The sequence below is a fragment of the Clostridium yunnanense genome (assembly GCF_016595795.1).
Taxonomy (GTDB): Bacteria; Bacillota; Clostridia; order Clostridiales; family Clostridiaceae; genus Clostridium_AR; species Clostridium_AR yunnanense.
Genome location: NZ_JAENHN010000039.1, coordinates 57,672 through 115,342, shown reverse-complemented (window position 1 = coordinate 115,342; position 57,671 = coordinate 57,672). Strand labels below are relative to the sequence as shown.

General features: G+C 31.1%; 54 protein-coding genes and 1 other annotated feature (2 of these 55 cut by a window edge). Of the genes, 42 read left to right on the top strand and 12 right to left on the bottom strand.

Annotation, left to right across the window (positions count from 1 at the left end; translation table 11 throughout):
• The 11 genes from murI to JHL18_RS14010 all read left to right on the top strand — a co-directional run.
• Positions 1-482 carry the 3' portion of a glutamate racemase gene (gene murI, locus JHL18_RS14060; RefSeq protein WP_200270224.1) on the top strand. It extends 295 nt beyond the left edge of the window, so 482 of the gene's 777 nt are visible here — the last part of the coding sequence; its start codon lies off the left edge, out of view; its stop codon occupies positions 480-482.
• A gap of 303 nt (positions 483-785) precedes the next feature.
• On the top strand, positions 786-1,055 hold the full coding sequence (locus JHL18_RS14055; RefSeq protein ID WP_200270222.1) for an STAS-like domain-containing protein: 270 nt from the start codon (positions 786-788) through the stop codon (positions 1,053-1,055).
• 479 nt (positions 1,056-1,534) lie between these two features.
• A complete protein-coding gene (locus tag JHL18_RS14050; protein WP_200270220.1) occupies positions 1,535-2,047 on the top strand; it encodes a peptidylprolyl isomerase in 513 nt (170 codons plus the stop codon).
• Positions 2,048-2,114: 67 nt separating this feature from the next.
• Positions 2,115-2,480, top strand: coding sequence for a DUF3783 domain-containing protein (locus JHL18_RS14045; RefSeq protein WP_200270218.1), 366 nt, complete (start codon positions 2,115-2,117; stop codon positions 2,478-2,480).
• Positions 2,481-3,170, top strand: a complete 690-nt coding sequence (locus JHL18_RS14040) for an XRE family transcriptional regulator (protein ID WP_200270216.1) — start codon at positions 2,481-2,483, stop codon at positions 3,168-3,170.
• Positions 3,171-3,287: 117 nt separating this feature from the next.
• Positions 3,288-7,349 (top strand): S8 family serine peptidase, encoded by a 4,062-nt coding sequence (locus JHL18_RS26480; protein ID WP_200270214.1) that lies wholly within the window; start codon positions 3,288-3,290, stop codon positions 7,347-7,349.
• 106 nt (positions 7,350-7,455) lie between these two features.
• Positions 7,456-8,817 carry a peptidoglycan-binding domain-containing protein gene (locus JHL18_RS14030; RefSeq protein WP_200270212.1) on the top strand — a complete coding sequence of 454 codons (1,362 nt, stop codon included), beginning with the start codon at positions 7,456-7,458 and terminating at the stop codon, positions 8,815-8,817.
• A 228-nt stretch (positions 8,818-9,045) separates the two neighbouring features.
• The gene (locus JHL18_RS14025; protein ID WP_200270210.1) at positions 9,046-10,833 is read left to right on the top strand and encodes a heme NO-binding domain-containing protein; all 1,788 of its coding nucleotides are present in this window, start codon (positions 9,046-9,048) and stop codon (positions 10,831-10,833) included.
• 176 nt (positions 10,834-11,009) lie between these two features.
• Positions 11,010-11,711: a response regulator transcription factor gene (locus tag JHL18_RS14020; RefSeq protein ID WP_200270208.1), complete on the top strand. Its 702-nt coding sequence runs from the start codon at positions 11,010-11,012 to the stop codon at positions 11,709-11,711.
• Complete coding sequence (locus JHL18_RS14015; RefSeq protein ID WP_200270206.1) at positions 11,683-13,959, top strand: sensor histidine kinase; 2,277 nt, start codon at positions 11,683-11,685, stop codon at positions 13,957-13,959. Before JHL18_RS14020 ends, JHL18_RS14015 begins: the two co-directional genes overlap by 29 nt.
• A gap of 309 nt (positions 13,960-14,268) precedes the next feature.
• Complete coding sequence (locus JHL18_RS14010) at positions 14,269-15,447, top strand: MFS transporter (protein WP_200270204.1); 1,179 nt, start codon at positions 14,269-14,271, stop codon at positions 15,445-15,447.
• Between the two features lie 242 nt (positions 15,448-15,689).
• Here the strand turns inward: JHL18_RS14010 and JHL18_RS14005 are convergent, their stop codons facing one another.
• The 3 genes from JHL18_RS14005 to JHL18_RS13995 form a co-directional block, all read right to left on the bottom strand.
• Entirely contained in the window at positions 15,690-16,595 is a 906-nt protein-coding gene (locus JHL18_RS14005) for a radical SAM protein (protein ID WP_200270202.1), read from the bottom strand.
• Positions 16,596-16,851: 256 nt separating this feature from the next.
• A complete protein-coding gene (locus tag JHL18_RS14000; RefSeq protein WP_200270200.1) occupies positions 16,852-16,995 on the bottom strand; it encodes a hypothetical protein in 144 nt (47 codons plus the stop codon).
• Between the two features lie 215 nt (positions 16,996-17,210).
• Positions 17,211-18,260, bottom strand: coding sequence for a transporter (locus JHL18_RS13995; protein ID WP_200270198.1), 1,050 nt, complete (start codon positions 18,258-18,260; stop codon positions 17,211-17,213).
• Positions 18,261-18,624: 364 nt separating this feature from the next.
• On the opposite strand from JHL18_RS13995, the gene JHL18_RS13990 reads away from it, so the two are divergent.
• The 5 genes from JHL18_RS13990 to JHL18_RS13970 all read left to right on the top strand — a co-directional run bounded on the left by JHL18_RS13990 (position 18,625) and on the right by JHL18_RS13970 (position 23,799).
• Positions 18,625-19,719 (top strand): hypothetical protein, encoded by a 1,095-nt coding sequence (locus JHL18_RS13990; protein ID WP_200270196.1) that lies wholly within the window; start codon positions 18,625-18,627, stop codon positions 19,717-19,719.
• A 279-nt stretch (positions 19,720-19,998) separates the two neighbouring features.
• Positions 19,999-20,940, top strand: a complete 942-nt coding sequence (gene mnmL, locus JHL18_RS13985) for a tRNA modification radical SAM protein MnmL/YtqA (RefSeq protein WP_200270194.1) — start codon at positions 19,999-20,001, stop codon at positions 20,938-20,940.
• A gap of 82 nt (positions 20,941-21,022) precedes the next feature.
• The gene (locus tag JHL18_RS13980) at positions 21,023-22,132 is read left to right on the top strand and encodes an ABC transporter ATP-binding protein (RefSeq protein WP_200270192.1); all 1,110 of its coding nucleotides are present in this window, start codon (positions 21,023-21,025) and stop codon (positions 22,130-22,132) included.
• 12 nt (positions 22,133-22,144) lie between these two features.
• Entirely contained in the window at positions 22,145-23,092 is a 948-nt protein-coding gene (locus JHL18_RS13975; protein WP_200270190.1) for a PucR family transcriptional regulator, read from the top strand.
• On the top strand, positions 23,092-23,799 hold the full coding sequence (locus tag JHL18_RS13970; RefSeq protein ID WP_200270188.1) for a 2-phosphosulfolactate phosphatase family protein: 708 nt from the start codon (positions 23,092-23,094) through the stop codon (positions 23,797-23,799). Before JHL18_RS13975 ends, JHL18_RS13970 begins: the two co-directional genes overlap by 1 nt.
• A 190-nt stretch (positions 23,800-23,989) precedes the next feature.
• Here the strand turns inward: JHL18_RS13970 and JHL18_RS13965 are convergent, their stop codons facing one another.
• Positions 23,990-25,165, bottom strand: coding sequence for a class I SAM-dependent rRNA methyltransferase (locus JHL18_RS13965; RefSeq protein ID WP_200270186.1), 1,176 nt, complete (start codon positions 25,163-25,165; stop codon positions 23,990-23,992).
• 273 nt (positions 25,166-25,438) lie between these two features.
• On the opposite strand from JHL18_RS13965, the gene JHL18_RS13960 reads away from it, so the two are divergent.
• The 9 genes from JHL18_RS13960 to JHL18_RS13920 all read left to right on the top strand — a co-directional run bounded on the left by JHL18_RS13960 (position 25,439) and on the right by JHL18_RS13920 (position 31,428).
• A complete protein-coding gene (locus JHL18_RS13960) occupies positions 25,439-26,350 on the top strand; it encodes a sensor histidine kinase (RefSeq protein ID WP_243277883.1) in 912 nt (303 codons plus the stop codon).
• Positions 26,351-26,472: 122 nt separating this feature from the next.
• On the top strand, positions 26,473-26,964 hold the full coding sequence (locus JHL18_RS13955) for an NfeD family protein (protein WP_200270184.1): 492 nt from the start codon (positions 26,473-26,475) through the stop codon (positions 26,962-26,964).
• Between the two features lie 45 nt (positions 26,965-27,009).
• The gene (gene floA, locus JHL18_RS13950; RefSeq protein ID WP_200270291.1) at positions 27,010-27,972 is read left to right on the top strand and encodes a flotillin-like protein FloA; all 963 of its coding nucleotides are present in this window, start codon (positions 27,010-27,012) and stop codon (positions 27,970-27,972) included.
• 43 nt (positions 27,973-28,015) lie between these two features.
• Positions 28,016-28,396 carry a hypothetical protein gene (locus tag JHL18_RS13945; RefSeq protein ID WP_200270182.1) on the top strand — a complete coding sequence of 127 codons (381 nt, stop codon included), beginning with the start codon at positions 28,016-28,018 and terminating at the stop codon, positions 28,394-28,396.
• A gap of 129 nt (positions 28,397-28,525) precedes the next feature.
• A complete protein-coding gene (locus JHL18_RS13940; RefSeq protein ID WP_200270180.1) occupies positions 28,526-29,263 on the top strand; it encodes a LytR/AlgR family response regulator transcription factor in 738 nt (245 codons plus the stop codon).
• A gap of 26 nt (positions 29,264-29,289) precedes the next feature.
• Complete coding sequence (locus tag JHL18_RS13935) at positions 29,290-29,691, top strand: hypothetical protein (RefSeq protein WP_200270178.1); 402 nt, start codon at positions 29,290-29,292, stop codon at positions 29,689-29,691.
• Between the two features lie 86 nt (positions 29,692-29,777).
• Positions 29,778-30,011: a hypothetical protein gene (locus JHL18_RS13930; protein ID WP_200270176.1), complete on the top strand. Its 234-nt coding sequence runs from the start codon at positions 29,778-29,780 to the stop codon at positions 30,009-30,011.
• Between the two features lie 163 nt (positions 30,012-30,174).
• On the top strand, positions 30,175-30,795 hold the full coding sequence (locus JHL18_RS13925; RefSeq protein WP_200270174.1) for a DUF1643 domain-containing protein: 621 nt from the start codon (positions 30,175-30,177) through the stop codon (positions 30,793-30,795).
• A 57-nt stretch (positions 30,796-30,852) separates the two neighbouring features.
• Complete coding sequence (locus JHL18_RS13920) at positions 30,853-31,428, top strand: CHAP domain-containing protein (RefSeq protein ID WP_200270172.1); 576 nt, start codon at positions 30,853-30,855, stop codon at positions 31,426-31,428.
• 288 nt (positions 31,429-31,716) lie between these two features.
• Here the strand turns inward: JHL18_RS13920 and JHL18_RS13915 are convergent, their stop codons facing one another.
• Positions 31,717-31,941, bottom strand: a complete 225-nt coding sequence (locus JHL18_RS13915) for a (2Fe-2S)-binding protein (RefSeq protein ID WP_183279367.1) — start codon at positions 31,939-31,941, stop codon at positions 31,717-31,719.
• Positions 31,942-32,651: 710 nt separating this feature from the next.
• Positions 32,652-32,912 (top strand) — a binding site (T-box leader).
• Positions 32,913-33,210: 298 nt separating this feature from the next.
• On the opposite strand from JHL18_RS13915, the gene ileS reads away from it, so the two are divergent.
• Positions 33,211-36,318 (top strand): isoleucine--tRNA ligase, encoded by a 3,108-nt coding sequence (gene ileS, locus JHL18_RS13910; RefSeq protein WP_200270170.1) that lies wholly within the window; start codon positions 33,211-33,213, stop codon positions 36,316-36,318.
• A 110-nt stretch (positions 36,319-36,428) separates the two neighbouring features.
• Here ileS and JHL18_RS13905 read toward each other — a convergent pair whose 3' ends face one another.
• The gene (locus JHL18_RS13905; protein ID WP_200270168.1) at positions 36,429-36,722 is read right to left on the bottom strand and encodes a rhodanese-like domain-containing protein; all 294 of its coding nucleotides are present in this window, start codon (positions 36,720-36,722) and stop codon (positions 36,429-36,431) included.
• Positions 36,723-37,155: 433 nt separating this feature from the next.
• Here JHL18_RS13905 and JHL18_RS13900 point away from each other — a divergent pair, with 433 nt between their 5' ends.
• The gene (locus JHL18_RS13900) at positions 37,156-38,154 is read left to right on the top strand and encodes a LacI family DNA-binding transcriptional regulator (protein ID WP_200270166.1); all 999 of its coding nucleotides are present in this window, start codon (positions 37,156-37,158) and stop codon (positions 38,152-38,154) included.
• Between the two features lie 20 nt (positions 38,155-38,174).
• On the opposite strand, the gene JHL18_RS13895 is transcribed toward JHL18_RS13900, so the two are convergent.
• Positions 38,175-39,395: a DUF5050 domain-containing protein gene (locus JHL18_RS13895; protein WP_200270164.1), complete on the bottom strand. Its 1,221-nt coding sequence runs from the start codon at positions 39,393-39,395 to the stop codon at positions 38,175-38,177.
• A gap of 324 nt (positions 39,396-39,719) precedes the next feature.
• On the opposite strand from JHL18_RS13895, the gene JHL18_RS13890 reads away from it, so the two are divergent.
• The 3 genes from JHL18_RS13890 (at position 39,720) to JHL18_RS13880 (ending at position 42,319) form a co-directional block, all read left to right on the top strand.
• Positions 39,720-40,406 carry a M48 family metallopeptidase gene (locus JHL18_RS13890; RefSeq protein ID WP_200270163.1) on the top strand — a complete coding sequence of 229 codons (687 nt, stop codon included), beginning with the start codon at positions 39,720-39,722 and terminating at the stop codon, positions 40,404-40,406.
• Between the two features lie 127 nt (positions 40,407-40,533).
• Positions 40,534-40,977 carry a MarR family winged helix-turn-helix transcriptional regulator gene (locus tag JHL18_RS13885; RefSeq protein WP_200270160.1) on the top strand — a complete coding sequence of 148 codons (444 nt, stop codon included), beginning with the start codon at positions 40,534-40,536 and terminating at the stop codon, positions 40,975-40,977.
• Position 40,978: 1 nt separating this feature from the next.
• The gene (locus JHL18_RS13880; RefSeq protein WP_200270158.1) at positions 40,979-42,319 is read left to right on the top strand and encodes an MATE family efflux transporter; all 1,341 of its coding nucleotides are present in this window, start codon (positions 40,979-40,981) and stop codon (positions 42,317-42,319) included.
• 256 nt (positions 42,320-42,575) lie between these two features.
• Here the strand turns inward: JHL18_RS13880 and JHL18_RS13875 are convergent, their stop codons facing one another.
• Positions 42,576-42,758: a hypothetical protein gene (locus JHL18_RS13875; RefSeq protein ID WP_183279358.1), complete on the bottom strand. Its 183-nt coding sequence runs from the start codon at positions 42,756-42,758 to the stop codon at positions 42,576-42,578.
• A gap of 235 nt (positions 42,759-42,993) precedes the next feature.
• Here JHL18_RS13875 and JHL18_RS13870 point away from each other — a divergent pair, with 235 nt between their 5' ends.
• The 5 genes from JHL18_RS13870 to JHL18_RS13850 all read left to right on the top strand — a co-directional run bounded on the left by JHL18_RS13870 (position 42,994) and on the right by JHL18_RS13850 (position 47,345).
• Positions 42,994-43,569 carry a nucleoside recognition domain-containing protein gene (locus tag JHL18_RS13870; RefSeq protein ID WP_200270156.1) on the top strand — a complete coding sequence of 192 codons (576 nt, stop codon included), beginning with the start codon at positions 42,994-42,996 and terminating at the stop codon, positions 43,567-43,569.
• A gap of 9 nt (positions 43,570-43,578) precedes the next feature.
• The gene (locus tag JHL18_RS13865) at positions 43,579-44,106 is read left to right on the top strand and encodes a spore maturation protein (protein ID WP_200270154.1); all 528 of its coding nucleotides are present in this window, start codon (positions 43,579-43,581) and stop codon (positions 44,104-44,106) included.
• Positions 44,107-44,480: 374 nt separating this feature from the next.
• Positions 44,481-45,206 (top strand): ABC transporter ATP-binding protein, encoded by a 726-nt coding sequence (locus JHL18_RS13860; RefSeq protein WP_200270152.1) that lies wholly within the window; start codon positions 44,481-44,483, stop codon positions 45,204-45,206.
• Positions 45,199-46,869, top strand: coding sequence for a putative ABC transporter permease subunit (locus tag JHL18_RS13855; RefSeq protein ID WP_200270150.1), 1,671 nt, complete (start codon positions 45,199-45,201; stop codon positions 46,867-46,869). Before JHL18_RS13860 ends, JHL18_RS13855 begins: the two co-directional genes overlap by 8 nt.
• Positions 46,870-47,132: 263 nt before the next feature.
• Positions 47,133-47,345: a hypothetical protein gene (locus JHL18_RS13850; RefSeq protein WP_200270148.1), complete on the top strand. Its 213-nt coding sequence runs from the start codon at positions 47,133-47,135 to the stop codon at positions 47,343-47,345.
• A gap of 67 nt (positions 47,346-47,412) precedes the next feature.
• On the opposite strand, the gene JHL18_RS13845 is transcribed toward JHL18_RS13850, so the two are convergent.
• Positions 47,413-48,762 (bottom strand): MATE family efflux transporter, encoded by a 1,350-nt coding sequence (locus JHL18_RS13845; protein ID WP_200270146.1) that lies wholly within the window; start codon positions 48,760-48,762, stop codon positions 47,413-47,415.
• A gap of 499 nt (positions 48,763-49,261) precedes the next feature.
• On the opposite strand from JHL18_RS13845, the gene JHL18_RS13840 reads away from it, so the two are divergent.
• Both JHL18_RS13840 and JHL18_RS13835 read left to right on the top strand, forming a co-directional pair.
• Positions 49,262-49,999: a LytR/AlgR family response regulator transcription factor gene (locus JHL18_RS13840; RefSeq protein ID WP_200270144.1), complete on the top strand. Its 738-nt coding sequence runs from the start codon at positions 49,262-49,264 to the stop codon at positions 49,997-49,999.
• 201 nt (positions 50,000-50,200) lie between these two features.
• Entirely contained in the window at positions 50,201-50,488 is a 288-nt protein-coding gene (locus JHL18_RS13835; RefSeq protein WP_200270142.1) for a hypothetical protein, read from the top strand.
• A 341-nt stretch (positions 50,489-50,829) separates the two neighbouring features.
• On the opposite strand, the gene JHL18_RS13830 is transcribed toward JHL18_RS13835, so the two are convergent.
• Both JHL18_RS13830 and JHL18_RS13825 read right to left on the bottom strand, forming a co-directional pair.
• Positions 50,830-52,131, bottom strand: coding sequence for a DUF4179 domain-containing protein (locus tag JHL18_RS13830; protein WP_200270140.1), 1,302 nt, complete (start codon positions 52,129-52,131; stop codon positions 50,830-50,832).
• Positions 52,124-52,693, bottom strand: a complete 570-nt coding sequence (locus JHL18_RS13825) for a sigma-70 family RNA polymerase sigma factor (RefSeq protein WP_200270139.1) — start codon at positions 52,691-52,693, stop codon at positions 52,124-52,126. The genes JHL18_RS13830 and JHL18_RS13825 overlap by 8 nt, the downstream gene beginning before the upstream one ends.
• Before the next feature lie 297 nt (positions 52,694-52,990).
• On the opposite strand from JHL18_RS13825, the gene JHL18_RS13820 reads away from it, so the two are divergent.
• The 5 genes from JHL18_RS13820 to JHL18_RS13800 all read left to right on the top strand — a co-directional run bounded on the left by JHL18_RS13820 (position 52,991) and on the right by JHL18_RS13800 (position 57,420).
• Complete coding sequence (locus JHL18_RS13820) at positions 52,991-53,431, top strand: ACT domain-containing protein (protein WP_200270137.1); 441 nt, start codon at positions 52,991-52,993, stop codon at positions 53,429-53,431.
• A 119-nt stretch (positions 53,432-53,550) separates the two neighbouring features.
• Positions 53,551-54,795, top strand: coding sequence for an aminopeptidase P family protein (locus JHL18_RS13815; protein WP_200270135.1), 1,245 nt, complete (start codon positions 53,551-53,553; stop codon positions 54,793-54,795).
• A 139-nt stretch (positions 54,796-54,934) separates the two neighbouring features.
• Positions 54,935-55,375, top strand: coding sequence for a hypothetical protein (locus JHL18_RS13810; protein WP_200270132.1), 441 nt, complete (start codon positions 54,935-54,937; stop codon positions 55,373-55,375).
• A 19-nt stretch (positions 55,376-55,394) separates the two neighbouring features.
• Positions 55,395-55,757: a phasin family protein gene (locus tag JHL18_RS13805; protein WP_200270131.1), complete on the top strand. Its 363-nt coding sequence runs from the start codon at positions 55,395-55,397 to the stop codon at positions 55,755-55,757.
• A 55-nt stretch (positions 55,758-55,812) separates the two neighbouring features.
• Positions 55,813-57,420 (top strand): ABC1 kinase family protein, encoded by a 1,608-nt coding sequence (locus tag JHL18_RS13800; RefSeq protein ID WP_200270129.1) that lies wholly within the window; start codon positions 55,813-55,815, stop codon positions 57,418-57,420.
• Between the two features lie 44 nt (positions 57,421-57,464).
• Here the strand turns inward: JHL18_RS13800 and JHL18_RS13795 are convergent, their stop codons facing one another.
• Positions 57,465-57,671, bottom strand: partial view of a penicillin-binding transpeptidase domain-containing protein gene (locus JHL18_RS13795; protein ID WP_200270127.1) — the 3' end only. The gene runs 2,655 nt beyond the window's last position; the window shows 207 of its 2,862 coding nt (coding positions 2,656-2,862); its start codon lies off the right edge, out of view; the stop codon is at positions 57,465-57,467.

The following is a 57,671-nucleotide window of genomic DNA, read 5'->3' as shown; positions in this document are numbered from 1 at the left end:
GTATTGAGCCTGCACTTAAACCAGCGGTTGAGTCGTGCAAGGATGGGAAAATAGTAATAATGGCCACGCCTATGACTCTTGCTGAAAAGAAGTTTAGAAACTTAATGGAGAAGTACTCAGAAGAAGCTGAGATTGTACCTCTTCCTTGTGCAGGATTAGTAGAACTTATAGAAGCTGGAGTTACGGATGGAGATGAAGTGATAAGCTTTCTAGAGAAGAAGTTTTTAGATATAGATAAAGATACAATTTCAGCTGTTGTTCTAGGATGTACACATTATCCTTTTGTGAAAAAAGCTATTGCAAAGGTTATTGGAGATAAAGCTATATTAATTGATGGAAGTGAAGGTACCGCTAAAGAGCTTAGGAGAAGACTTGGAAAAGGTGGCATATTAGGGGATAAAGGAAGGAAAGGAGAGATAACCATATATAACTCACTTCAAGAAAATAAAGTGATTGAGCTTAGTTATGAACTTTTAAAATAAATAAAAAATTCGCTGAAGTTATTTTCTTTGGTGGATTTTTTTGCGAATCTGCCTTTTCTTAAGTGTATATGAAGAATCTTACAGGCTATATATTCTTTTTTAACTTAATATTATATCTTAAGTTTATTGGTGTAGTTATTTAAAAATATAATTTAATTATAAACTTTAAAAAGTAAAAAAAACTTTGTTAAATTATTGACAAAATAATAGGTTCTTGATATATTATATATAGAGGATAAATTATCTGAAAATTATAAAAAAGGAATATAAATTCTTATCAATATATATCAAGGGGTGTGTCATATGAAAGTTAATGTTAGAGAGTTTTTAGGGGAAAATTTTGTTGTTGAGGACGCTATACTGTTAAGAGAGTTTATTCAAGAGAATATTGATCAAGACATCGAGTTAGATTTTGAAGGATTCGAAAGAATTCCAACCACATTCTTATGTTGCTTATTTACAGATTTAATAAATAAGAATGGAAGAGACTTTATTATTTCGCATATCAATGTTAAAAACTTGTCAAATTTTAAGGATTATTCAAGAGTTGTTAGGGGAACAACATTTAATTAATCGTAAATTTGAATATAATATGATTTGAAATAATGCGTGAGTAATGGAGCATGTTTAAGGGGGATAACTTAAATATGCTCCATTACTTTTTACTGTAAAAGAAAGTATAAGATTTTTAAGTTAGCTAAGCCTAGATATTTCAAAGGTTTTGGAAGCTTTTTATGGCGATACAGTAAAAAATAAAATCATATCGCCTGCCAAATTTTCCTCATATACATTCGGAAAGGCAGATGCGTTAAAAAAGCTCGCTGAAGGAGGACGCTTCATCGACTTTTTTATTGAAGCATCGTACCGGTTCAGAGGAGTAGATATTGCTGTTATATGGATATAAAATATAAAGTTTAATATGGAGAGGTACATAAATAGAATTATTGATATTACAGTATAAAGTATTATATAATTTACCTATGTAGAATTTAACATGGAAATAATGTCAATAATATAGATTATATTTCCGTATTTTGAAAGGAGAATTATTTATGAATCCAATAGTTACTATAAAAATGGCACAGGGCGGTGTAATAAAAGCAGAGTTATATCCAGAGGTTGCACCTAATACTGTTAAAAACTTTGTATCTCTTATTAAAAAAGGATTTTATGATGGAGTAATTTTTCATAGAGTGATACCAGGCTTTGTTATACAAGGAGGAGATCCACAAGGTATAGGTATAGGTGGTCCTGGATATTCAATAAAAGGCGAATTTGCAGCTAATGGTTTCAAGAATGATTTGAACCATACAAAAGGAGTTCTTTCAATGGCTAGATCAGGTCATCCTGACTCAGCTGGAAGTCAATTTTTTATAATGGTAGCTGATGCTCCACACTTAAATGGCCAATATGCAGCTTTCGGTAAAGTAACAGAAGGTCTTGATGTAGTTGATGGTATTGTAGCAACAAAAACAGACTACAGCGATAAGCCATATGAAGATCAAGTTATGGAAAAGGTAACTGTTGAAGGTGCAGATGACCTTGGAGAACCAGAAACACTATAATATGTAGATAAACCAGTTCCAAGTGAAACATATATATGATATCAGTTTAAACTGGAGGTAAGCCAAAATGTTAGAGAACCAAAAATGTATTTTAGCCTATGGGTTAGAAAAAGAAGAAATGAAGCAATTAGAGCTTACGAACAATAAGATAATAGTGATAACTACTGAGATGGTTGATATGAAGATTAAAGACTTAATTTCAGGCTTAAAGTTTGAGACTGTAGACAAAGCCTTGCCGCAGGAAAAGGTTCTGATATTTAACAATTTTGAAGATAAAGAATTACAGGAATATATAAAGATAGCTAGAGCAATAGTGAAAGAGTCAATATTAGCGGTGGTTACACCAACCTCTAGCGAATGGACCTTTAGTTACTTAATTGAGCATCTAATCGAGGAACGCGAATGGTATAAAAAGCAGAAAGGAAGAGTTTAATTGAGTAGGGTAGGAGATAAGATAAAGCAATCTAGAATTAATGCTGGCATTACTCAAAAAACATTAGCTAAAAAGCTAGGAGTAGCAGAAAAATTTATAAATGAAGTTGAAATGGGCAAAAGAATACTTAATGAAGCTCTTATAGAAAAGATTGCTAAGGTACTTAATACAGACCTAAATGATGTCAACATGGTTGTTACAGATGAAGATTTGAAAAAAGAAAGAGAAGTTGTAAAAAAGGTATACGAACCTAAGAAGTCTGAAGCAGCTCCTAAAGGTGAAATGGACGAAGTTTGGAATCAAGCATTTGGTTCAGTACTAAAAAATGTCCCTATTTATGATTATTCTATGAGGAAGTCATATGGATACAAGGAAATGGTTCTTCACTCAAATAAGATTGAGGGACATAGTGTAGATAAGGTGTTTTATCTAAAGATTGAAAATGATGATATGGCAGGTTTTAGAATAACTGAAGGGGATATCGCTTTTTGTCATAGCATTAAGGATATTGAGAATAACTCTATATGCTTGATAGAGCTTAATGATAATAGAGTTATACGACAAGTTAAGAAACTAGACAGTTCGAAGGTTCTATTGATAAGTAATAAGGGTTCAGTAAAAACTGAGACTGCTAATGTAAAAGATATAAAATTAATAGGCAAATTAGATAGACTAGAGATAGTTCTATAAAATACGAACGAATTTTTATTAAGTAAAAGAGTAATGCAGTGCATTACTCTTTTATTTTTTGAATAACTTAGTATATGGAGATATTTTTAGGAGGAATTTACTATAGATAGCGGTAAAGTGGATGCAACACTTAATCTATTAGCTAATGTACCAAATGAATTAATAGGAAAACTATCAAAGATATCGGAGAATGAAAAGATAAACCAAGGTAGTATAGAGGTTGTCATATTATTTGGGGATAATGTGGATAAAGTTGTGCAATCTGTGGATAAAGTCGGGGGAAAGCTTGAAAACCTAGGATTTGGGTTTGGCATAGTGACGATTAAAGCTGTGGATATCAATAGAATTTCTGAATTAGAAGGTGTTCAATACGCAGAATTGCCAAAGGTTTTATTTACCTCGGATTTGAATAGTAATAGAGCAGCGTGTGTTCCGCAAGTATATAGTGAATATAATGTGACTGGAGCAGGGGTGTTGGTAGGATTTATTGATACGGGAATAGATTATACCCATCCAGCATTTAGAAATCAGGATGGTACTACTAGAATAGATTATATATATGATCTTACAGCGCAAGGAAAAGTATATGATAGAAATATTATAAATCAAGCATTGAGTTCAAATAACCCACTATCTGTAGTTGATGTCACAGATCCAATAGGCCATGGTACTCATGTTGCTGGTATTGCCTGTGCTGGAGGGAATATAAATAGGCAATACTATGGTGTAGCATATGAGAGTTCTATAGCAATGGTAAAGACAACTCGATATGGATTTGCCAACTATGCTTTAAGTACTCAAATAATGAGAGGAATAAGGTTCTTAATTGATCGTGCAGCTGAATTGAAAAAACCTCTAGTTATAAATATTAGTTTAAGTACAAATGATGGGGCACATAATGGAACTAGTTTGTTTGAACAGTATATACAGACAGTCTGTACTTTAGAAAGAATAGCTATAGTTATAGCAGCAGGAAATGAAGGAGAAGCAGCTCATCATGTTGGTGGGGAGCTTAGAGAACAAATAAATATATCTCTTTCAGTTTCAGAGGGAGAACCAACGCTTACCTTGCAGCTATATAAGCCACTGCTTAGTAATTTATCACTTGTTTTAACCACTCCATCAGGTATAAGAACTGGTGAAATAATTTTAAGTGAAGGATATAAGGAGACAACGGTTGATGGTAATAGGTGTCTTATATATAATACAGGACCAAGACCTTTTGATATTGCAGGGGAAATAACAATAAGTCTTGTCCCTGTAGGAGAAACTTTAACCGCAGGTGAGTGGACTATAACTTTAAAAACTTTAAATCAGTATAGAGGACTTTATGATATATGGTTACCAATAACTGAGGCATTGAATCCAAACACCAGGTTTCTGCAACCTAATGTGTTTAATACACTAGGTATACCAGCTACTGTGGAGGCTGCTATATCAGTAGGAAGTTATGATTATAAAACTAACAACTTATCTCCTTTTTCAGGGAGAGGAAGACTTCTTAATGTTTCATTTAATAAACCTGATATCTCTGCACCTGGGGAAGGGATATTAGCTCCAGTGGAAGGTGGAAGGTTTGATTCTAAGACAGGAACATCTATGGCGGCACCGCATGTAGCAGGTATATGTGCATTATTACTTCAATGGGGAGTTGTAAGTGGTAATGATCCTTTCCTGTTTGGGGATAGACTAAAATATTATATTATGAGAGCAGCTGAGAGGGAAAGAACAGATGTTGCTTATCCTAATCCTAGTTGGGGATATGGCACTATATGTGCGTATGATGCATTGACTTTACTAAGAGCATCGCACGAAGGGAGAGGTTACATGAGAGAGGATGAAAATAGACAAGGAAATACCCAGGAGAGTGTGAACCCAAACAATCTACAGACTACTACAGGGACAGTAGGGTCTCAGCCCACTCAACCCTATCTAATAAATCAAAATAATCAACCGTATACCTTACAAGGAGATCAAACTTCAGCTAATCAGCTAGGTAGCACTCAAACGATACAACAAAATATAACAGGAATGACTGGGGCATTGGGCAATCCTCAAACCACAAATCAACAAGGGGCAATAGGACAAAATGTTCAGGGAAATGATTTGCAAAGCCAAACAGGTGGAATCAATCAAGTGGGGACTCAACAAGGAACAGGGCAAGGTACTAAAACTAATAATCAACCAGGAGGGTTGCAAGTTACACCTGGAATGGGTCAGGAAGGTAATCAGTCGCAGAGTACACAACCAGGTATTAGTTCTACAGGCATAGATAATTCTGGAGTTGGAACAGACGACAATTTATTTTTAAATCCCAACTATAGGTATTTTGCTATAGAATATCAAGGCGATATAAGGAATGCCATCAATAGATATGGTGATGCAGATGTATTAGTTCTAGATGAATTTAATGCAGTATTAGTAGCACCAATAAACAAAATAAGCGATATTGCTGCAAATGTGCCAGAGGTAATAAATATAGATCCAGGAAGAATCTTTACTTTATCTGCAATATCGCCAGTTGAAGCTGCGGATGCAACTCTATTTCATAATAATGTATATCTTCCACTAAATGGTCAGGGAGTAATTGTTGGCATTATTGACAGTGGAATAGATTATCTAAATGATGAATTTATAAAAGAAGATGATACTACAAGAATCGTAAGGATATGGGATCAAACTGTACAAACTCCTAATGAGGTGCCAATAGGATTCCCATACGGCACTGAATACACAGAACAAGAAATAAATAGCGCAATAAAGGCAAAAAGAGCTGGAAGCGATCCTTATGCAATTGTTCCGTCTAGAGATGAAATAGGACATGGTACTCATATGGCTGGACTTGCAGCGGCTAGAGGAAAGGATCCTGCAGTTATAGGAGCAGCACCTGGAGCTACATTAGCTGTGGTAAAGGTTAGAGAAGCTCCACAAGGCTATTTAGATTATTTTTTTGCATATGGTCAGGCTCCAGGTAGATATGGGAATGTTGATGTACTGCTAGCTGTAAAGTACTTGTATAACCTGGCAATAAGTCTTAGAAGACCTATGGTAATATACTTACCACTTGGCACAAATTTAGGATCTCATGATGGAAATGCTTCTATAGAGAGATATATTGACGAAGTCGCTAAAGTTAGAGGAATAATCGTAGTTACGACTACTGGAAATCAAGGTGAAGCAGACACCCATACAACTGGAACATTAGCTAAAAATGGAGATAGCAGCATCATAGAATTGAGAATTGGAAGAGATCAAAGAAATATTCAGTTTGAAATTTGGATTGGGAAACCAGATAAATTTTCATTGTCAATAGTATCGCCTTCAGGTGAGATTATACAAAGAATACCGCCTAAGTTGAAGCAAACTAGTGAAATAAACTTTGTATATGAGAGAACTAAGATGAATATTGAGTATGCAATCCCAGAAAATACTACAGGAGATGAAAAAATTGTAATCAGAGCAAGAGACATAAGAGAAGGAATATGGCAGTTTAGGCTTATTGGGGATCTTGTAGTTAACGGTAGATATGATGCCTATCTACTACAAAGAGATTTATTGGCACCAGATACAAAGTTTTTGAGTGGAAATCAATATACTACACTTACTATTCCGTCTACATCAAGAAGAATAATATCAGTGGCTTATTATAACCAAAATAATAATGCAACAGTAGGGGAATCTGGAAGAGGTTATACAAGAGATAATAGAATAAAACCTGATATCGCTGCAGGTGGTATAAATGCACTAACTACTGATGTTGGAGGAGGGACTGTTACCGTCTCAGGTGCAAGTGTGGCAGGTGCAGTTACTGCTGGATGCTGTGCTTTACTTCTTCAATGGGGAGTTGTTGAAAAAAATGATCCTACTATGTATGCTGCAAATATAAAAACGTATTTGTATAGGGGAGCTAACAAGAGAGAGGGAGATGTATATCCAAACCCTCAATGGGGATATGGAATGCTAAATATGAAGGGCGTATTTGATAATATAAGAAGTGTTTTTAATATGAAAGAAGAAGCTGAGATTCAAGTTTTTAATGAAGAAAACTATATATTAGAGGAAAATCGTAAGAATAGAGATGAAAACCTATTATATGATGATAATTATAGAGAAGACGATGAATTTGTAGAGTTCAATAAAGGGAACTTAATAATTAGAATACCGAAGATTAAAGAATAGTTATATTTTAGATAAATATATATAGCTTAGTTTTCGACAGGAGACATTCACAAAACCTTTGTTAGAAGCATATTATAGTAAAGAAAAATTTAAAAGGAGCTATATAATGCCATTTAGGGGAAATTTGAAAATTCAATGTTTTCAGGGAGAAAATTATATTCCTGTAGATAATGCACGGATAACTATTACTCCTACAGGGGAGTTTGCTTCTCCAAGTGCTCAAACTACTCAGTTAAGTACTGATTCAGCAGGACTGTCTCCAGTTATTCAATTGGATACGCCTCCGTTGGAGTATTCCCAGGTTCCAAATAATCAAATTCCTTATAGCTTAGCAGATATAAGAATAGAAAGAGCAGGGTTTGAACCCTTATTTATTAGAGGGTGTCAGATATATCCTGATAGAGTTGCATATCAGGTGTGCAATTTAAGTCAAGTATCAAATACAAGACAGGGGCAAGATGTAATTCAAATACAGCCTAATAAACTTGTAGGAAACTTTCCGCCTAAGATTCCGGAAAATCCAGAAAAGCCACTACCACCACCAACTAGTGGAGTGGTTTTGCCTAAACCTGTAGTTCCGGAGTTTGTAGTAGTTCATCAAGGTGGACCTAATGATACTGCCGCACCAAACTATACAGTAAGATTTAAGGATTATATAAAGAATGTGGCTAGTTCCGAGATTTTTCCTACCTGGTCTGACAATACAATTAGAGCTAACTTGTTTTGTATAATATCATTTACTCTTAATAGGATTTATACAGAATGGTATAGAGGAAAAGGAAAGAACTTTGATATAACTAGTTCTACAGCCTTTGACCACGCATTTAGTTACGGAAGGAACATATTTGATAACATAGAGAGGATAGCTGATGAAATATTTGCAACCTATATTAAAAGGCCAGGCAGAAGGCAACCATTATTGACTCAGTATTGTGATGGAAAGAATGTTCAATGCCCAGGCTGGTTAACTCAGTGGGGAAGTAAGTACCTTGGTGATCAAGGAAGAACTCCATTCCAAATATTAACTAACTTTTATGGTTCAGATCTTGAATTAGTAACAGCAGAACAAGTTAAAGGTATACCAAGTTCATATCCAGGTTATAATCTTAAAATAGGGTCTAAAGGGGAGCCTGTTAGAACTATTCAAACCTATTTAAACAGAATTTCAGTAAACTATCCATTAATACCTAAACTTTCAGTGGATGGAGATTATGGAGCAAATACAGCGAGATCTGTTAGGGTTTTTCAAGAAGTATTTAGTCTTCCACAGACTGGTGTAGTTGATTATGCTACATGGTATAAAGTATCTGATGTGTATGTTGGGGTAACGAAGATTGCTGAATTAAGAGATTCGGAATATACAAGAAATGATAAAGGCATAGAAAGGGTATTTTTCCCACCAACAACATCAAATATTTATAGAGGCAACGATGTGCCTTGTGTAAATTATTTTGATGATTTATTTTAAGTATGATGGATTTTTATAGATATAAAGAGAAGTGCAGGCTGTTTTATAGTCTGCATTTTTTTTTGTTAAAATAATTAAATTTTATTTATATTTCTAACTAAAAATACTAAAGGTAGAATAAAGATGGGGATATCTACGAATTACTATTAATTAAGGCTGTTTATTTAACGATAATAATAGTATAATGTAGCTAATGAATAACTGTTATTAGTTAGAAGGAGGAGCACTATGAAGGGAACGGTAGTTTCTACTTGGCTTAAAACCTGTAGAAGACTTTATGGTAATGAAGTTGTAGATAGAGCTATGACAAATGTAACATGGGATAGTGGGAGGATTTTTACACCACTTGAAAATGTGGATGATAAAGTTATAGGTAATGTAATAAAGTACATAGCTGAAGCTAAACAGATGAATATAAGTAAACTTTGGTACATATTGGGTGAAAATAATATAGAAACTTTTTATAATGATTATCCAGCTTTCTTTAGAAAATTGAACTTATATACATTTTTAAAGGCAATGAATGATGTACATGCAGTAATAATGAGAAAATTCTCTGGAGCTAAACCTCCAGCTTTCCAGTTAGAGCCTGTAAGCAAGAATCAGGCTGTATTTGTATACAACTCTCCAAGAGGTATGTTTGATTACTTTCAAGGATTATTAAATGGTAGTGCTAAAAAGTTTGGAGAACAAATATCTATAGAAGAGGTAGCAAGGACGGAAACTTCATTATCTCTTAAATTAACTTTTCAGTATGAGATATTAAATAAAAAGAAGTATAGGTTAAACAAACTATTATCTTTTGGATTTGTAAGAAATATAGGAATAAAATCTGCAATACCTACTTTCATAATTACTGCAATAATAGGTGTTATAATGTCTGGAGTAACTAATGGTGTTATAGTAGCTGGTGTTGCAGCTATATTATCTGCTTTATTTACCAATATGATGCTTGCACCTAAGAAAGCGATAATAGATGAACTTAATGCTATGGCAGAAAGAAAGTATAGTAATCTGCAACTACAATCAAATGATATATTTGAAGATATATTTAATAGTATAACTAATGTTAAAAATATGTGGTCTCAAGATCTGACATCCTTTAATAGTGTAACGGATGAGATGAATGTATTTTCAAAGGACATGTTCCAGATTACAGAATCTATGAGATATACAACAGAAGAAATCAGTGGATTTTCTGGACAAGTTGCAGAGATGTCTACTCAACAGGATGTAAATACAGAGAATCTATTAACTCAGATTAATAAGAACATAGAGGAAATAAATTCTTTAGTTAGCAGTGAAAACAGAAATAAGACTGAATTAGATAAAGCGGTTATAAAAATTGGAGATAGCTATGAACATGTAGAGAGAGCAAGTACTCATATAAATGATACATTGCAATCCTTCATGGGAGTAAAGGAAAGCGGAAGAAGGCTTCAGGAAAAAGCATCGGATATCACTAGTATAGTATCAATAGTTTCTGGAATATCAGAACAAACAAATCTTTTAGCTTTAAACGCTTCAATAGAAGCAGCTAGAGCCGGAGAGCAAGGAAGAGGCTTTGCAGTAGTTGCTGAATCTATAAGAAAACTAGCAGAGCAATCTAAGGGGGCAGTTAAAGAAATCAATCAAAATCTAGATGTTTTTGCTTCTGATATAAATGGATTAGTTGATAACATAGATAGCCAATACAAAGTTCTTGAAAAAGAAACTTCGGCACTTAAGGATGTTAAAGATATAAGTTTTGAAGCAAAGAGCTCAATACAAGATGTTTCAGAAGCTATAAATAGTTCTATAGAAGCACTTAATAGGGAAGCTGATTCTATCCAAGAAATGTTTAAGAGTATAGATTCTTTAGCTGCAATAGCAGTAGAAAATGCAGCTGCATCAGAGACTGTAAGTGCAAGTATAGAAGATTATAAAAAAGAAATCGACAAGACTATAGATAGCATTAGAAAGATTGAAGGTATAATAGACATATTTAAAAAAGAGTTAGCTAAGTATAAGATGTAATAAGGATGAAACACCGATAATAAGCAAAATTATTGGTGTTTTTTCATTTTGTAAGAAAAATTTAAGAAATATGATAAGTAATTTGTAAGATTTAGGGAGTAATATTAAGTAGAGGATATAAGGGGGGATTTGATGGTATAATATTGTATAAATGTATTAATAGGGGGATAAAGGACTTGGACAAGTATAATATTTTAGTAGTTGATGATGAAAAAGAAATAACTGATGCTATGGAGATATATTTAAGTAATGAAGGATTAAATGTCCTTAAAGCCTATGATGGAATAGAAGCTTTAGATATTTTGATGAAAAATGATATTCATCTAATAGTGATGGATGTTATGATGCCTAAATTGGACGGCTTAAAGGCGACCTTTAATATACGGAAGGACAAGAATATACCAATTATAATCTTATCAGCTAAGTCTGAAGATGTTGATAAGATAATGGGGCTTAATATGGGAGCTGATGACTATATGACAAAACCTTTTAATCCTTTAGAGCTCATAGCTAGAGTAAGATCTCAGCTTAGAAGGTATTTAAAACTAGGGAATTACGAAGCTTTAGATAAAGATGAAATAGGTACGGGAGGTTTACTTCTTAATAGATTAAATAAAACTGTGTCAGTAGACGGAGAGGACATCAAGTTAACGTCACGAGAATATAAGATATTAAATCTTTTAATATCAAGTCCAGGTAGGGTATTTTCAATAGATGAAATATACGAAAATGTATGGAACGAGTTCAGTTATAATGCTGATAACACAGTAGCGGTCCATATTAGGAGAATAAGAGAGAAGATTGAGATTAACCCTAAGGACCCTAAATATTTAAAGGTGGTATGGGGAGTTGGGTATAAGATTGAAAAACAAAAATAGGGTATTAAGAGAAGTTTTATTAATAGTGGCCATGCTTTCGTTGGCGACAGTACTTATTGTTTCTGTTAATGTTATAACTAATAAAGAGGTTCTTGAAAAAGATGGGTTTTATAAGACTGAAAGCTTCATGAAGATAATAAGGAACTTTAATTCTGATGTTGTTGATTTAACAAAGAAATATAAGAGTGAAGAGTACATTAAAAGTGAGGAATATGCTAAAAATTTATCTTCAGACGATATTGAAGCTAAAAGACAAGAATTAGTAAATAAATCACAAGATGAATCGAATAAATTAATTCACGAATATAACAATAAAATCAGTGAAGCAAATGAAAAGAATGCTTTTAATGAAGCGGATAAAATGAAAGAAGAACTAAATAAAGGTCTACAAAATTTAAAAGAAGACTATAATTTAAAGATAAATAATTCAGATAACTTTAAAAAAGATATCATAGATGAAAAATTGCAAACATTTAAAGACTTAAGAAAAAGAGTAGACGGTTTTAAAAATATTAAATATGTATTAATTAACGGTGATGATGGTACAACTAAAGCTAATATAAAATATGACTCTAATAATATAAAGGCTAGTTTTAAAGACAGTACAGGGTTTTACTTAAAAGTGTATGGCAACAAAGATTCAAATCAATATAATGATATATACGATTGCAATGTAGATATTAGAGGTAGTAATAGTGGAGAGGGATGGTTTTACTCATTAGTTAATACAGTTAGGAATTCAAACTTAACGATTTATATGTCAGTTCCAGAAAGACCTTCTGAAGGTGATGCAATATATTTTGCATATAGAGATTTCTATAATTTAAAAGTAAGGATTATTAATGAAGCAATAGTATCTGTAGTAGCACTTGTAATTTTTATAATTTCGTTAAGTATGCTTATATATCGTAGAAAGCTTATAAAGGAAAATGTAATAGGGTTTAAAAGGTTGCCAATTGAAATCAGAGTTATTGGGGCTATAGCTATAATTGCTTTAAATATATCAATTTTGATTAGCTACCAGCAATATTATCCATACAGGAGACTGCAAGAAATTTCATTAGTAGAAATAGAAGCTATAGTAGGGATTGCACTTACATTAATTATATTGATAAAGTTTATAGTGCCTATATTTTATAAGCAAGCAAGACAAGAGATGGTGAAGAAGGCTTTATCCTGGAAGGTATATGGATTATGGCAGAAGGTGGTTGTATATGGTAGAGAGTTCACATATATGAGAAGCATATTCTTTAAAGCTATTGTAGTGATATGTATAACTATATTTATTCTACTACCGTTATCGATGTTTACAGGAATTTATATAGAACACCATTTATTGATTAGTTTTATTTCTTTATTTATAATATTAGCTTTTGCTGCATTTATTTCAATTTATATATTTAAGAAACTTATTGTGTTAGATAGGATTATAGCAGGAACTGAAAAGATAACGAATGGAGATCTAAATTATACCATTGATATAGGAGGTCAAGGAAATCTGTCTAAGCTTGCGAATAATATAAATAATATGAAAGCAGGTCTTAAGAGTTCTATTGAAAGTGAGATTAAGAGTGAAAGACTAAAGACTGAACTTATAACTAATGTTTCACATGATTTGAAGACTCCGCTTACATCTATAATAAACTACGTAGATCTGTTGAAGAGAAATAATGGGTCTCCAGAAGATATGAAAAAATATATTGATATTCTTGATAGAAAGTCTCAAAGACTTAAGATATTGATTGAAGATTTATTTGAGGCATCGAAGGCTGCTAGTGGATCCTTAGAGGTCAATATGGAGAAAGTTGAAGTAACATCTCTTCTCAAGCAGACTTTAGCGGAGTTTGAAGAGAAAATAAGCGAAGCAAGACTTGATTTTAGAATAAACTATCCAGAAGTTAAGTTGTATATAATGGCTGATGGGAAAAAGCTTTGGAGAGTTTTTGAAAATCTAATAAACAATATTCTTAAGTATTCTTTACGTGGAACTAGAGTTTATATAACCGTAAATAATGAGAATGGTAAGATAAAGATATCAATGAAAAATATTTCAGCCTATGAATTGGATATTAATCCTGAAGAGATATTAGAAAGATTTAAAAGAGGAGACCAGGCAAGAAATACAGAAGGATCTGGTCTGGGACTAGCTATAGCAAAAAGTTTAGTAGAACTACAAAATGGAAGTTTTAATATAGAAATAGATGGAGATTTATTCAAAGCAAATATAATGTTTGAAGAAGTAGAGTAGTATAAAAGTTATAATTAAAATAAGAGAGGTCTGATAGGCACTCTCTTATTTTATGTGCATTTTTTCTCAAAATTAAGCACTTACGAGCAGGGGTCATATTTTGCACTGTATTAATACAATTTATTATTATTTCCATTGTACTTATGTATAAGTGTTATATAATGTAACTTGGAAATGTCAAAGACAGATCAGTAGTATATATAGGCCTTTCATATCGAATTTTGAGCTTATATAAAAAGGTAAAGTTTATAGCATCCATTTATTCAGAGGTCGTTTATATGGAATACTAACAAAGGGGTGGCTGGTTATATGAAAAAATCTAATATGCTTAGTATTAAACTTAAGTTTCTTTACGTATTCCAATTTGCAGCAATGGCATGTTTTTATCCTTTTTTGACATACTATTTTCAAAGCAAAGGATTTAGTTATACTCAAATAGGGATTGCTATGGCTGTTTATTCAATAACAGGAGTTATAACTCAACCTATTTGGGGTGTGATTACTGATAAGTATTTGGATAAAAGAACTTCTATTTTGATAACTATGGTTTTTAGTTCTTTAATTATATATCTATTTGTTTTTGTTAATGGATTTTATTCAATTTTAATGAGTATGATCTTTTTATTAATGTTTCAAAGCTCGGTTAATCCATTATCTGATGCTTATAGCTATGAGATCATAGATCATAACAAAGATATCCAATATGGAAAAGTAAGACTTATGGGTTCTTTTGGATATGCGGTTGCGGCATTAACTATTGCACAGGCAGTAAAATATACAAGCATTAATAGTTCGTTTATTTTATTTTCCATTACTATGCTTTTAGGGGCCATAATAGTTTGGAGTATTGATTTTAAAAGTAAGTCTCATCATAGTAAGATGGATATTAGCTCTATTAAGAATCTTATGAAGGATAATAGATTTTCAGTTTTTATGATTTCAGTAATAATAGTGAATATATCTTTTGGTATTAACGGAAGTTACATAACGGTGTTGATACAAAAAACTGGAGGAGATGTATCTAAGCTAGGGATATTATGGTTTGTTCTTGCAATAAGTGAGTTACCTACTTTGTTTTTAGGAAATAAGCTATTAAACAAGTTTGGAGAGCTAAATTTACTTATGATTGGACTGGTATTTTATGTGCTTCGTTACTTTTTAGATTCGTTAAGTACTTCCTATACTTCTGTTATAATTATTCAAGGTATGCAGTCTATTACCTATCCTTTATTCTTGATATCATCGTATCAGTATATGAATAAGATTACTCCAGCGAGAATGAAGTCCTCTGTAATGACTTTCTTTGCAGCTGCATGTGGTATTGGTAATTTTATAGGTAATATAGGAGGGGGAATTCTTTTAGAACATATTAGTATTTTCCTTTTATTTAGAATTATATCGTTCATTTGTATGATATGTCTGATAATTGTAGCAATACTAAAAAGAATAAACGTATCTATAAAAGAAGAAAAATATATTAATATATAGAAAGAGTCTTAACCTATAGGGTTCCATTGCGAAAACTTAAGTTATGCATGTTCGAAAATCGTGCACCTATGAATTTTAGGCATGCATAACTTAATAGTTGAAGTTGGAACCCTATATGGATGTGCCACTTCATAATAAAGTTTGTATTTCCATATTGAAGTAGAAGATCTTTAACTGGACTCATATATGATATGCTTCCAATTGAGTTAATACTTTAAATTGTTTTTGTTTAATGAATAAAGTTAAACACCCTCATTTTTGAAGGAAGGGATAAAACTTTTACTGTTAGTTCCAGAGTCTTGAATAAATCCGTTTTTAATTCCAATAGATAAGGCATAATCAATAAGTGAATCATAATGCTTTGGATTAAGCACTTTATCTATTTCAGGGTAATTAGGTGCTTTATGCATTGGGGTATATTGATTCATAATACTTATATATACGGAATCTCCGAAGGTTCTATATATGTCATCAATTACTTTTTTACTATCAAATAATAGTCCAGGCAACATAAGATGACGAACTATCACACCTTTAGAAATGATTCCTCTTTCATCAAATTTAGGAGTACCAACCTGCTTAAGCATTTCACCAATCAATGAATTAATGTTCTCCACATACCCTTTTACTGTAGAATATTTTAATGCATATTTTTCATTAAAGTATTTGTAATCGGGCAAATATACATCAATATATCCATCTAATGCTTTTATTGTATCCACAGTATCGTATCCATTTGTATTATAAAGGATTGGAATTGTTAAGCCTTTACCTTTTGCTATATTCAAAGCTTCAATTATTTGAGGGACATAGTGAGTTGGCGTTACTAAGTTGATATTATTAGCATTTTTCTCTTGAAGTTCTAAAAATATTTCGCTTAGTCTTTTCGTATTTATTTCTTTACCGTTATGTTCTTGACTTATTTCATGATTTTGACAGAATACACAGCTAAGATTACAGTGAGAAAAAAACACTGTGCCTGATCCTTCTTCTCCGGATACACATGGCTCTTCCCAAAGATGTAATGCTGCTCTAGCAATCTTAATTTTATCAGTTGCCTTACAAAAGCCCGTACTTCTATTTAATCTATCTACTTTACACCTTCTATTACAAAGTTCACAATTTTTTAGCATATCTAAATAACTCAAAATAAACACCTCTGATAAATGTTTTAATTTAATAATCAAATAACAACTTATAAATTACAAATGTAATTAAAGCTCAGTGTTGAAATTAAATGGTCATTCATTCGATGCTCTTTAGATGAACAACTCTATAATTGAATTTATATTTTTTTGATTAGGTTGTTCATCCTTAATGAGCTTACGCAAAGAATTAATATGATTTTTTCATATTCCACCGATGCACCACTTCATAACTATTTTATATTTTCAAATTCTCTGCTCAGAATCCAGCAGAGTTTTGAAAATAGTTTAATGATTGAAGTGTTTCATCTTTAGCTAAAACTATAAACTCACTACGTTCGAACAGTACAGTTTTTACGCCATTCCATCTGAAAAAATCATTTAATTCTAATAGCTCGCTCATAGAGCATCTCCTGCATAACCATTTAATTTCAACAATATTATTAAAGGATTACGTCTAAATAATATCATAAATAATAATTTTTATCATTCCTTAAAGAGGCTTGTTTGAATTTATCTGAGGATAAAGATATAGAAGGATTTTTGAACTTAAATCATAATTAAGGGTAAAAGAAAACCAGTGAATTGTTAAGATCCACTGGTTTTGTAAGCTGAAGATTATCTCATTTTTCGAACATAAAAATAAATACATTGGCTTATAAATATTAGACTTAATACACCAAACATAGGATATAAAGTGGATATTAAGTTAGTGAAGCCTACTTGAGAAACTAATATAGCTAGTCCAATAACAAGGAATATAGCAGTGTCGTATTTGATTTTAAGAACTTTATCTATAGTTTTTGAAATTGAAAATACGTCAGATACTTCAGTAGAAAACATCTCTAACCATATTATAACTAAGAGGACTATCTGTAGTGCTCTACCGAATCTATTAGTTATATATAGTAATGGTATTTCGTACTGATATATATATGGTTGATTTAGCATTAGCATAAGGTTTATAGCCATACATAATAGAGTTAAGCCTATTGCACCTAAGGAAATTCCTAGTATCACGGTTTTGGGCTTTTTCATTTCTGTGCTTAGAGGCACGAGGACGCCTGAGCAGCACAATATATTATAGCCAGAGTAAAGTATAGTTGATAACCACCAGTTGCTTTTTTGAGCACCAAGACTTTTAAGGTGAGGTATAGTAACTACATCTTTATAGAACACTAGATATAGAATTAGTATAGTTGATATAACTAATATTAATGAAGGTACTATAAAAGAGTTTACTTCTATTAGCCCGGAGGTTTCCCTAGTCAAAGCTAATAAAGCAGCTGTAGCCATTATTAAAGTACCTAAAATTTTTGGTATGCCAAAAAATTGATGTAGTAAGGCTCCACTACCTGCCAAAATTATAGAGGCAGAAGAGATTAGATAAAGTGTAGTTATGACACCTGTTATTTTTCCTAAAAAATTAGGGCTTACTACATTTATAACTTCTCCATATGAATTTAGCCCAAATTTAATGCTAATTTTAGCCATTATTGAACACATAGCTATGTAAAACAGCCCACAAAAAATAATGCCTATGAAACTTTTATATCCGTAAGATGTAAAAAATTGTGTTATCTCTTTTCCAGAAGCTAGTCCAGCTCCTACGATTGTGCCTATAAATACTGCAGCTACCTGAAAAACCTTTAAGGCTTCCTTTCTCACGATATCCCTCCATGTATATTATTCATAATAAATATATAGAGATTGTCCACTTTTTATTCATAAAAGTTAGAAGAATATTTATATAATAGTTTTTACTTAAATGGAAAAGCTATTTTATATAGCTATGTATATAGATCAATAAACTATAGACAGTTATATTTATATTGATCTCAAGAATATTCAAAGGCTTAATTTAAGATATTACTAAACATTGGTTTAGTTAGATGTGTTACATCTCTAGATAAAGATGAAATACTTCAATCCAAAACTATGTTAAAAACTCCTCCGGGTTCTGAGGGGAGAATTTAAAAAAATAAATTTAATTAGAAGTGGTTCATCTATAAATAATAAGGAGTGGGAAGTTATGAAGAAAAGAAGGTTGTTTGTAGTATGTATATTAGTTATAGCAACCATATTTGTTGGATGCAAAAAAAGTAATACTTCTTCAAGTGGATCTAGTTCGGATAGCCTAGTTAATGAAAAGCAAGCTATAAGGGTCGCAGAAAATTATATGAAGTATCTTTCGAGAAACGACTATGAAAATGCTAGAAAGTTATGCAGTTCAAAGCTTGCCAATAAAACACAGGAACTTCAAGATACAGATTTATCTGTGGTAGATTTTTCGGTAAGTGAGATAAATCAATCGGGTAAAAGTGCAATTATAAAAGCTAAAGTAAATAGATTAAAACAAGGAGTTGCAAGAGCAGATATAGATACTTTTTCGATTAAGGTATCTAAGCAGCAAGGTGATGTATATGAAATAGATGAAGTCAAAGCTGAAACTCTTGTAGAAGCCTTTGCTGAAGGAGATAGTATTAAGTTAAAAGCAAAGGATGAGCCAAAAGCTAAGTTAGTTATTTCTATAAAAGATTTACCTAAGGATATGTACCCAAAAACAAACGAAGCTAACATATTAAAAAAGGATATACCAGCAAAAGAATTTACTGCTATTAATTTTACTATATCAGGTCAAAGGATGGGTATATCCACAAAAGATGAAAACAGAGCGTTTGTTGGTATATTAGAAGTAGAAGATGCAATGCCAACAGCATCGTCACAAGGTGGAGGCAGCGGTGGTGGTGAAGGCCAAGATCAAAAACAGCAGCAGGATTCTGATAAAAAGCCATTAGCTAAAAAGGTCAAGGCTGTTGATATATATGATAATGGGATAGTCCAAAAGATTATGTTTTCTCAAGATGAGAATTATATGGCAGTCCAGTATTTGGAGAATAAAGTAGCTAATAGATTGAAGGCTTATAGTGTTGCTAGTGGAAGTATGCTTGAAGCTGAGTTTGATAAGATATTCCCTACAGATAAATATGAGCTTATATTTTCAAAATTTACTAAAACAGAAATGTTTTTTGAAGTAAAAGCTGTAAGTGGTAGAAACGATGTAAGACAGGATGTATTGGGTATGTATAAACTTGATTTTAAAGAATTAAAGGTAGATAAGGTGTAGAAGTTTTTCTGTAACATTACTTTTGTTTATTTACATAGGTAAAAAATATAAAAGTTTAAGTTATGCATGTTTGAAAACTATATATTGCTTTTAGCATGCATAACTTAGTGATTTAATTTAGGTATATATGGTGGATTGTTCTAATAGAAATTGATTTGTACTTGGGTTAGAAGCTATAACCTTGTTGTAGGCATAAATAAACAATTGAAGTATAAGCCTTATAAAGGGTAGAATATAATAAGATATAAATTATTTATGTTTTTATGAAAGGTTGATTATATGGAACAAAAGAAGATGTGGGGAAATAAGCCTTACCATAGTTTAAACTACTTTCTAAGAGAAAGATTTGGAGAAAAAGTATTTAAGATATCTTTAGATGCTGGTTTTACATGTCCTAATAGAGATGGGACTATAAGTAAGGGCGGTTGTTTGTTTTGTAGTGAAAGAGGATCAGGAGATTTTGCAGGAGACAGGAACTTCTCTATAACATCTCAATTTAATGATATAAAGAATATGATGCAAAAAAAGTGGAAAGATGGCAAGTACATAGCTTATTTTCAAGCATATACAAATACTTATGCGACAATTGATGTCCTTAGGGAAAAGTACGAAGAAGCATTGAAACAAGAGGATGTTGTAGGTATAGCTATTGCCACTAGACCAGATTGTTTAGATGAACAAGTTCTAGATCTATTAGAGGAAATAAGTAAAAAGGTATATCTTTGGGTAGAACTTGGACTTCAAACTGTTAGTGATGATACAGCAAAGGTGATAAACAGAGGGTATAAGCTTGATGTGTTTGAACAAGCTGTTGAAAGATTGAAACAAAGATCAATTGATATAGTTGTACACTGTATATTTGGACTGCCAGGCGAAACAGAGGGAGATATGTTTAAAACTGTTAACTATATTGCTCATAGCGGCGTAAATGGAGTGAAGTTTCATTTGCTGCACTTGCTTAAAGAAACTCCGTTAGTAAGATTATATGAACAAGATAAGCTGAAGTTCCTTTCGAAGGAACAATATGTAGATATTATATGCAAATCAATTACTATGCTTCCTGAAGATATGGTTATTCATAGGCTAACAGGGGATGCACCAAGAGCTTCGTTAATCGGACCAATGTGGAGTCTTAAGAAGTGGGAGATATTGAATGAAATAGATAATACTATGAATAGGAATTATTATTGCCAGGGTTTGTACTTTACTACAAATAGCTAAAATTAATTTTGTAATTTCCTCGTATGGAATAAGTGTGATTAAACGCTTACAATTAGAGTATAAAATGCAAGGAGGAGTACAAATGGCAAATTTATCATTGAAACATATATACAAAGTATATCAAGGGGATGTCACTGCAGTAAAAGATTTTAATCTTGAGATTGAAGATAAGGAATTTATAGTATTTGTAGGACCATCAGGTTGCGGTAAATCAACCACTTTAAGAATGATAGCAGGTCTTGAGGAAATATCAGACGGAGAACTTTGGATCGGAGATAAAATCGTCAATGATGTTGCACCAAAAGACAGAGATATAGCAATGGTTTTCCAAAGCTATGCATTGTATCCACATATGACTGTATATGATAATATGGCCTTCGGACTAAAATTAAGAAAAGTAGATAAAGCTGAAATAGATAAGAAAGTAAGAGAAGCTGCTAAGAGCCTTGACATAGAGCATTTATTAGATAGAAAACCAAAAGCACTTTCAGGTGGACAAAGACAAAGAGTTGCATTAGGTAGAGCAATAGTTAGAGAACCTAAAGTATTCTTAATGGACGAACCTCTTTCAAACTTAGATGCTAAACTAAGAGTTCAAATGAGAACTGAAATATCTAAGTTACACAAGAGACTTCAAACTACATTCGTATATGTTACTCATGACCAAACAGAAGCCATGACTATGGGTACAAGAATAGTTGTTATGAGAGATGGATTAGTTCAACAAGTTGCAAGTCCTCAAGAAGTGTATGATCACCCAGCAAACATATTTGTTGCAGGATTCATCGGATCTCCACAAATGAACTTCTTAGATGCTAAGGTTTCAGAAGAGCAAGGAAAGATAGTTCTTACTGTAGGAACAGAGAAGATAGTTCTTAATGCTGAGCAATCATCAGTGTTAAAAAAGAACAATTATGTGGGAAAAGATGTTATAATGGGTATAAGACCAGAACATATTGATGATGATCCAGACTTTATAGCTAGAAATCAAAATTCAGTTATAGAAGCTAAAGTAGAAGTTACAGAATTAATGGGAGCTGAAAGTTACATTTACGTGTCAAAAGACGGAAACAACATGACAATAAGAGTAAATGGAAGTACTAGACTTCAAACTGGTGATAGAGGTAAATTTGCAATAGAAGTTGATAAAATACACGTATTTGATAAGGAAACAGAATTAACAATTTTATAGGAGGGCTAAAATATGTACAATTTCAAAGACTATCTTGCTAGGTTGAGTGAAAATAGTGGTGTGGAGTTTAAAGTATCATTAGATGATAATACGATATTATTCAATTCAATAATATCAGTTGATGGAGCACTGCTATTAGAAAAAGAGCTTTGGCTTGGAGCTCAAAAAGCTAAGCTTGCAATCAGCAAAAGCTTTGAAATGTGCATTCCCCTACTAAAATACTCAATAGAAACTAAATATAGAGAAATATTCTCTATGAGAGAACAACTTGTTATTAATATGTTGGAAGGAAAGGGTGTTTCTTCAGAAGCTTTATATAATGCATTGCCCTTTCTATCCAATAAATGTACACTGTTTCTTATATCTTTAAGTAAAAATAGATATGATGCTCTTAATGTAATAAAAGAATCCTATGATGATGAAAATATAATAAGTATGATTTATAAAGATCACATAGTTATTTTAGGTAATTTTGAGGATGAATTAGAGCATGCAAATAGTATGAAGGACTCTATTCTTTCGGATATATATACAAAGTGCTATATCAGTTATAGCTCCTTTACTGGTGGAGCTGATGATATAAAAAATGCATTTAATGATGCAGCATTGTATATAACTCTTAGTAAGAAATATGATTTGAAGGAAACAGTACATGATTCAGATAAACTTATTTTAGAAAAGGTAATCTATAATATAAATGACAACATGAAGGAAGAGTTGTTTATTAAATTTAAAGATAAGTTTTCTAAGTTTGACTCTGAAATTATAAGTACCATAGAGGAATTTGCAAATTGTGGCCTTAATATTAGTGAGGCAGCTAAAAAGTTATATATACATAGAAATACTCTTATATATAGATTAGATAAAATATATAAAGATACTGGATATGATATAAGAAACTTCAAAGAAGCCTCAATATTTATAATAGCTTTCTTTATCTGGAAGGAGAGAAGAGCTTAATGAATATAGACATTATTGTTTCTGCTGATGATATAAGACCAGAACTTATAGAAAATAAAACTGTTGTAGTTATTGATATGCTTAGAGCAACCTCTGTAATTACCACTGCCTTAGCTAATGGAGCTAAGAAGGTAATACCGGTTCTAACTGTTGAGCAGTCATTTAAGATAGCTGAAAGCCTTAAAGAGGGTGTTATCTTAGGTGGTGAAAGAAGAGCTATTAAAATAGAGGGGTTTAATATGTCTAACTCTCCTTTAGAATATACTAGGGACGAGGTAGAAAATAGAACTGTAATACTGTCAACTACAAACGGAACTAAAGCCATAAATAACTGTCTTATTGCTGATAACATATATATAGGTTGTATGTTAAATGCTAAGGCTGTAGCAGAGAAGCTAAAACAGGACAATAAAGATGTTGTTTTTGTTAATGCTGGAACCATGGGGAGATTTTCTATAGATGATTTTATATGTTCAGGCTATATGATAAAGTGCCTTACTGAAGAGGGAGATGGTTCTCTTACTGATGTGGCTTTTACAGCAAGATATATCTATGAAAACAATAATAATGTATTGGACTATATTAAGAATGCTAGACATTATGAAGTGTTGAAGTCACTAGAGCTAGAAGCTGATATTCAATACTGTGCAAAGAAGGATTTATTTTCTATAGTGCCAGAATATAAGAATGGTGCAATTACAATATAATAAGTTGATAATCATAGAGCTTTCATTAATTGGTGAAGCTCTTTTTTGATGTCTGGGAAATATATAAGCTTTAAGATGTAACTAGACATATTAAGGAAGGGTGTAGAGTGTAACTATAAAACAAAAAGTAAGCTTTCAAGGCTCTCTTAATTATTAAGAAGCTTTGAAAGCTATATTTTTATAGTAACACTTAAATTACTTGGAATATAAAGAACTTTAAGTAGTAGCTTTCATCTGAGCTCCATAGTATAGGATGGTCTGCAGATTGAGTTCTAAATTCTACTTGTCTTAACTGTCTTCTTGCATCTCTAGCAGCTTCTTCAATGGTTTTCTTTAAAAGTTCTTCACTCATATAGTGTGAGCAGGAACAAGTTACTAGGAATCCGCCTTCTCTTACCATCTTTAAGCCTCTAAGGTTGATTTCTTTATAACCTCTTTTTGCACCTGTAACTGTGTTCTTTGACTTAGTAAATGCAGGTGGGTCAAGGATAACAACATCAAACTTTCTGTCTTCTTTAGCCCATTTTGGAAGTATATCAAAGGCATTATGACATTCAAACTTAACTACGTCAGAAAGGCCATTAAGTGCAGAATTCTTTGTTGCAAAATCAACTGCATGCTGAGATACATCTATTCCTAGAACTGACTTAGCACCTGCAACTCCTGCATTTAGTGCAAATGAACCTGTATGAGTAAAGCAATCTAGTACTTCTGCATCCTTGCATATTCTATGAATTGCTTTTCTGTTTTCTTTTTGATCTAAGAAGAAACCAGTCTTTTGTCCGTTCTCTAAATCAACTAAATACTTTACTCCATTTTCAGTAATTTGAACCATAGTGTCAAAAGGCTCAGTCAAGAAACCTTTCTTTTGTTCCAATCCTTCGATTTCTCTAGTACCTATATCGCTTCTTTCATAGATTCCTTTAGCACCAAAATCTTCAGTAAGAACTTTAACTATTAGGTCTCTATATTTATCCATACCTAAAGTAGATATCTGAATTACGTAGTAATCTTCAAACTTGTCTATAGTAAGACCAGGAAGAAAGTCTGCTTCGCCAAACACAAATCTACAGCTAGAAGTATCTATAACTTTTTCTCTGTAACTCCATGCGGTATTTAGTCTTTTTCTGAAGAAGTTTATATCTATTTCTTCATTTATATCCTTAGTCATCAGTCTTATAGTGATCTTACTTCTATCATTTATATAGCCTTTTCCTATAAATTCACTTTTATCGTTATAAACTTCAACTATATCGCCGTTTTCATAATCGCCATCGTATTCATTTATTTCATCTATGTATATCCAAGGACGGCCAGCTGATATCTTTTTGTTTGCTATTTTATGTAAATAAAATTTACTACTCATATTTCCACTCCTTATGTAACCGTGAAGTCACAATTAATTATTTATCTGCTGATATAATGAAATATAGTTATATTATTTCATATAATCCTCTAAGATTATAACACATACAATATATTTTATTCATATTTTATTTTACATAATTTATATTTAAAAAGATGTTAACTTATTTAAAAAGATATATTCAAGGATTCGTATGAGCAATTCTATTTACACATAAATATAGTTAATTAAAAGGTAGCAAACTATAAATTGGTTTATAATGGAAGGTGTGGTATGATATCATTAGCAAGATTTTATACAGAAGGGTTGAGTATATCTATAATGAAGTTAAATAAGTTTAGATTTAGCCTAGGGAAGACATTGTTAATCTCAGCTTTAATGAATGTCATACAAGTTATGCTTATGATTTTTCTCCTTATATTTAATAAAGGGAGTGACATAATAGAAAATAGTACTACTAAGATCTACATAATAGCTCTCATAATAGCTATGAACAGTTTAGTATCAGTATTTAGCTTTTATTCAATACTGTTTAGAAGAGGAGAGCGTGGCCTGGTTGAGTCTATGAGAAACCTGGAACAATTGAATAGAACTCTTAGGGAACAAAGGCATGATTATTTAAACCATATACAAATAATATACGGGCTCATGGAATTAGGAGAGTTTGAAGAAGCTAAAAACTATATGGAGCCGGTATATAAAGATATCATAAAGCTCAGTAAGGCGCTTAAGACTTCAGAACCAGCTATAAACGCCTTGCTTCAAGCGAAGCTTCAAATGGCTGAACAAAAAGATATAGCTGTGGAGATAGAAGTGAAGACTGAGCTTAAAAGACTTCCTATAAAGGCATGGGAGATATGTAGGGTGTTAGGAAACCTAGTTGATAACTCCATATATGCTCTTCAACTAAAGGATAGTAGTAGGTTTCTTTTTATAGAACTTACTGAGACGGTTAATAATTATAAGTTTACAGTAATGAATAATGGACCTAAGATATCAGAAGATACGCTATCTTCTATATTTAGTGAAGGATTTACTACCAAAGGCAGTGAAGGTAATGGGATGGGTCTGTTTATAGTAAAAGAAATATTAGATAGCTGTAAGGGAGAGATAAAGGTAGAATCAAATAATGATAGGACAGTATTTTATTTTACTATTCCTAAGGTAGAAGAAAAAAGTATTTAGATAAGATAACAATACAAAAAGACATTTTAGGAGTAAAAATGTATATTATATAGACTTCCTATTATAGGATTCTGATAAAGTTTGTATAATATGATTAAAGGATGATGAAGGGAGGAAAGTAAATGGATTTATTTTCAGCATTTTCAGCATTAACTATTATTCTTTTAATCATAGGTTTTATACTTGTAGGAATTGAAATGGTTGTTCCAGGCTTTGGACTTCCAGGTATAGCTGGTTCTATATGTCTTATAATAGCAGTATTTATTACAGTGAGGTCTTTCGTTGAAGCTCTTATAATGATTGTTGGAATAGTGGCATTACTAGGAATACTATTAGCTGTGGTACTGAACTCATTTACAAAAGGGAAGTTATTCAAACCGCTGATATTAACTGAAGAACAGCATAAAAATAAAGGATATATAAGCTCTAATGATTTAGATTATTTGCTTTACAAAACTGGCTTAGCTATAACAGATTTAAGACCTGCAGGCGCAGCTGATTTTGATGGAGTAAAATTTGATGTAGTTGCAGATGGAGAATATATATCGAAAGATACTAAGGTTGAAATATTTAAAGTTCAAGGTTCAAGATTAGTTGTTAGAAAAATAAAATAATTTATATTAGGGAGGATTATCATGGGAGACGCTTTTGCCATTAGAATGATTATTAGTATTGTAATTATTGTTTTTGTAGTTGGAACCTTTTTTACTTTCGTTCCATTAGGACTATGGGTATCATCACTAGCTGCAAATGTAAGGGTTAGTGTATTTAATTTAGTAGGTATGAGACTTAGAAGAGTTGTACCAAGCAGAATAGTTTTGCCTCTTATTAAGGCTACTAAGGCAGGCCTTACTATAAACGTAAACCAATTAGAAGCACACTATCTTGCTGGAGGAAATGTAGATAAGGTTGTAGATGCACTTATAGCTGCACATAGAGCTGATATCGATCTTCACTTTGAGAAAGCTGCAGCAATAGATCTTGCAGGTAGAGATGTATTAGAAGCTGTTAAGATGAGTGTTAATCCTAAGGTTATAGAAACACCAAATGTTTCTGCTGTTGCTAAGGATGGTATAGAATTATTAGTTAAAGCTAGAGTTACTGTTAGAACTAATTTAGAAAGACTTGTTGGTGGTGCTGGTGAGGCTACAATTCTTGCCAGAGTAGGTGAAGGTATAGTAACTAATGTAGGTTCTTCAGAAAGTCATAAACTAGTTCTTGAAAATCCAGATGCTATTTCTCAAACTGTTTTAAATAAAGGACTAGATGCAGGAACTGCTTTTGAAATACTTTCAATAGATATTGCGGATGTAGATGTAGGAAGAAATATAGGTGCACATCTTCAAACTCTTCAAGCAGAAGCTGATAAGAATATCGCTCAAGCTAAAGCAGAAGAAAGAAGAGCAATGGCTGTAGCAAAAGAACAAGAAATGAGAGCTACAGTAGTTGAAGCTGAATCAGAAGTTCCAAGAGCAATGGCTCAAGCACTTAGAGAAGGTAAGTTAGGTATAATGGATTATTATGATATGCAAAACTTGATAGCAGATACAAGAATGAGATCATCAATATCTGATTCAGGCCAAAAGAAAAAAGAGATAAAGAGTAATAAGGAAAATCAATAATTAAATTATTATTTTCTATTAAGTCCATAAAGGAGTGATTGGTTTGGATTTAAAAGATATTATATCTGATATTATGGACAATATAAGTGATAGCGAAGAGTTTAGAGGTATAAGTAGCTCTTTCAAGAAATATAAGAACATGGTAACAACTGGGATGAGTCAAGATTATACCGCTGATGAAAGGTATTCGCAGGATATAAACAATAATACTAATACAGAAAGCAGTATTATCGAAAGGGATTCATATGGTGAGATTGTAAGATCTAATGAAGTCGATATGGAGCCGACTGGAGGAGAAAAAGGTCTAATGGAAGGAATTTCCGAGGAAATAACTCCGTCTAAGTTAAAGCAGGCTATAATACTTTCTGAAATAATAAATAAGCCTGTTTGTAAGAGAAGTAGAAGAGGATTTAGAAGAGTTTAATATTTATAGGTGTACCACTTCATTTTTGAATTCATATTTTCAAGAACTCCTCTAGTAACTCAGAGTAGTTTAGAAAATAGTTTTAACATTGGAGTGGTACATCCATATATAGAAAGGTGCAGATCAATTATGAAGGTGCTAGTAGTAGATGATGAAAAAGGAATGAGATTAGTAATAAGAAAAGTAGTGGAAAAAGTTCAAGGTTTTGAAATTATAGGCGAAGCTGGGGACGGAGAACTTGCCATTAGTATTTTTCAAGAGAAGAGACCAGAAATAGTTTTTCTAGATGTAGAGATGCCTGATTGTAACGGAATTGAACTTGCTAAGAAGATATCGGATATTAATCCTAAAACTATTATCATATTTGCCACAGCACATTCTCAATATATGTCTGATGCCTTTCAGGTATATGCTTTTGATTACTTAATTAAGCCTTTTAAGATTGAAAGGCTTAATCAGACCTTGGATAGAATCAAGAATCTAAATGAGCCTTCTCCAAGCTATGGAATTGATAAGATAATAAAGCATGAAAAAGGCTTAGAGAAACTTATGATTAAGAGCAAGGAAGGGGTTAGTTTTATTGATTCTAAAGATATTGTTCTTGTACAGAGAGAAGAGAACAATACAGTTATCTATACGAAATCTGATAATTTTATAACTTCAGCAACTCTTTCAGAAATTGAAGAAAAATTGGATAAAGGCCAATTTTTTAGAAGTCATAAGTCGTATATAATAAATCTTTCATTGATTTCAAAGATTTATCCTTATGGAAGATGGACTTATATAGTGAAACTAAAGGATACAGATAAGGATGCTTTGTTAACTCATGAGAAGTATGAAGATATAAAAAAAATATTTAGTTTATAAAATGGTTTAGGTAAGGAGTGCAACAAATGGAAAGTTCAAGAGAAAGAGGATGTCTAATAACAGGAATTTTAGTGTTATATTTTATAGGGGCAATATTTAGTGTATTTACATTTCCAATAAATAAGTTAAATCAAACATTTACACCAGAACTAGCAAGCCAGTTCCCTACTACTAATACATCTATGGCAATTACAACTATTTTAGGTGTAATGACAGTAATTACTATTATAGGTGTGTTTTTGTGGAATAAAATAGCTATATATGTTTTTATAGGATTGGGAGTGGTGCATGCTATAAATACATTTGTGTTAAGTGGAATAACTGGAAGGACACTGTTAAGTTCTGCTATTTCAATTGGAATACCAGGAGCAATAGGATATGTTCTAATCAAACGATTGTCAGAAGATCAAAGTGACGAAGAATTATAAAAATATTGAATTACAATTTGCTAAAGAATAAAAAAGACCTTCCGAGATATACTAACATTAAAGTCATTCTTGGGAGGTTTTTATATATGGTTTGGGATAAGATGAAAGAATTAAATCTTGATGATAAAATTGAAGAACATTTAAAGGATGTGAGTCAAAAAGATTCCAATGCTGTTGAGGATGTAATAACTGATTCTGATATGCTTCAAAAAGTGAAGGAGTTAATACATCAAGGTATGGATCCTAGAAGAATTGGAGAGCAGTTAAGTTTATCTGTAAGGCAAGTAAATATAGTAAAAGATATGCTAGGTAAAATGTAGATAAAAGAAGCTATGTATGATATTAAAATAATCATGCATAGCTTCTTTTATTATAATAAAGTTAAACATTAAAATGCATTTTAACGTTTATTGGTATATATTCATATAAATATAAATATGTATTAATAAAGCTTTACGAAATATAAAAAAGGGGATTTGGAGGATGCAAAAAAGTAAATATCCTAGATTTGTTTGTAAAAGCTCCATGGAGATATTGGAGGACTATGATAATGATAGATGCTATAAGCTTACATTCCCGATAAGTAAAAAAGGAATGAGCAGTATACTTGTAATAGGAAGAGCACCAAAAACTTGTAGTGATTTTAAGTGTGATAAATTAATACAAAGAGTTTTAAAATATATTGATAATAAGAGAGAAGAATTTGGCCCGGTAATAAAAGTTAATATAGTAAATTTATTTACTACAATAGAGTATGATAGAAATAGTATAGAGCTCTCTTTTAAGGCTAGAGGAGAATGCTTTGTTACTGGAAATGATGATCTTTTCCAGTTAAATGGAGTCACAATAAAAAATGATGACATAATAAGAAGATCAATTGAGGAATCAGATTATATAATATTAGGTTGGGGAGAAGTGCTAAAGGAGATAGAATCAATATATAACTTAAGAGTTGAGTACATTCTAAAGACTATAAGAGAGGTAAATTCAATAAGTAGCGAAAAAAAGAAGCTTTATATAGTAGGAGACCTTACAAAAAAAGGGTATCCTAGACATTGCGTCAATTGGAATTTACAAGACCCATTAGTGGAATTTCAATGGTAAAAGTAATGGCACTTTAGAAAGGGTTATATGTATTATAAGAGAAAAAGTACAAATATAATGAAATTAATGACTTTAACTATAATAGTAGTATTAATTGTTGGGGTTATTGTATCTGTAGTTACAGGACTTATGTATAAGCTTGGAAGTGAGGTTGGCAAAGTAGCAGATACTTATCAAGGTATACCTATATATAATAATGGTAAAGATGGAGCACAAGAACATGGTATAAACAAAAATAAAAATGGTTACGTTTACGGATACAAATGGCAATGTGTAGAGTTTATTAATAGATTCTATTATGATAAATTAGGCACAACCATACCTGGCGGAGGAAATGCTAAAGATTATTTTGATGATAAGATAGAAAATGGAGGTACTAATAATACTAGGATGCTGGCTCAATTTAAGAATGGTGAAGGTGATAAACCAGAAATAAACGATATAATTGTATTTACAAAAGGTGAGTATGGTCACTTAGCAATAGTAAGCAAGGTTGAAGATGATTATATTGAGATAGTACAGCAAAACGTTTATGGAAAACCTCGAGAGAAACTAAGCATAACTTATAAAGATGACAAGCCAATTATAGCTTCTGGAAAAGGGGTATCTGGCTGGCTTAGAAAAGAAAACTAAATAATTATGCGCAAAAAGATTCACTGAAGAAATTCGCTTCAGTGATTTTCTTATTCTTTATGGGTTTTATAATTCAATTATATCTTTGGATAAGTATACGTGACAGACTTAAAACGTAATAGAATTAGAGAATAAAAAAACAAGAATATATCGCCTGCCAGAATTTCTTCACTACGTTCAGAAAAGGCAGATGCGCAAAAAGATTCACTGAGGAAATTCGCTTCAGTGAATCTTTTTTATGTGCGATAGGGAGATAAGAAATAATAACAAATGAGCAATTAAGGGGAATTAATGCCATTGTTCATCTAAATACCCATCTATCAATTCTTGAATTTTAGGGGTGCATCGTCTACCACCACAGCCGCCGGTGCGTGCTCCAGTAGCCTTAGTAACTTCGTCTGGTGTACGAGCTCCTTTTCGTATAGCGTCTTTTATCTTAGACCTGGGGATGGCCTTGCATAAACAGACTTTTGTGAGCTTATCTAAAATTTCTTGATTTAAGTTGTTTTCCATAGTTAATCCTCCAAATCTTAAGGATGACTATTCAAGGGGATGGAAAATCTTATTAACTATATTAAACCACTACAACAACTGAAAGTCAATAGTAATTAGTAATAGTTATTAAATAAAATTTTATATCTTAAATAGTCACGATATATAGACTTATTCATTATTGTGAAAATATATATCCCGAATTCGTTTAATCTAAAATTAATAAGAATTATGGATATAAGTTGGTACATTAGATCTATTATATCTTTAATTATATCCATATTAAGATAATTTATATTAAGTCACAAATAAATTATCTTAATGATGTATTGGTTAGAGTAGAAATTTATTTTTAAAATTATGTTGATTTCTTAGAAGAAAATTTGGAAATATAAAGTTTATTGGAAAGTATTAGATCAATTTAATAATAGAAGATAATTAAAAAAAGAAATTAAAAAGTCCATTAGGATTAATAAATATCATAGAAAAAATTATAACGCTAAAAATAAACATTTTAAAAATATACATTAACATTTAAAACACCTCTAAATATTATAATTACAAGTATTATATTAACCTATATTCTATATTTTGTAAAGAGTTATTTTATATCACTTAGAATAATATTAAATAATACTTAAGTAAATGTTTTCATAAGCGAAAAACGTTGCTAGACTGAACAATTTAAACCATGTTGACAATAACTTCAAGCTGAGATATAATTTTTACATTGAAAAGTAATGATTAGGGCAAGTATTTAGGTATACTACTATAGAGAGCGATTGGTTGGTGAAAAATCGTGTATATACTTAATGAAAATCACCTAGGAGCTGGAGGCTGAAAGTGTTTTTGCATTAATAAGCTTATCTCGTCATCCTGCGTTAAAGGATAGAGTATATATGTACTCGAAAATGAGCTTTAGATTTATGTGATATATAAATCTATATGGCGTCGCTTTAAGGTGGTATAACGAATATAACTTCGTCCTATGGGATGAGGTTTTTTTTATTTATATAATTAGGCGATTTAAAGATGAAACACTTCAATTTGAAAATATAAACTTAAGTATGAAGGGCTTCATCTATATGAAGATATCATTCAATTGAATTTGAATTATATTTGTTTAAATTTATAAATTGCTATAAGTTACATAACAAATATAAGTTATGATTAGAGTTTTGATATCTAGAAAATAGTAGATATATGCATTAATACTATAGATATTAAAAAAAACAATATTTTAACATTAATGTGGGCTAAATTTACACCATTTATGAAAGGGGAAAAAGCATGTATAAGAAACTAGATTCTTCAAAAAGTTTTGTTGAACTGGAAAGAGATGTAACTGAGCTCTGGAGAGATAAAGAAATAATCAAAAAGAGCTTTGAATCAAATCAAGAAGGAGAGTATTTTACTTTCTATGATGGACCTCCAACTGCCAATGGAAAACCTCACGTTGGTCATATCATAACAAGGGTTATAAAAGATATAATACCAAGATATAAGGTTATGAGAGGATACAAGGTTATAAGAAAAGCTGGATGGGATACTCATGGACTTCCAGTTGAACTTGAAATAGAAAAGAAACTTGGAATATCAGGAAAGCAACAAATAGAGGAACATGGAGTAGAAGAATTTGTTAAGCTTTGTAAGGATTCAGTATTTACTTATGTAAGTATGTGGGAAGACATGTCTAAGAAGATAGGTTACTGGGTTGATATGGAGAATCCATATGTTACTTATCATAATTCTTACATAGAATCAGTATGGTGGGCATTAAAGCAAATGTGGGATAAGGATCTTTTATATAAAGGTCATAAAGTAATGCCATACTGTCCGAGATGTGGAACTTCACTTTCATCACACGAAGTTGCTCAAGGATACAAAGATGTAAAAGACAATACTGCTTTTGTTAAGTTTAAAGTTAAAGGTGAAGATAACAAGTATATAATGGCTTGGACAACAACACCTTGGACACTACCTTCTAACGTAGGTCTTGCTATAAATAAGTCTTATGATTATGTTGAAGTTAAACAAAACGATGAAGTTTATATATTGGCTAAAGAACTAGTAGCTAAGGTTCTTTCAGATGATTATGAAGTGATAAAAGAATTCAAGGGTGAAGAAATATTAGGCTTAGAGTACGAGCAATTAATGCCATTCCACAAACCGGAAGAGAAAGCCTTCTTTGTTATACACGGTGATTTTGTAACTCTTTCAGATGGTACTGGAATAGTTCATATAGCACCTGCTTATGGTGAAGATGATAATTTAGTAGCAAAGAAAAATGGATTACCATTAATTAATCTTGTAGATGCAGAAGGAAAATTTGTTGATGAGGTTACTCCATTTGCTGGAATATTTGTTAAGAAAGCCGATGAAAAGATATTAAATTATCTTAAGGATCAAAACTCACTTTATAAGGCTGAAAAGCATACTCACTCATATCCACACTGCTGGAGATGTGATACACCACTACTTTACTATCCAAAGGCTAGTTGGTTTGTAAGAATGACATCTTTAAGAGATAAACTTTTAGAGAACAACGATAAGATAAACTGGTATCCAGATAACATAAGAACAGGAAGATTTGGTAAGTTCCTTGAAAATGTTATAGATTGGGGTATATCAAGAGATAGATATTGGGGAACACCACTTCCAATATGGGAATGTGAATGCGGACATAGAGAGCTTATAGGAAGTATTGCAGAACTTAAGGAAAAGGGGCTTGATGTTCCAGATAATATAGAACTTCATAAGCCATATATAGATGGGGTAAAACTAAAGTGTAGCTGCTGTGGAAAGGAAATGAAGAGAACCGCTGAAGTTATAGACTGTTGGTTTGACTCAGGTTCAATGCCTTTTGCACAACATCACTACCCATTTGAGAATAAGGAGTTATTTGAAGCTAACTTCCCAGCTCAATTTATATCAGAAGCTGTAGACCAAACAAGAGGATGGTTCTATACATTACTTGCTATATCTACTGCTATATTTGATTCAAATCCGTTTGAGAATTGTATAGTTTTAGGTCACGTTCTTGATAAGAAGGGACTTAAAATGTCTAAATCAAAGGGCAATGTAGTTGCGCCTGATGATGTTTTAGATACAGTTGGTGCTGATGCTACAAGATGGCATTTCTATACATCAAGTGCTCCTTGGCTTCCAACAAGATTCTCTAAGGATGATGTAGAAGAGACTCAAAGAAAGTTCTTAAGCACTCTTTGGAATGTTTATTCATTCTATATCTTATACGCTGATTTAGATAGTTTTGATGCTACAAAGTATAGTGAGTTTAAGTCTGATAATGTTATGGATAAATGGATATTATCAAAACTTAATACACTTGTAAAAAATGTAGAAGATAATTTAGAAGGTTACAGAGTAACTCAAGCAGCTTTAGCACTTGAAGAATTTGTAGATGAACTTTCAAACTGGTACGTAAGAAGAAATAGATCTAGATTCTGGACTACAGAATTGAACGACGATAAGATAGGTGCATACACTACTTTATATAAAGTTCTTGTTACTGTAAGTAAGATATCTGCACCATTTGTACCTTTCATGAGTGAAAATATATACCAAAGTCTTGTTCTTAGTTTAGATGAAACTGCTGAAGAAAGTGTTCATTTATGTAAATGGCCAGTAGCTGATTTTACTGCTGTTGATAAGAAGCTAGAAGAAGAAATGGAACTTGCATACTCTATAGTTAAGCTTGGAAGAAGTGCAAGAAATGGAGCTAATATAAAGAACAGACAGCCACTTTCAGAAATGTTAGTTTCAGTTAAGTCATTACCAGAATACTATGGTGATATAGTTAAAGATGAGTTAAACATAAAACAAATAGTATTTGGCGCTGATTTATCAGAGCATGTTAATTTTGAGATAAAGCCTAATCTTCCTGTGTTAGGAAAAGCTTATGGAAAGATGATACCTGGCATAAGAAAAGAGATAGCTGCGAAAAATCAAATGGAATTGGCTCAAAAGATACAAAATGGAGGTACTGAAACTATAAATGTTGATGGTACTGAAATAGAGCTTAACAATGAAAATCTTCTAGTGACTATGCAAGGATTAGATGGCTTTGCGTTTGCTGGAGAAGGTGAAGTTGGTGTTGTTCTTGATACAACTATAACAGATGTATTAAGAGAAGAAGGTCATGTTAGAGAAATGATATCTAAGATACAAAACATGAGAAAAGAAAGTGGTTTTGAAGTATCTGATAAGATAAAGCTTTATGTTGCCAACAATGATATGTTATTAGAAGTAGTTAAAAAGTTTGCAGACACAATAAAGAGAGAAACTCTAACAATGGATATAGCATACAATGTTGAATTCAAATATACAGAATCCAACATAAACGGAGAAAAACTTGATTTAGCTGTGGAAAGAGTATAGTTAAAGTATTAGAGAATATAAAAAAGACTGTCACCTTGGTGGCAGTCTTTTTTACTAGATAGACAGTAATATTAGTCTATGTTAATTTAGTTGTTAAGTTATGTAAAAGGTTATTTCCAACGAGCGAAACCTTCATACATGTGGTAAACATCTGAGAACCCATTTTCTTCAAGAAAATTAGTAGCCATTGGACTCCTGCCTCCAGTTTGACAATAAACTAATATTGGTTTATCCTCATAATCTAGTATTTCTTCATATCTAAAAGGAAGCTTATCAGCGGGTATAAGTACTGCACCCTCTATATGGCCTTCTTTAAATTCTTCCTCTGTTCTCACATCCAGTAATAGTATATCGTCATTACTTAAGATAAACTTTTTAGCATCTCTATTATTTATCTGGTTCATAGTAAACCTCCTGTAAATATATAATTATATATTATATTTTAAAGTTGTTTACATAACAATATTCAATACCTTAATGTGGACAAACCTTATCATTAAATAAAAATATTTTGCTTAGAATGTAAAGATTACATATTATGTTTCGAGTATATATGTAAAGATAATAAATACAAATTTATTTGAGATTTTTAGTATATAAATAAACAAATTAAATATAAAAATGGATATAATTACAAAGTTTAACTTGATAATTGAATTTTTACCTTATATTTCATATAATAGAATATAGAAAACGTTTTAAGTAAGAGTAATTTATTTTTTTTTACATAAAATAAAAAATAAACTAGAGTAATGGAGTATATTTCCTTGTAATACCATAATATTGCCATTATAATATTTTTTATTGAAACAATTTCATAGTAGGAGTTGATGGATAATGTCAGTTTCAATTAAAGATGTTGCTAAGGAAGCGGGAGTTTCAATTGCAACTGTTTCTAGAGTACTAAATGACATCGATGTTGTTAATGAAGAGACTAAAAAGAAAGTTTTAGATGCAATAAAGAAGCTTGGATATAGACCTAATATTGTGGCTAGAAGTTTAAAAACACAAAGAACAAAAACTATAGGTATTCTTATACCAGATATATCAAGCCAGATATATCCTGAAATAGTTAGAGGTGCAGAAGACGTTGCTAATATATATGATTATAATGTAATATTATGTAACTCTGACTTGGATATTGAAAAAGAAAAAGAATATCTGAAAGTTCTAAAAGAAAAAATGGTTGATGGTGTTCTTTACATGAGTAGTTCCTTAGATGATGAGATTGTAGATTTAGTAAATGAACTTGATCTAAAGACTGTTCTAGTAGAAAGTAAAGATAAAGAAGGCCAATTACCAAGTGTTACAATTGATAATGCTAAAGCTACATATGACGCTACAAAATACTTATTGGACAAAGGTGCTAAGAAAATCGCATTTATAGGTATAAAAAAAGATACAAATAATGCATGGAGCAACAGATATGTAGGATATGAAAATGCACTTAAAGATGCTAATATATCTATTAATGAAGAGCATTTGTACTTTGACACCTTAAAGACTAAAACAGGTCATGAAGGTGTACTACACATTTTGCAAAGCAAAGATAGACCAGATGCTATAGTTTGTGCTTCTGATGAAATTGCAATGGGTGCTGTTAATGCATTAAGAGAAAATAACGTCAGTGTTCCAAATGATGTTAGTATTATTGGGTTCAATAACATTTATGCTGCATCAGTTTTTTATCCAAAACTAACAACAATTTCTCAGCCAGTATATGATATGGGGTCGATTGCAATGAGAATGCTTATAAAGCTTATCAATCAAAAGACTATAGAAGAAGGTCATTATGTACTTGATCATCAGCTTATCGTGAGGGATAGCTGTAAATAAAGCATGCCGAAAGGCATGCTTTATTTTACGTACTTTTGTTCACTCCCATCTGTTTTAACAGAATAGTATAAGTATGAGTTTTTGTCAGTAACTCCTACTGGGAGTATAAAAATTCTATCATTTAATATAAACATTTTTCCAAAAGTAGTTATGGAATTTGATATTGTAGATGTTTTTTTAGTGTTCAAGTTATATTTTTCAAGCTTCATATCAAAGCCTGTAGGCGTTGAACTGCTTTGTGGATACATGCCTATAAAGTATAAATCGTTATTATATATATTGAATCCCTCTGCAGCTGAACTTGAAAAACTAGATAAAGTTGAACTTTTCTTTGTAGATAAGTCAAATTTCACTAAATCCCTGTTTATAGAAGTGTCGTCTAAAGTTTTTAAGTAATATATAGAATTTTCATAAAGTGAAAATAAAAAGAATCTGTCCTCCAAGACCTTTTCTAAATCTGTACCATCTAAATTCATGGAGTAAATTTCATTTTTCCATTTTAAGTTATGCTCGTCTCCATATGTAACCATGTCGGAATAATAAATCTTATTATTATAAATAAATAAGGTTGAAGGATCCTCTGGATACCAATTCTTATCCTTTGATAAATCTGATTTTATTGTTGTAAGTGAGTCACCATTAAGTGTCATCTTTTTTATAGAGCAATCACTAGGGCTAATAAAGTAAATCCAATCATTATATATATAATAAGGGCCACATTGATTTGCGAGTATTGTATTTTCATGAGTAGATATATTTGTTTTCATTAATGTAGAAATGGAACTAGATTTATAGTAAACATTATTATTGATTATATTTATGCTTGAAGCATTGGATACACTACTTAGTTGTTTGAAAAATGTGGTTCCATCCTCCATTGAGTATACTAAGGGGGAATCGTAAGATAGTGTTACAGAAGGAGATATAAATAAAAAAGGGTTAGAATATCTTACAAACCCACCATTAAGGTAATTGCTTAGGGAATTGATATCGTCTACTGAGTTATGGAGTCCGCTATCAGTTAACTTTAGCTTGGTATTAAGAGATTCAACAGCAGTAGTAGGTGCGCTAGTATTTGAAGAAGTGTTTTTTGTTTCTTGAGTTTTATTTTTAGTAACCTGATCTTTAGTAGTCTGATTTTTTGATTTATCATTGTCTAAACTTTTATACGAAATAGAGAAAAAAGCAATAACTGATATAATAAGTATAATTGCAGCTGAGATAAAAAAACGTTTTTTCATATACTACCTCCAGTAAAGTTATAATTACTTATTCTAGCTGTTTTGTATAAATCCTTCCAATATATTATTTATTATATGTATTCTTATTTCAAGATTTCACGTATTCATAGTAATAAAATTGTATATAGAAGAATCAACATATTCAAATATATACTTATGTGCTATTATGATATGAAAAAGTATCATTAAATAAAACTTAAATCATTGCTAAAGATGTATCAATTCGAGCAGAAAGCTATTTTTGAATGCCTCTAAATATTGAGATTAAAATTTAAAAATATAAATTTTGTTAAGAAGTGATACCTCTATATACAGGAGACTAAGATGGAGTATCAGTTAATAAGATCTAAAAGAAAAACTGTAGCTATAGAAGTAAAAGAGGATAAGATAATCATAAAATGTCCTTATAATTGTTCGAAACAATACTTAGATAGCCTCATTGATAAGAATAGGGCATGGATTGAAGAGACTCATAAGAAGGTAATGAGCAAGAAGGATAAGAAGCTAGTTTGTAAAGAAGGACAAAGCGTTTATTTTATGGGGATACCCTACAAGATAAAAGTTATCAGAGGGGCAACAGATTTATTGGAGTTCAATGGAGATGAATTCATATTTACAACCATGAGTTCTCTGTTTGACAATAATGAAGAAAGTGAAAAAACAAGAATGGAACTTATGATGGCGTGGTTTAGAAAACAAGGTACTGAGTACTTAACTAAAAGAACATGTGATTTAGCAAAGCAATTAGGATTAACTATAAATAAAGTATACATAAAAAATGTTAGAACCATATGGGGAAGTTGCTCAACTAATAACAACATAAATTATAATATAAGGTTGATATCTATGCCGAAAGAGATTATTGATTATGTTATAATACACGAATTATGTCACTTAGTACAAAGAAATCACTCTGAGAAGTTTTGGCAGTTAGTTGAAAGGATAATTCCGGATTATAAACAAAAAAGGAGCTTTCTTAAAAACAATAGTTCAAAGTATTGTAATTGGTAAAAAAAAAAATTTAATGAGCACGTTTTCTTTATATATTTGGATAATTATGTAGTTGCATTTGCAACTATTTTTTATTATACTAAGTTTTGCACCGAAATATTGTATCTAGTATAATAGGAGAATTTCTATGAATAAAAAAGATAAGATGCTCGGACGTTATATATCTCAGCTATATAGATTAGGTAGCGCGTTTATCACTAAAGAATTATCAAAGTTTAACATAGGTTATGGGCAGTTTATGTTCTTAGTAGAGCTGTATAAGTATGACAGTATATGTCAAGAAGAGCTTACTGAGATGCTACATATAGATAAAGGAACTACAGCTAGAGCCATAAAGAAGCTTGAGGAACAAGGATATGTAGTAAGAATTAAGGATATTTCGGATAGAAGGGCGTATAAGATATCTGTGACGGATAAGGCAAAGGAAATTGAGCCCCATATTAGGAGTATTTTATATGACTGGAATGATAAACTTACGTCTAACTTAAGTGAAGACGAAAAAAAAATGGCGCTTGAACTAATGAGTAAGATCGCAAAAAATCAAAGGATATGTGCAGGAAAGGAGAAATAACATGGATAGACAAAAGAGGTTAGGTGAAGAACATATAGGATCTTTATTATTAAAGTTTTCAGTGCCTGCGATAATAGGAATGTTAGTTAATGCACTTTACAATGTAGTAGATAGAATATTCATAGGTAATATTCCTGGGATAGGAAAAGACGCATTAACAGGGGTTGGAATAACTCTTCCTATAATGACTATTATAATGGCCTTTGGTATGCTAGTAGGAATAGGTACGGCAACAGCTATATCAATAAGACTTGGCCAAGGAAAAAAGGATGAGGCGGAAAATATTTTAGGAAATGCTTTTATACTTTTGATTATAACTGGAGTAGTTATAATGATAGTAGGTCTTTTAACAATGGATCCTATATTAAATGCATTTGGTGCTAGTGAAGTGACATTAAAGTATGCAAAGCAATTTATACAGGTAATATTTATAGGTTCTATATTTAATGTACTTGGATTCGGTTTAAATCACTCAATAAGAGCGGACGGTAACCCTAAGATAGCTATGTTTACAATGCTTATTGGAGCTATATTAAATGTTATATTAGAGCCGATATTTATATTCGTACTTCATTTAGGAGTAAGAGGAGGAGCTGCTGCTACAGTTATTGCGCAGTTTGTATCCATGTTATGGATATTAAGATATTTCACTAAAGGAAATAGTATCCTAAAACTTAAGGTTAAAAACTTCAAGTTAAAGAAGGAATTTGTATTAAGTATAGTTGCGATAGGTATTTCTCCTTTTGCAATGCAAATAGCTGCTAGCGTTGTTCAAATTATATCTAATAATGCATTAAGAACTTATGGTGGAGATGTATCTATAGCTGCAATGTCGATTATAAGTTCTGTAGCAATGATATTTATGATGCCTATATTTGGTATAAACCAAGGTTCATTGCCTATAATAGGTTACAACTATGGAGCTAAAAAGTATTCAAGGGTTAAAGAGACTGTAAAGAAGGGATCAATAGCAGCAACAGCAATAGTTGTAGTTGGATTCTTAGTAGTAGAGATCATACCTCACTTTGTAATAACTATATTTAATAGTGATGAAGAGCTTGTAAGAGTAGGTAGCAATGGTCTTAGAATATTCCTATGTATGTTACCTGTAATAGGGTTTCAGGCTATAAGTGCAAATTACTTCCAAAGTATAGGTAAAGCTAAAATGGCAATGTTTTTAAGTATGTTAAGACAGGTAATACTTTTAATACCGCTATTAATTATACTTCCTACATTTTTAGGTCTTACTGGAGTTTGGCTTGCTGGACCTATATCTGACGGACTTTCAGCACTTATAACAGCAATTGTGTTTTATAAAGATGTTAAGGCATTAAGAGAATAATTTACTAACTATATGCTATGTTTAACAATATTGTTTAAATTAAATGGTTATGCAGGAGATGCTATATGACAAAATCATATTAATTCTTTGCGAAAGCTCATTAAGGATGAACAACTCTAATCCTAAAAATATAAATTCAATTATAGAGTTGTTCATCTAAAGAGCATTGGATGCATAACCATTTAATTTCAGCATAGTACTTTAGCATAAAAAGACCAGATAGATTCTTTTTAAGAATTTATCTGGTCTTAATTTTTTATATGATTCCTTCTGTTTTCAATATATCTTCAAGCTGTTGAACTTTTTCTGTTAACTTAATAAATTTCTTTTTAAGCCCATCGGTAGATTCATTTCCATCAATACTTCTCTCGATTTCTTCTACAGCTGCTAATGCTTCCTCAATATCTTGTTGAGCAAGCTTAAGGTTATTTTCATCCATAAGTAATCTCCTTTGTTTCAGTTATCAAAAATATTATAATGTACAGTTTAATGTTATCATTACTAAACCAGCAGTGCAAGGCATATATTGTATAGATGCGAAAGGTAATGGATTTAAATCTATCAATTCATAATTAAGCATGTTTAGACATGGGTTGTACAAGCTGGGTATAGTCAACAGATATGGATTGATTAAAACTTACCTAAAAATATTAAATATGAAATGGAGGAAATATATGATTAATTACATATGGTTTTTCATGTTACTTTTAGGGATAGCTGTAGGTATATTTACTGGAAATGGAGAGCTAATCTCAAAAGCAATAGTAGATTCAACAGCATCAACAACAGATTTGCTTCTTGGACTTCTTGGAGTCATGTGCTTTTGGTGCGGAACTATGAAGGTAGCAGAGAAGAGTGGATTAACCAATGTATTAGCCAATCTGCTAAAACCAATATTAAGGCTTTTGTTTAAAGATGCGGCTAGAGATGAAAAGACTTTAGGTTCGATAGTCATGAATCTAACAGCAAATATGCTAGGTTTATCAAATGCTGCTACGCCTTTTGGCATTAAAGCAATGGAAGAGATGGACAAGCTAAACCCTAAGAAAAGCATTGCTTCCAATGATATGGCTCTATTTCTAGTTATAAATGCAGCATGTGTTCAGTTTGTGCCATCTACAGTAATATCAATAAGAGCTGCAGCTGGTTCCAGTAATCCTGGTGCAATAATAATTCCAACTCTTATTGCTACAGGATGTGCAGCAATAATGGGGGTTACCTGCTGCAAGATTCTACAAAAATACTTCTAGGAGGATTTTATGTTTAACTACCTATTAAAAAGTATAATACCAATAATATTTATAGTTATTCTAATCTACGGAATGATAAAAGGAAGAAAGGTTTATGAATGGTTTGTAGAAGGAGCAAAAGAAGGATTACATGTATGTTATAGAATATTTCCATATCTATTATCAATGATAATAGCAGTGAAAATATTTAGAGAAGCTAAACTTTTAGATATGTTAAATAATATCCTGGCGCCAGTTGCTTCTATTATAGGATTGCCTAAGGAACTTATCCCTCTTATATTGGTTAAACCACTTTCGGGGAGTGGAGCTCTTGGTGTACTTACAGATATATTAAAACAATATGGACCAGATAGTTTTATTGGATTGGTCGGTTCGGTAATAATGGGAAGTACTGAAACTATCTTTTATACAATAACTGTATATTTCGGAGCTGTAGGAATTAAAAAGATAAGACATACATTATGGGCTGCGTTGATGGCAGATCTTACAGCTATTATAGTTGCGGTTACAGTAGTAAAGGTTCTGTTTTTTAGATAATCATAAAAGGATACTTCGAAACTAATTTGTTATGATAGGCCAATATAAATATGGGTTTATCAAAATTGTTAGTAACGGAGTATTTTATTTTTAGTACAAAGGTAGAGTGCTAGGCTATTGTGGGAGTTGATTGTATAAATTGTATGTTTGAAGGTCATGTTAAAATTATATTAATTCTTTGCGAAGGCTCATTAAAGCATCGGATCTCTAAAGGCTTAATTTAAATATGGTGCATTAAAAGTATATAAGTTAAATTTTTTAAATAAGTATAATTTGTCAAAAATATGCCTATATATTTAAGATATATTTTAATAATCTTAAGGCCAAATTAAGATAAGTATGGTAAAATTTTTCTATAAAAGGAGGAGATAAAGATGATTGAAATAATGAATGTTTCTAAGAGCTACAACAAGATAAATAATGCTGTAGACAGTATAGATATTAAGATAAATGATGGCGAGATATTTGGATTTCTAGGTCCCAATGGTGCAGGTAAGACTACTACTATAAAAATGATAACTGGAATAATAGCTCCAAGTAAAGGGGATGTAAAAATAAATGGAATAAGTATAACTGATAATCCTTTAGAAGCTAAAAAGCATTTTGCTTATGTACCAGATAGTCCAGATATGTTTTTGAGATTAAAGGGTATAGAATACCTAAACTTTATGGCTGACGTTTATAATGTTCCAAAGGAGCAGAGAAAGAAAAAGATTGAGGAGCTTTCGAAGAGATTTGAGATGTCTACAGCACTTACTGATCAGATACAATCATATTCTCATGGTATGAGGCAGAAGATAGTGCTTATGGGAGCATTAATACATGATCCTGAAGTGTGGATATTAGATGAACCTCTTACGGGCCTAGATCCGAAATCTGCATATATATTAAAAGAAATGATGAGAGAACACACAAACTCAGGTAAAAGTGTATTCTTTTCAACACATGTACTAGATGTGGCTGAAAAAGTCTGTGATAGAGTAGCGATTATAAATAAAGGAAAAATACTGTTCTGTGGAACTTTAACTGAGATGAAAGAGCATTTTAAAACTAATGAGTCCTTAGAGCAGATGTTCTTGGAGATGACTGAAAATGAATAGAGTACTATTATTAACAAAGATATTCTTGAAAACAGGCTTTGGAAATACAAGAAGAGGTAAGAGGAAAGCTAATTCTAAGATAGTAAATGCATTAATTTTATTATTTACTGTACCAATGATAATGTTTGGTATTGGAGGAATGACCTTTGGTATATTCGAAGTTCTTCATCAGCTTAATCAAGAAGGGCTTCTAATTGGTATGTCATATAATATAATTTCTGTAGTAATATTTATATTTGGAATAATGTCTGTAATTAGTATTTTTTATTTCTCAAAAGATATAGATTTTGTGCTACCACTTCCATTTAAAGCACATGAGATATCTTTGGCTAAATTTATAACAGTAATAATATATCAGTATATGATACAAGTATTTATATTATTGCCAGCAATAGGTATATATGGCTTTAAGACTGGAGCAGGCATAGGATTCTATTTAGTTTCTATAATATGTTTTATACTTCTACCTATATTGCCAGTGACGTACTGCTCACTTATAGCTATGCTGCTTATGAGATTCACAAATCTTGCAAAGCATAAAGATGCTTTTAGAGTTGTGACAGGTCTAATAGCTATATTTATAGCTGTAGGAATAAATATCTTTTCAAATACTTTAGGATCAAGGGCAGGCTCATCTGGTGATGTACAGCAATTTTTAAACAATCTAATTGCAAACAAGAATTCAGCAGTAGCAGGTCTTTCGAACTTTTTTATAACTGCAAAAATAGGAACATATGCCACAATAGCGGAAACCCCTTCAAAGATGGCTATTAACCTGGTTTTATTCGTATTGATTAATGCATTAGCATTAGTTATATTTATAATTGTTGCTGATAAATTATATCTTAAGGGTGCTGTTGGAAATTCTGAAAGTTTTGGTGGTAGAAAAGAATTAAAGAAAGAAGCTTTAGATAAGAGTACTAGAGAAAAATCTCAGCTTATGACTTGGTTTAACAAAGAACTTTTACTTTTATTTAGAACACCAGCATATCTTCTAAATTGTATTTCAACTATAGTAGTTATACCGGTAGCTCTTGCAATGCCTATGATTGCTCAAGGTGGAATAGGTGGAGTAACTGAAGCTACTAAATCAGTGCTAGCAGATAGACATAGTTTTAATATAATAATCGGAGTAGCTTTTGCAGTTATTATTTTCTTTACAGCAACAAATCCTACAGCATCAACTTCAATCTCAAGAGAGGGAGATAATATTTATATCTCAAAGTTCTTGCCTGTAAGTTTTATGACTCAAATCATGGCTAAAGTACTAACTTCAGTGCTAATAAACAGTGTGTTAGTAATTATATTTATGATAGCAGGTATAGTTGTTGGTGTGCCGATTACTTTACTATTATTGATATTCATTCTAGCAATATTAGAGATATTTTTGTTTTCAATGCTGGGAATATTGATTGATCTGCAGTCACCAAAGCTTGTTTGGGATGATGAACAAAAAGCGGTGAAACAAAACTTAAATCCATTGAAATGTATGCTTATTGGCTTAGTGATAGGTGGAGTTGGAGCAGTAGCTACTATATTTATAGGTGCTAATTATTTAATATCATATTTTGTTTTGGCATTAGTAACTTTGGTATTAAATATTGCATTATATAAAATACTAAGTACTGTAGGTGTGAAGATGTTTACCAACTTAATAGATTAAAATATATTTGTTAATATTTTGTTAATAATACGAAAGTGATGAAACTTTTAGTGTCTTTGCTACGTCTATATATATGATGAATTAAATACAGAATTTTAGCTACACCAACTAAAATTTCATTAAAAGAGATAATGGGTTTTATACAGAAAAGTTGTATTTGCTATTTTTGATACAATAAGAGTTAGTTTTAAAAAGCTAAGATATCCAAGGGGAGTTGGAGTATTTTTGTTTTTCAACTTATAGAGATCTAGAGGAGAGTGTTTATGGAAAGGAAATTAAAAGAACTTTTATCAGTTACAGATGATGATATAAGATATTTAGCCTATGGAATAGGAGCTGGTACTACTACTGGACTGATTATAGGTTTTTTTATAAGTAATCTTCCTCTAGGATTTGCATTAGGTGGAGTACTCGGTATCATTGTCTCTGGAATATATTCTATATACAAAAAACTTGTTGGAACTAAAAATGGTTGACTACTAAAATCAATGAAAAAAGCATCCTAGAAATAAATATTTTTAGGATGCTTTTTCTTTAGGTTGATTATAGGCTAGGTAACTCACTAAAACGTCTTCGAAACAGTATGAAGATTATTGAACCATCAATTACCCACTGTATACCTGTGATTACCCAAGCGTACATAACAGGTAGTTTAAGGATATAAATTGCAATGAACATTAAAGGAAGTCTAATGACCCAACTGGAGAACATAGATACTTTAAAAGGTGTCTTAGTATCGCCAGAACCTTTTAATATCCCTCCTGCAACCATAGATAAAGCCATAAAGGGCTGCTCTATTGCGGCTACCATGAGACAAATAATAGCTTCATTTATAACAATCCTTTCACTTGAGTTTATAAATAGGGATACTAAAAATCTAGGTATAACTAAAAATAGTATTGAGCAGATTAGCATAATAAGTGCGGCTAAAAATATAGAACAATAAGCATATTCTTTGGCTTTTTTATAGTCTTTTTCGCCAATTTTTTTTCCAACTAAGGATGTAGCTGCAACAGCAAAACCCCAACCTGGCATAAAGGATATTGATTCTATGGAGGTTGTTATTTGATTAGCTGCGAAAGCAAAGCTTCCTAAGGAAACTATAAAGAAATTACTTAAAAGTCTGCTTATACTAAAAGCACCTTCTTGAAGTGCAGATGGAATGGATAAAGTCATAAGGCTTTTGAACATGGAAAAGTTTAATTGCCTTATATACTTAATTCTAACTTTTATTTCAGAGTACCTATACATATAAAATAGTATAAATATAAAGCCTATAATTTGTGCAGAAGTAGTTGCGATTGCAGCTCCTGTAATTCCCATAGGACGTATGCCGAATTTGCCAAATATTAAAATATAATCTAAAGATATATTTATTATATTTATTATTATAGAGGCTATTAAAGGGGTCTTCGTATTCCCAGAGCCTCTTAAGGAAGCGTTGAGGCTATTCATAAACATATTAAAGGTAATGCCTATAGATGCTATCTTCATATAAGGAGTACCCAGATGTATGATGCTTTCCTCTGCACCTACTATTCTAAACAGTAGTGAGGAACTAAAGAAAAGAAAGGCAAAAACACATATCGATATTATTATTGAGGTTAAAAAACCCAAAGTTGCATACTCTTCCGCCATGTCAAATTTATTAGCCCCTATTTTTCTTGCAACCAAAGAGGATATACCTATTGATATTCCATTTGCAACAAGTATATTAGAAAATGTATATATTATTTCACTGCCAAGGCCTACACTACTTACAGCTAAGTTACCACCATATTTTCCTACCATCATAGTGTCAAATACACCAATCATCATATATAGAATCATTTCTCCTACTGCAGGTAAGGCTATATTCAATACGTCTATAATAGTGTTTTTATATATTTTCATATAATTCTCCTCTCATGAAAAATCATAATAAAGATGTATCAGTTCGAACCAGTATATATTTTTAAAACTCTCACGGGTTCTGGTGAAATGAAACCCTATAATTATATCACAGTATTTATAAATAAATTGCAGAGTTAGATTAAGCTTGTGTTTAAACTTATTGTTGAAATTTATTAAATACGATTGAAGCTAAGGGGAGCAGCTTGTAAATTTTAATGATAGTGTTTTGGTTTATTAAAGATGATGGAATTTGTAACATATATTTACATATAATAAGATTATTAATATAATTGTATTGGTTTGGTGCTAATAAAACTACATGTTGTTAATTTAAAGATAAGTACTTGTTTGCTGTTTTCTTGATTAATTTATGATGTATCAGCAGAAATCATGCAGGTAAGCTATGGGAATATAAGTAACAGGTGGCTTTAGTTCTTTGAGTTAAATACTGTAACAGTATTCAAATTGAGATTGCAGGAAAGGCTGGTGAATAAAGTATATGAATATAATATTATGTGAAGATGATGAAAAGCAAAGAATAGATATATTGAGGAATATAGATTATATAATAAAAGAAAATGATCTAGATATGAGAGTTTATATGTCTACAGATAATCCTTACGATGTTTTAAAGATTGTTGATGAAAGTTCAGAAGTTAAGTTGTACATATTAGACGTAGATCTTAATTCTGATATAAACGGAATAGAATTGGCGGATAAAATAAGGAATAAGGACCTACAATCTTACTTAATATTTATCACTAGTCATTCGGAACTTGCCTACTTAACATTTAAATATAAGGTAGAAGCCTTTGACTACATAATTAAAGATTCGAGAGATAGCCTATTTAAGGAGCTAAATGACGCTTTAATAAAGATAGAAAAAAGATCTAATAATGGAGAAGAAGATAAAAAGTTTTTTATAATAAAAGATGGTAGGTCTATAACAAAAATTGAATTCAAAGACATACTATTCTTTGAAACTACAATCATTAAAAATAAACTAAAAGTTAATTGTATTAATAGATGTAAAGAGTTTTATAGTAAGTTAAAGGATGTAGAGGAATGTTTAGATGAAAGATTTATTAAGTGCCATAAGTCTTTTGTTGTGAATATAGATAACATTGAGTTAGTAAATAAAAAAGAAAAGCTCATTTACATGAAGAATGGACAAACGTGTTATTTATCAAAAACTTATACAAAAGAGTTATTAGAAAAATTGAAATTTGATAAGTAAGTTATATAAGAACCAATATTATATTTAAATATGGACTGAAAATGCAAAAAATTATAAATTTAACTATATATAGATTATGATCTATTTAGAAGTAAAATTAGATGTTTCAGTATATACAGACAGTAATACCTATATTAATTTGATAGTATTAAGTTAGTATTCTTATGGTGTAGGTAAAATTAAAAGATTAAGAGGTACAATATGGAAGTGCTAAGCTTAAGTCTTAAGTTATTAATTACAGTAATAATTTCAACAGTTATTTTTTCTATAATATTTTCCTCATTAAATAAGAGTATGTTGAAATTGTTTGTTCCTATTCAAAATTTCACAAGTAAACTTAAAAGAAAGAACTTATACAGTGGGATTGTTTTTATAGGTACTTTTATATTAATAAGTGAAATATATGATAATTACAATCTCAGTTATATTAGTTATGGAATATTATATGGATTAGTAAATGCCTTAATAGGCGTTTGCTTTGGTGAATAGATAAACTAATATTTCTAAATAGTTATTTGAACTAATTTTTGTATTGAAAAATGGAGGTAAAAATGTCCAGTCTTAAAGTATTAATCAATATATCACTTAATGTTTTAGCCACTTTTGTTATAGCTGCTTATTATTATTTTATAATTTACTAAGTATGTTCTACACTCAAATAAGAGATGTGTAGCTGACAGGTAGAGATTAATTTAGATGCTGATAAGCGTCTCAATTTTAACTAACTTTAAAGGTAAAGAACTCGTAAGAATTATATAGATGTACTGCTTCATTATGGAAGATGGCTTTGGGATTGAAGTAGTACATTTTTAAAACTTACGAGTTCTTATTTACTTTAAATCAATAGAGAATTTATGAGTTTCATCAATAATATAAAATTTGTCCAATCTTGAAGATGCAATTCTATATGTTTTATCTTTGGATACTCCTTTATATATCTGATAGAAATCAGTTTGATTATTCTCTGATATTTGGGTGTTAAATCGATTTTCAGGTATTAAACCTACACCTTTATCATCAATCAGCCATATCCCTTCAGATTGAATAAGAGGAAGTTTACCTTTAGCAGTATAATTTATCCTAAGGGTATCGTTAGTCCACAGAAACTCTTTTATTGTAAGGCTTCCAAAACCTTGCTGAGTAATTTCGAATGGAGTTGGTTTAATATCGTGAATAATAGGTGGATAGTTATTGTAATCCTCAGCGTGCCCATAAGGAATAAAAGTTAGAGTTTTTGTATTCATATCAATCAAGTTTCTAAAACTTAATGTTGTATCAATTCTATTTGAGTTACCTGATTTTGATTTTATAAGTTTATCTTTATCATCTAGTAAGAAAAAATCCTGAAGACCTCCATCTATTTTTATTATTGTAGAGATAGGATTAATCTCTATGGATTTTAGATTAAAACTACTATCACCAAGATTTATGGTTTTATTAATCTTATATTTTTTTGTGCTAGCATTTATATTAGTGTTATCAATTTTAAATTTAAAGTCCCAGTTGCCATTCACATTACCAACTGATTCTACATGCATATTTAAATAAAATATTTTTTTAAGAGATTTTGTAGGCATATCTATTTTTAATATACCCGAATAATTATTAGCATCAGTAATTGTGCCAGTCTCGCCATAACTATATGAGGATAATGGGTCAGAACCGTCTATTGCAAATTTTGCTGATATTCCAAGCCCGTGATCAAAGATATTATTAAAGTCTTTATCTCCGGTGGCTTTATACATTATATATATTTCGTTACCATCAGAAGATATATTATCTATTGTTAAAGTTATTCCGTTATCCACTCTAGAATCATTTAATGGCGAACCAAACTTATCATAGTTGGCAAAATCACCTTGAAGTGATTTTATTGTAGTATTTATGGAATGTATAACACTTGATGCAAAGGCAGAATTATTAAATAATACAATAGTAAAACTTAAAAATATTAAAGTAGAAGCTATATATGCAGTTTTTATTTTGTTATTATTGAGTTTTTTATTTAATCTTCTTTTAATTTTTTTACTTTTAAAATCATCTAATAAAAAATCATCAAATTCATCTTCATCTAAATCAGAATAATTTAAGAAGCTATAGATGGATTCATCAAATTTACTTGTATTATTCATTTATTCCGCCTCCTGTAATTTGTAACCATTTTCTTTTTAAATTCTTTCTTCCTCTTGAAAGTCTATTATCTATATTGGATCTAGGAAGTTTTAGATTATTAGCAATATCAACAGTACTTTCGTCTAAGAAATACTTTTTTATAAAAATATTTCGATCTATATCGTTCATATTATTTATAAGTTTGGTTATCGATTCTATATTTTCTTTTTGTATGATAATAGATTCGATATTCTCTGAAAAATCTGTTACTTCATTGTTTAAATCTACAGAATCAGGAACGATAGTTCTTCTCCTCAAGTAATCAATAGATTTATATTTAGAAACTGCAATTAGCCACTTCTTGAAACTTGTTATTGAAGAGTCGTATTTGAGGATGTTTTTCCAAATACCTATAAATACGTCAGCGACACATTCTTCAATATCCTGTTCTGAAGCCCTGTCTTTTAAAACAGTTAATACAACCTTATATACTAATCCTTTGTAATTATCATATAAGAAATCCAATGCTTTCTTATTGTGTTTTCTTAATTCGAGTATGAAGTTATTTTCATCTATGTGCATAGTCTACCTCCTGAAGAGCTCTTCATAAAATAAATACGTATAATTAAATGCTTTCTATCAAAATAAACAAAAATTATTTGAAATTCAGTATAATTAAATAAAATAGTATTAATTAAGTTTATATTAATAAGATATCAAATCTAAAAACCTATGTAAGATTTGTAAAGTTAATGTTATAAAAAAAAAGAAAGTTTATTGATAAAATAGAAAGTAACAACCAATAATTATGTGAATTTTGTTAAATATCGTCCGTATATGTTATAATTATAATTATATAATGTAAAGAAGGTGGGGCATATGGCAGGGGATATATACTATGTTATCAGTGAAAGAGTAATTCCAGAAATCTTTTTAAAGGTTTTAAAAGTAAACGAACTTTTATATACGGGAGAAGTAAAGGATATTACCGAGGGTATAAGGCAAGTTGGGATAAGTAGAAGTGCTTATTATAAGTATAAAGATCATGTGTTTCCAATGAGTGAAGGCATTAATTCAAAAAAAATAACTCTTGCAGTTAGCATGAGCCACGAGGCTGGAATATTATCTAAGGTTTTAGATAAAATAGCAGAGATGAAGGGTAACGTTCTTACAATAAACCAAGACATACCTATGAATATGATTGCTATAGCCACTATAACTGTTGATATATCCGGACTTGAAATTGATGTAAAAGCACTAATAAAGCAAATAGATTGTTTAAAAGGGGTTATTAAGGTAAAACTATTTGCTATGGAATAATTTATGATATAATTACAATAAATATAAGATTATCAGTTAACTTTAAATATTCTGAAATCTTTATAGGTATATTAGCTGTATATCTATAGTTAAGGTTAATTGCAAGAGGAGTGATTTATTTGAAGAAAGATATTTTTATAAATAATAGAAAGAGACTTTTTGATAAACTTGAAGATGGAGCAATGGTTGTACTTTTAGCGGGAGAAGCACCTAAAAAAACAGCTGATGAGATATATCCATTTACTCCAAATAGAAACTTCTATTATATTACTGGAATAAATGAAGAAAAACATAAGGTAGTGCTTTTCAAATCAAATGGAGTTGAAGCGGAGATTTTATTTATACAAAAACCAGATCCAGTTAAAGAAAAGTGGGTTGGCAAGACTGTAAGAGAATCAGAAGCAGTAGAGTTGTCAGGTATTGAAACGGTTTTATATTTGGAAGATTTTAATAGTACTATAAATCAAAAGTTGTCTTCAGGAAAAGTAAAAGCTTTTTATCTGGATTTGGAAAGAAGAAGTTTTGAAGAACGAGTTACTTTATCGGAAGAGTTTGCTCAGGATATATCAAAAAGATATCCTTATACAGCTATAAAAAATGTATATGGATTGGTTTCAGAGCTTAGAGCTATAAAGGCTCCTGAAGAAATAAATGAGATGAAAAAAGCTATTGATATAACTATAGAAGGTGTAAACTCACTAATGAAAAATGCAAAGTCAGGTTTAAAGGAGTATGAGCTTGAAGCATATTTTGATTTCCATTTAAAGAAAAATGGCGTTAAAGATTTTGCGTTTAAGACAATAGCAGCCGCAGGAAAAAACGCAACAATTCTGCATTATGTTGAAAATAATAGTACTATAAAGGAAAATGATCTTATATTATTCGATTTAGGTGCTCAATATAATTATTACAATGCAGATATTACTAGAACTTTTCCGGTAAGTGGAAGATTTACAGATAGACAAAAGGCAGTTTACGAAGCAGTACTTAGAGTAAATGAAGCTATTATTGAGATATTAAAACCAGGAATTAATTTCCGGGAAATAAATAATAAAGCGACTGATTTAATAGCGGAAGAATGTATTAAGTTAGGTCTTATAAAGGATAAGAAAGATGTTACAAAGTACTACTGGCATAGCATAGGTCATGGGCTAGGTCTAGATACTCATGATGTTGGAGAGAAGAATATTGACTTAAAACCTGGTATGGTATATACAGTAGAACCAGGAATATATATAGAAGAAGAAGGAATTGGTGTAAGAATAGAGGATGATGTGCTTATAACCGAAAATGGCAATGAGGTACTTACAAAAGACATGATAAAATCTGTTGAAGACATTGAAAAATTTATGTGCAATAAGTAAGGCTTTGAATATATATAAATCAATATAAGGATTGAAAGCTGTATAGTATAAGTAAATAATATAAACAGATAGATAAATTGCAGCTAAGTAGTTTTAAAGATATAAAACTTTTAGCTGCTTGCTTATAGGAGGAAATTTCATGGGCTTTTTTCAAGGAAGATATGGCTTTGATTTATTGTCTAAGATATTAGTTTTATTAGGATTAGTATTCTCCCTATGGAGAAATGCTATTACCTATGGGATAGGTCTGGTTTTAATAGGTTATGGTGTTTACAGAGCTTTATCCAGAGATATAACGAAAAGAAGTAATGAGGCGCTAAGATTCGAAAGTTTTTTAAGAAGCAAGTTAGGAAGTTTGATTAACAATAGAAATAATTATGGGAATAGAAGTTCATACGGTAATAAAGGCTTTAGTTTTGGCAATTATAGAGATAAGGCATCTGCTTGGTACAACGAAAGAAAAAATTATAAAATAGTAAAATGCCCTAAATGTGGTCAAAAATTGAGACTTCCAAAAGGAAAAGGAAATATAGTTGTGACTTGTAGAAAATGTTCTAATGAGTTTAAAATGAAAACTTGATTTATGAGGAGATGGTTATATGTTTAATGAATTAAAAAAAGTTATGCTAGCGGGAGTGGGAGCAGTAGCTACTACTTATGAAAAGGCTAATGAGATTGTAAATGAAATGGTAGAAAAGGGAAAGATAACAGTAGATGAAGGGAAAGAATTATCGGAAGAATTAATGAGAGATTTCAAAGGAAAAGCATCAACTACAACTAATAAGGTTATGGATAAAATTGATGATATTAGACCTCTCACTAAACAAGATCTAAATTCAGATTTGCAGGATAGAGATATTCCCTCAAGAATGGAGTTTGACAGTTTAAAGGATAGGGTTGAATTTTTAGAAACTAAACTTTCGGAACTTATGGAGAAGCTTGATGAGGGCAAGGAAGAGTAAATAAAACAATGGGGGTTATTAACCTCCATTTACCTTTATAACAATGAGGTGAACTATGAGAAAAGAGACATTAAAAAGGTTTAGGGAAATAATAAAGGTATTTGCTTACTACGGCTTTGGTTTTTTAGTAAATAGTGCAATGAAGCCAACTGATAATAAATCTCCTGAAAATCTTAGAAAAGCCTTTATTGAGCTAGGGCCAACCTTTATAAAAATTGGTCAGATACTCAGCACAAGAACTGATTTGTTAGATGAAGAATATACTAAAGAACTCTCTAAACTACAAGATGAGGTGCCTTGGGAGGCTTTTAGCGTTATTGCAAGGGTGTTTCAAGAGGAGTTTGACTTAAGCATGGATGATGTCTTTTTATATGTAGAAAGTGTCCCTTTAGCATCGGCATCGGTTGCGCAAGTACATAAAGGCGTCTTGAAAGATGGAAGAGAAGTTGTGATAAAAATCCAAAGACCTAATATTCGTGAAAAGATGGAACTAGATATATCTATCTTGAAGAGACTTATAAAGCTTACCAAGACAAAATTTAATGGTATGCTTATTGATCCAGTAGAAGCTTTAAATGAAATTATGGATGCAACTAGCAAAGAATTAGATTTTGAAAGGGAAAAGGACAGTATTGATAGGTTTAGGGAATTAAATAGAGAAGTTAAGTGTGTAGCTGTACCCTATGTTGTTGAACAGTTTACCTCAACTCGGGTTCTTACAATGGAAAATATACAAGGGTTTAAGATTAATGATATATATACCATAGTTAAAGAAGGGTATGATAGGACAGATATTGCAAAAAAGTTGGCATTGTCCTACTGTAAGCAAATATTTAATGATGGTTTTTTCCATGGAGACCCTCATCCGGGGAATCTTCTTATCAGAGACGGGAAGATATGCTTTATAGATTTTGGACTTATGGGAGAACTATCTGACTCTATAAAAAATGCTCTAAATGATGCGATGATTGCTATAGCTCTAAAAGATATAGCTAAGATAATAGATTTTTTAATGAGCGTAGGTGTAAAGAAGGATAGGGTAGATAAACATATATTATATAATGATATAGAGTATTTATTATCACATTATTTATCTACATCCTTGAAAAATATAAAGATATCTACTTTACTAAGAGAAGTTTTTGGTATTGCTGAAAGAAATAACATACAATTGCCAACAGAGCTTGTGATACTTGTTAGAGGGATGGTTATATTAGAAGGAGTAATAGCAGAGCTTGCTCCAGATATGAATATTCTAGATGTAGCAGTACCATTTGTTAAATCTAAAAATAAATATTATATCTTAAATAAATTGACTAGTGATGATTTTGCAATTAATGCTTATTCCATACTAAGAGATAGTATTAAAATTCCTTCAAAGCTAGTAGAACTCTCTGATAGTGTAATACAAGGGAGAGCTAGGGTTAATCTTCAAATTCCTGATTTAGATAAGTCTGTAGATTATTTAAATAAAATGATAAATAGATTGGTTTTTGGTCTCATAGTAGCGGGAATGATTATTGGGTCATCAATAATAACTGGCTCTAATGTTGGTCCAAGAATAAAAGACATATCAATTATAGGAATAACGGGATATTTTGCATCAGGAATTTTTGCTTTATGGCTTTTAATATCTATAATAAGGTCTGGGAACCTAAAATAAAACAGTCTATATCATAAGTGAAATTAATGATATAGACTGTTTTTCTATTTGTTTATAGTATCATCTTTTTTATCAGGGACTGGAGAGTTAAAAGTATAAGGGAAAGTTGGTTGATAGTTTGGATAATCTTTTTGAAGCCTATCTTTGAAGTATGTTTCATAAGCAGCCTTTGCTACATCGGCACCTAAGAAACCATGGGCTCCATCATACATTACAACTGCAACAACAATCTCAGGATCATCTATAGGAGC

What these genes read in the sequence shown, in the direction of transcription:
- JHL18_RS14055 (WP_200270222.1), top strand. Translation starts at nt 786, where the DNA reads ATGAAAGTTAATGTTAGAGAGTTTTTAGGGGAAAATTTTGTTGTTGAG.
- JHL18_RS14050 (WP_200270220.1), top strand. Translation starts at nt 1,535, where the DNA reads ATGAATCCAATAGTTACTATAAAAATGGCACAGGGCGGTGTAATAAAA.
- JHL18_RS14045 (WP_200270218.1), top strand. Translation starts at nt 2,115, where the DNA reads ATGTTAGAGAACCAAAAATGTATTTTAGCCTATGGGTTAGAAAAAGAA.
- JHL18_RS14030 (WP_200270212.1), top strand. Translation starts at nt 7,456, where the DNA reads ATGCCATTTAGGGGAAATTTGAAAATTCAATGTTTTCAGGGAGAAAAT.
- JHL18_RS14025 (WP_200270210.1), top strand. Translation starts at nt 9,046, where the DNA reads ATGAAGGGAACGGTAGTTTCTACTTGGCTTAAAACCTGTAGAAGACTT.
- JHL18_RS14010 (WP_200270204.1), top strand. Translation starts at nt 14,269, where the DNA reads ATGAAAAAATCTAATATGCTTAGTATTAAACTTAAGTTTCTTTACGTA.
- JHL18_RS14000 (WP_200270200.1), bottom strand. Translation starts at nt 16,995, where the DNA reads ATGAGCGAGCTATTAGAATTAAATGATTTTTTCAGATGGAATGGCGTA.
- JHL18_RS13990 (WP_200270196.1), top strand. Translation starts at nt 18,625, where the DNA reads ATGAAGAAAAGAAGGTTGTTTGTAGTATGTATATTAGTTATAGCAACC.
- mnmL (WP_200270194.1), top strand. Translation starts at nt 19,999, where the DNA reads ATGGAACAAAAGAAGATGTGGGGAAATAAGCCTTACCATAGTTTAAAC.
- JHL18_RS13980 (WP_200270192.1), top strand. Translation starts at nt 21,023, where the DNA reads ATGGCAAATTTATCATTGAAACATATATACAAAGTATATCAAGGGGAT.
- JHL18_RS13975 (WP_200270190.1), top strand. Translation starts at nt 22,145, where the DNA reads ATGTACAATTTCAAAGACTATCTTGCTAGGTTGAGTGAAAATAGTGGT.
- JHL18_RS13970 (WP_200270188.1), top strand. Translation starts at nt 23,092, where the DNA reads ATGAATATAGACATTATTGTTTCTGCTGATGATATAAGACCAGAACTT.
- JHL18_RS13965 (WP_200270186.1), bottom strand. Translation starts at nt 25,165, where the DNA reads ATGAGTAGTAAATTTTATTTACATAAAATAGCAAACAAAAAGATATCA.
- JHL18_RS13960 (WP_243277883.1), top strand. Translation starts at nt 25,439, where the DNA reads ATGATATCATTAGCAAGATTTTATACAGAAGGGTTGAGTATATCTATA.
- JHL18_RS13955 (WP_200270184.1), top strand. Translation starts at nt 26,473, where the DNA reads ATGGATTTATTTTCAGCATTTTCAGCATTAACTATTATTCTTTTAATC.
- floA (WP_200270291.1), top strand. Translation starts at nt 27,010, where the DNA reads ATGATTATTAGTATTGTAATTATTGTTTTTGTAGTTGGAACCTTTTTT.
- JHL18_RS13940 (WP_200270180.1), top strand. Translation starts at nt 28,526, where the DNA reads ATGAAGGTGCTAGTAGTAGATGATGAAAAAGGAATGAGATTAGTAATA.
- JHL18_RS13935 (WP_200270178.1), top strand. Translation starts at nt 29,290, where the DNA reads ATGGAAAGTTCAAGAGAAAGAGGATGTCTAATAACAGGAATTTTAGTG.
- JHL18_RS13930 (WP_200270176.1), top strand. Translation starts at nt 29,778, where the DNA reads ATGGTTTGGGATAAGATGAAAGAATTAAATCTTGATGATAAAATTGAA.
- JHL18_RS13925 (WP_200270174.1), top strand. Translation starts at nt 30,175, where the DNA reads ATGCAAAAAAGTAAATATCCTAGATTTGTTTGTAAAAGCTCCATGGAG.
- JHL18_RS13920 (WP_200270172.1), top strand. Translation starts at nt 30,853, where the DNA reads ATGAAATTAATGACTTTAACTATAATAGTAGTATTAATTGTTGGGGTT.
- JHL18_RS13915 (WP_183279367.1), bottom strand. Translation starts at nt 31,941, where the DNA reads ATGGAAAACAACTTAAATCAAGAAATTTTAGATAAGCTCACAAAAGTC.
- ileS (WP_200270170.1), top strand. Translation starts at nt 33,211, where the DNA reads ATGTATAAGAAACTAGATTCTTCAAAAAGTTTTGTTGAACTGGAAAGA.
- JHL18_RS13905 (WP_200270168.1), bottom strand. Translation starts at nt 36,722, where the DNA reads ATGAACCAGATAAATAATAGAGATGCTAAAAAGTTTATCTTAAGTAAT.
- JHL18_RS13900 (WP_200270166.1), top strand. Translation starts at nt 37,156, where the DNA reads ATGTCAGTTTCAATTAAAGATGTTGCTAAGGAAGCGGGAGTTTCAATT.
- JHL18_RS13895 (WP_200270164.1), bottom strand. Translation starts at nt 39,395, where the DNA reads ATGAAAAAACGTTTTTTTATCTCAGCTGCAATTATACTTATTATATCA.
- JHL18_RS13890 (WP_200270163.1), top strand. Translation starts at nt 39,720, where the DNA reads ATGGAGTATCAGTTAATAAGATCTAAAAGAAAAACTGTAGCTATAGAA.
- JHL18_RS13885 (WP_200270160.1), top strand. Translation starts at nt 40,534, where the DNA reads ATGAATAAAAAAGATAAGATGCTCGGACGTTATATATCTCAGCTATAT.
- JHL18_RS13880 (WP_200270158.1), top strand. Translation starts at nt 40,979, where the DNA reads ATGGATAGACAAAAGAGGTTAGGTGAAGAACATATAGGATCTTTATTA.
- JHL18_RS13875 (WP_183279358.1), bottom strand. Translation starts at nt 42,758, where the DNA reads ATGGATGAAAATAACCTTAAGCTTGCTCAACAAGATATTGAGGAAGCA.
- JHL18_RS13870 (WP_200270156.1), top strand. Translation starts at nt 42,994, where the DNA reads ATGATTAATTACATATGGTTTTTCATGTTACTTTTAGGGATAGCTGTA.
- JHL18_RS13865 (WP_200270154.1), top strand. Translation starts at nt 43,579, where the DNA reads ATGTTTAACTACCTATTAAAAAGTATAATACCAATAATATTTATAGTT.
- JHL18_RS13860 (WP_200270152.1), top strand. Translation starts at nt 44,481, where the DNA reads ATGATTGAAATAATGAATGTTTCTAAGAGCTACAACAAGATAAATAAT.
- JHL18_RS13855 (WP_200270150.1), top strand. Translation starts at nt 45,199, where the DNA reads ATGAATAGAGTACTATTATTAACAAAGATATTCTTGAAAACAGGCTTT.
- JHL18_RS13850 (WP_200270148.1), top strand. Translation starts at nt 47,133, where the DNA reads ATGGAAAGGAAATTAAAAGAACTTTTATCAGTTACAGATGATGATATA.
- JHL18_RS13845 (WP_200270146.1), bottom strand. Translation starts at nt 48,762, where the DNA reads ATGAAAATATATAAAAACACTATTATAGACGTATTGAATATAGCCTTA.
- JHL18_RS13840 (WP_200270144.1), top strand. Translation starts at nt 49,262, where the DNA reads ATGAATATAATATTATGTGAAGATGATGAAAAGCAAAGAATAGATATA.
- JHL18_RS13835 (WP_200270142.1), top strand. Translation starts at nt 50,201, where the DNA reads ATGGAAGTGCTAAGCTTAAGTCTTAAGTTATTAATTACAGTAATAATT.
- JHL18_RS13830 (WP_200270140.1), bottom strand. Translation starts at nt 52,131, where the DNA reads ATGAATAATACAAGTAAATTTGATGAATCCATCTATAGCTTCTTAAAT.
- JHL18_RS13825 (WP_200270139.1), bottom strand. Translation starts at nt 52,693, where the DNA reads ATGCACATAGATGAAAATAACTTCATACTCGAATTAAGAAAACACAAT.
- JHL18_RS13820 (WP_200270137.1), top strand. Translation starts at nt 52,991, where the DNA reads ATGGCAGGGGATATATACTATGTTATCAGTGAAAGAGTAATTCCAGAA.
- JHL18_RS13810 (WP_200270132.1), top strand. Translation starts at nt 54,935, where the DNA reads ATGGGCTTTTTTCAAGGAAGATATGGCTTTGATTTATTGTCTAAGATA.
- JHL18_RS13805 (WP_200270131.1), top strand. Translation starts at nt 55,395, where the DNA reads ATGTTTAATGAATTAAAAAAAGTTATGCTAGCGGGAGTGGGAGCAGTA.
- JHL18_RS13800 (WP_200270129.1), top strand. Translation starts at nt 55,813, where the DNA reads ATGAGAAAAGAGACATTAAAAAGGTTTAGGGAAATAATAAAGGTATTT.